The organism is Chromatiales bacterium (genome assembly GCA_014323925.1).
Taxonomy (GTDB): Bacteria; Pseudomonadota; Gammaproteobacteria; order Poriferisulfidales; family Oxydemutatoraceae; genus SP5GCR1.
Genome location: JACONC010000010.1, coordinates 1 through 52,989, shown reverse-complemented (window position 1 = coordinate 52,989; position 52,989 = coordinate 1). Strand labels below are relative to the sequence as shown.

At 44.4% G+C, this 52,989-nt stretch carries 65 protein-coding genes, 1 tRNA gene and 1 pseudogene; 45 read left to right on the top strand and 22 right to left on the bottom strand.

Features of this window, described 5'->3' with window-relative positions:
• The 38 genes from tuf to purD form a co-directional block, all read left to right on the top strand.
• The coding region (gene tuf, locus GDA45_05585; GenBank protein MBC6414336.1) for an elongation factor Tu at window positions 1-358 on the top strand (358 nt) is incomplete at its 5' end.
• Window positions 359-384: 26 nt separating this feature from the next.
• On the top strand, window positions 385-714 hold the full coding sequence (gene rpsJ, locus GDA45_05580) for a 30S ribosomal protein S10 (GenBank protein ID MBC6414335.1): 330 nt from the start codon (window positions 385-387) through the stop codon (window positions 712-714).
• 16 nt (window positions 715-730) lie between these two features.
• Window positions 731-1,600: a 50S ribosomal protein L3 gene (gene rplC / locus GDA45_05575; protein MBC6414334.1), complete on the top strand. Its 870-nt coding sequence runs from the start codon at window positions 731-733 to the stop codon at window positions 1,598-1,600.
• Complete coding sequence (gene rplD, locus GDA45_05570; protein MBC6414333.1) at window positions 1,590-2,192, top strand: 50S ribosomal protein L4; 603 nt, start codon at window positions 1,590-1,592, stop codon at window positions 2,190-2,192. Before rplC ends, rplD begins: the two co-directional genes overlap by 11 nt.
• An 8-nt stretch (window positions 2,193-2,200) precedes the next feature.
• Window positions 2,201-2,497, top strand: a complete 297-nt coding sequence (gene rplW / locus GDA45_05565) for a 50S ribosomal protein L23 (protein ID MBC6414332.1) — start codon at window positions 2,201-2,203, stop codon at window positions 2,495-2,497.
• Window positions 2,498-3,328 (top strand): 50S ribosomal protein L2, encoded by an 831-nt coding sequence (gene rplB, locus GDA45_05560; protein MBC6414331.1) that lies wholly within the window; start codon window positions 2,498-2,500, stop codon window positions 3,326-3,328. It abuts the gene before it with no gap.
• A 13-nt stretch (window positions 3,329-3,341) separates the two neighbouring features.
• On the top strand, window positions 3,342-3,614 hold the full coding sequence (rpsS, locus tag GDA45_05555) for a 30S ribosomal protein S19 (protein ID MBC6414330.1): 273 nt from the start codon (window positions 3,342-3,344) through the stop codon (window positions 3,612-3,614).
• A gap of 9 nt (window positions 3,615-3,623) precedes the next feature.
• A complete protein-coding gene (gene rplV, locus GDA45_05550; protein ID MBC6414329.1) occupies window positions 3,624-3,977 on the top strand; it encodes a 50S ribosomal protein L22 in 354 nt (117 codons plus the stop codon).
• 2 nt (window positions 3,978-3,979) lie between these two features.
• The gene (gene rpsC / locus GDA45_05545; protein MBC6414328.1) at window positions 3,980-4,639 is read left to right on the top strand and encodes a 30S ribosomal protein S3; all 660 of its coding nucleotides are present in this window, start codon (window positions 3,980-3,982) and stop codon (window positions 4,637-4,639) included.
• Window positions 4,640-4,669: 30 nt separating this feature from the next.
• Window positions 4,670-5,083, top strand: a complete 414-nt coding sequence (gene rplP, locus GDA45_05540) for a 50S ribosomal protein L16 (GenBank protein ID MBC6414327.1) — start codon at window positions 4,670-4,672, stop codon at window positions 5,081-5,083.
• Window positions 5,083-5,280, top strand: a complete 198-nt coding sequence (gene rpmC / locus GDA45_05535; protein MBC6414326.1) for a 50S ribosomal protein L29 — start codon at window positions 5,083-5,085, stop codon at window positions 5,278-5,280. Before rplP ends, rpmC begins: the two co-directional genes overlap by 1 nt.
• A complete protein-coding gene (gene rpsQ / locus GDA45_05530; GenBank protein ID MBC6414325.1) occupies window positions 5,277-5,585 on the top strand; it encodes a 30S ribosomal protein S17 in 309 nt (102 codons plus the stop codon). The genes rpmC and rpsQ overlap by 4 nt, the downstream gene beginning before the upstream one ends.
• Window positions 5,582-5,950: a 50S ribosomal protein L14 gene (gene rplN / locus GDA45_05525; protein ID MBC6414324.1), complete on the top strand. Its 369-nt coding sequence runs from the start codon at window positions 5,582-5,584 to the stop codon at window positions 5,948-5,950. The genes rpsQ and rplN overlap by 4 nt, the downstream gene beginning before the upstream one ends.
• 9 nt (window positions 5,951-5,959) lie before the next feature.
• On the top strand, window positions 5,960-6,277 hold the full coding sequence (gene rplX, locus GDA45_05520; protein ID MBC6414323.1) for a 50S ribosomal protein L24: 318 nt from the start codon (window positions 5,960-5,962) through the stop codon (window positions 6,275-6,277).
• The gene (gene rplE, locus GDA45_05515) at window positions 6,277-6,816 is read left to right on the top strand and encodes a 50S ribosomal protein L5 (GenBank protein ID MBC6414322.1); all 540 of its coding nucleotides are present in this window, start codon (window positions 6,277-6,279) and stop codon (window positions 6,814-6,816) included. Before rplX ends, rplE begins: the two co-directional genes overlap by 1 nt.
• Window positions 6,817-6,820: 4 nt before the next feature.
• A complete protein-coding gene (gene rpsN / locus GDA45_05510) occupies window positions 6,821-7,126 on the top strand; it encodes a 30S ribosomal protein S14 (protein ID MBC6414321.1) in 306 nt (101 codons plus the stop codon).
• 16 nt (window positions 7,127-7,142) lie between these two features.
• Window positions 7,143-7,553 carry a 30S ribosomal protein S8 gene (rpsH, locus tag GDA45_05505; protein MBC6414320.1) on the top strand — a complete coding sequence of 137 codons (411 nt, stop codon included), beginning with the start codon at window positions 7,143-7,145 and terminating at the stop codon, window positions 7,551-7,553.
• 1 nt (window position 7,554) lies between these two features.
• Window positions 7,555-8,085, top strand: a complete 531-nt coding sequence (rplF, locus tag GDA45_05500) for a 50S ribosomal protein L6 (GenBank protein MBC6414319.1) — start codon at window positions 7,555-7,557, stop codon at window positions 8,083-8,085.
• Window positions 8,086-8,098: 13 nt separating this feature from the next.
• Entirely contained in the window at window positions 8,099-8,452 is a 354-nt protein-coding gene (locus GDA45_05495) for a 50S ribosomal protein L18 (protein MBC6414318.1), read from the top strand.
• 31 nt (window positions 8,453-8,483) lie between these two features.
• Complete coding sequence (gene rpsE, locus GDA45_05490; GenBank protein MBC6414317.1) at window positions 8,484-8,990, top strand: 30S ribosomal protein S5; 507 nt, start codon at window positions 8,484-8,486, stop codon at window positions 8,988-8,990.
• Window positions 8,987-9,175, top strand: a complete 189-nt coding sequence (rpmD, locus tag GDA45_05485; GenBank protein ID MBC6414316.1) for a 50S ribosomal protein L30 — start codon at window positions 8,987-8,989, stop codon at window positions 9,173-9,175. Before rpsE ends, rpmD begins: the two co-directional genes overlap by 4 nt.
• Entirely contained in the window at window positions 9,168-9,614 is a 447-nt protein-coding gene (gene rplO, locus GDA45_05480; GenBank protein ID MBC6414315.1) for a 50S ribosomal protein L15, read from the top strand. The genes rpmD and rplO overlap by 8 nt, the downstream gene beginning before the upstream one ends.
• A gap of 1 nt (window position 9,615) precedes the next feature.
• A complete protein-coding gene (gene secY, locus GDA45_05475) occupies window positions 9,616-10,950 on the top strand; it encodes a preprotein translocase subunit SecY (GenBank protein MBC6414314.1) in 1,335 nt (444 codons plus the stop codon).
• A gap of 10 nt (window positions 10,951-10,960) precedes the next feature.
• Window positions 10,961-11,074, top strand: coding sequence for a 50S ribosomal protein L36 (rpmJ, locus tag GDA45_05470; GenBank protein ID MBC6414313.1), 114 nt, complete (start codon window positions 10,961-10,963; stop codon window positions 11,072-11,074).
• An 83-nt stretch (window positions 11,075-11,157) separates the two neighbouring features.
• A complete protein-coding gene (gene rpsM / locus GDA45_05465) occupies window positions 11,158-11,514 on the top strand; it encodes a 30S ribosomal protein S13 (GenBank protein ID MBC6414312.1) in 357 nt (118 codons plus the stop codon).
• A gap of 11 nt (window positions 11,515-11,525) precedes the next feature.
• Window positions 11,526-11,921, top strand: a complete 396-nt coding sequence (gene rpsK / locus GDA45_05460; GenBank protein ID MBC6414311.1) for a 30S ribosomal protein S11 — start codon at window positions 11,526-11,528, stop codon at window positions 11,919-11,921.
• Window positions 11,922-11,933: 12 nt separating this feature from the next.
• Entirely contained in the window at window positions 11,934-12,554 is a 621-nt protein-coding gene (gene rpsD / locus GDA45_05455) for a 30S ribosomal protein S4 (GenBank protein ID MBC6414310.1), read from the top strand.
• 19 nt (window positions 12,555-12,573) lie between these two features.
• Window positions 12,574-13,578 carry a DNA-directed RNA polymerase subunit alpha gene (rpoA, locus tag GDA45_05450; protein MBC6414309.1) on the top strand — a complete coding sequence of 335 codons (1,005 nt, stop codon included), beginning with the start codon at window positions 12,574-12,576 and terminating at the stop codon, window positions 13,576-13,578.
• A 17-nt stretch (window positions 13,579-13,595) separates the two neighbouring features.
• Window positions 13,596-13,991, top strand: coding sequence for a 50S ribosomal protein L17 (gene rplQ, locus GDA45_05445; GenBank protein ID MBC6414308.1), 396 nt, complete (start codon window positions 13,596-13,598; stop codon window positions 13,989-13,991).
• Between the two features lie 407 nt (window positions 13,992-14,398).
• Window positions 14,399-15,811: a porin gene (locus GDA45_05440; GenBank protein MBC6414307.1), complete on the top strand. Its 1,413-nt coding sequence runs from the start codon at window positions 14,399-14,401 to the stop codon at window positions 15,809-15,811.
• Window positions 15,812-16,204: 393 nt separating this feature from the next.
• Window positions 16,205-16,753 carry an FMN-binding protein gene (locus GDA45_05435; protein ID MBC6414306.1) on the top strand — a complete coding sequence of 183 codons (549 nt, stop codon included), beginning with the start codon at window positions 16,205-16,207 and terminating at the stop codon, window positions 16,751-16,753.
• A gap of 20 nt (window positions 16,754-16,773) precedes the next feature.
• Window positions 16,774-17,493 (top strand): PepSY domain-containing protein, encoded by a 720-nt coding sequence (locus GDA45_05430; GenBank protein MBC6414305.1) that lies wholly within the window; start codon window positions 16,774-16,776, stop codon window positions 17,491-17,493.
• Between the two features lie 129 nt (window positions 17,494-17,622).
• Window positions 17,623-18,165 (top strand): iron transporter, encoded by a 543-nt coding sequence (locus GDA45_05425; GenBank protein MBC6414304.1) that lies wholly within the window; start codon window positions 17,623-17,625, stop codon window positions 18,163-18,165.
• A 120-nt stretch (window positions 18,166-18,285) separates the two neighbouring features.
• Window positions 18,286-18,375: transfer RNA gene (locus GDA45_05420), tRNA-Ser, on the top strand.
• A 404-nt stretch (window positions 18,376-18,779) separates the two neighbouring features.
• On the top strand, window positions 18,780-18,998 hold the full coding sequence (locus GDA45_05415; GenBank protein MBC6414303.1) for a hypothetical protein: 219 nt from the start codon (window positions 18,780-18,782) through the stop codon (window positions 18,996-18,998).
• 339 nt (window positions 18,999-19,337) lie between these two features.
• Entirely contained in the window at window positions 19,338-20,216 is an 879-nt protein-coding gene (locus tag GDA45_05410; protein ID MBC6414302.1) for a formylglycine-generating enzyme family protein, read from the top strand.
• A 267-nt stretch (window positions 20,217-20,483) separates the two neighbouring features.
• On the top strand, window positions 20,484-21,368 hold the full coding sequence (locus GDA45_05405; protein ID MBC6414301.1) for a formylglycine-generating enzyme family protein: 885 nt from the start codon (window positions 20,484-20,486) through the stop codon (window positions 21,366-21,368).
• A gap of 303 nt (window positions 21,369-21,671) precedes the next feature.
• Complete coding sequence (gene purD / locus GDA45_05400; protein ID MBC6414300.1) at window positions 21,672-23,036, top strand: phosphoribosylamine--glycine ligase; 1,365 nt, start codon at window positions 21,672-21,674, stop codon at window positions 23,034-23,036.
• Window positions 23,037-23,046: 10 nt separating this feature from the next.
• On the opposite strand, the gene GDA45_05395 is transcribed toward purD, so the two are convergent.
• The 7 genes from GDA45_05395 to GDA45_05365 form a co-directional block, all read right to left on the bottom strand.
• Window positions 23,047-24,669 (bottom strand): AMP-binding protein, encoded by a 1,623-nt coding sequence (locus tag GDA45_05395; GenBank protein MBC6414299.1) that lies wholly within the window; start codon window positions 24,667-24,669, stop codon window positions 23,047-23,049.
• Between the two features lie 9 nt (window positions 24,670-24,678).
• Window positions 24,679-25,731: a patatin-like phospholipase family protein gene (locus GDA45_05390; protein ID MBC6414298.1), complete on the bottom strand. Its 1,053-nt coding sequence runs from the start codon at window positions 25,729-25,731 to the stop codon at window positions 24,679-24,681.
• A gap of 19 nt (window positions 25,732-25,750) precedes the next feature.
• Window positions 25,751-26,944 carry an acetyl-CoA C-acyltransferase gene (locus GDA45_05385; GenBank protein MBC6414297.1) on the bottom strand — a complete coding sequence of 398 codons (1,194 nt, stop codon included), beginning with the start codon at window positions 26,942-26,944 and terminating at the stop codon, window positions 25,751-25,753.
• Window position 26,945: 1 nt separating this feature from the next.
• Window positions 26,946-29,387, bottom strand: a complete 2,442-nt coding sequence (locus GDA45_05380) for a 3-hydroxyacyl-CoA dehydrogenase/enoyl-CoA hydratase family protein (protein MBC6414296.1) — start codon at window positions 29,385-29,387, stop codon at window positions 26,946-26,948.
• Complete coding sequence (locus GDA45_05375) at window positions 29,374-31,707, bottom strand: acyl-CoA dehydrogenase (protein ID MBC6414295.1); 2,334 nt, start codon at window positions 31,705-31,707, stop codon at window positions 29,374-29,376. The genes GDA45_05380 and GDA45_05375 overlap by 14 nt, the downstream gene beginning before the upstream one ends.
• 113 nt (window positions 31,708-31,820) lie before the next feature.
• The gene (locus GDA45_05370) at window positions 31,821-32,693 is read right to left on the bottom strand and encodes a complex I NDUFA9 subunit family protein (protein MBC6414294.1); all 873 of its coding nucleotides are present in this window, start codon (window positions 32,691-32,693) and stop codon (window positions 31,821-31,823) included.
• A 20-nt stretch (window positions 32,694-32,713) separates the two neighbouring features.
• Window positions 32,714-34,012, bottom strand: a complete 1,299-nt coding sequence (locus GDA45_05365; protein MBC6414293.1) for an MFS transporter — start codon at window positions 34,010-34,012, stop codon at window positions 32,714-32,716.
• Window positions 34,013-34,164: 152 nt separating this feature from the next.
• Between GDA45_05365 and pgi the strand changes: the two genes are divergently transcribed.
• Window positions 34,165-35,766, top strand: coding sequence for a glucose-6-phosphate isomerase (gene pgi, locus GDA45_05360; protein MBC6414292.1), 1,602 nt, complete (start codon window positions 34,165-34,167; stop codon window positions 35,764-35,766).
• Window positions 35,767-35,778: 12 nt separating this feature from the next.
• On the opposite strand, the gene queG is transcribed toward pgi, so the two are convergent.
• Both queG and GDA45_05350 read right to left on the bottom strand, forming a co-directional pair.
• Entirely contained in the window at window positions 35,779-36,822 is a 1,044-nt protein-coding gene (queG, locus tag GDA45_05355) for a tRNA epoxyqueuosine(34) reductase QueG (GenBank protein MBC6414291.1), read from the bottom strand.
• 146 nt (window positions 36,823-36,968) lie between these two features.
• A complete protein-coding gene (locus GDA45_05350) occupies window positions 36,969-37,997 on the bottom strand; it encodes a zinc ABC transporter substrate-binding protein (GenBank protein ID MBC6414290.1) in 1,029 nt (342 codons plus the stop codon).
• Between the two features lie 134 nt (window positions 37,998-38,131).
• On the opposite strand from GDA45_05350, the gene GDA45_05345 reads away from it, so the two are divergent.
• Genes GDA45_05345 through GDA45_05335 form a run of 3 tightly spaced genes read left to right on the top strand, consistent with a single transcriptional unit; the run spans window position 38,132 to window position 40,123 of the window.
• Window positions 38,132-38,596, top strand: coding sequence for a transcriptional repressor (locus GDA45_05345; GenBank protein ID MBC6414289.1), 465 nt, complete (start codon window positions 38,132-38,134; stop codon window positions 38,594-38,596).
• A 1-nt stretch (window position 38,597) separates the two neighbouring features.
• Window positions 38,598-39,311 (top strand): metal ABC transporter ATP-binding protein, encoded by a 714-nt coding sequence (locus GDA45_05340; GenBank protein MBC6414288.1) that lies wholly within the window; start codon window positions 38,598-38,600, stop codon window positions 39,309-39,311.
• Window positions 39,312-39,319: 8 nt separating this feature from the next.
• Entirely contained in the window at window positions 39,320-40,123 is an 804-nt protein-coding gene (locus GDA45_05335) for a metal ABC transporter permease (GenBank protein ID MBC6414287.1), read from the top strand.
• 87 nt (window positions 40,124-40,210) lie between these two features.
• Here GDA45_05335 and GDA45_05330 read toward each other — a convergent pair whose 3' ends face one another.
• From GDA45_05330 to GDA45_05285, 10 genes are all read right to left on the bottom strand, one after another.
• Complete coding sequence (locus tag GDA45_05330; GenBank protein ID MBC6414286.1) at window positions 40,211-41,281, bottom strand: DNA adenine methylase; 1,071 nt, start codon at window positions 41,279-41,281, stop codon at window positions 40,211-40,213.
• Window positions 41,282-41,505: 224 nt separating this feature from the next.
• On the bottom strand, window positions 41,506-42,120 hold the full coding sequence (locus GDA45_05325) for a heme-binding protein (protein ID MBC6414285.1): 615 nt from the start codon (window positions 42,118-42,120) through the stop codon (window positions 41,506-41,508).
• A 14-nt stretch (window positions 42,121-42,134) separates the two neighbouring features.
• Complete coding sequence (locus GDA45_05320) at window positions 42,135-42,458, bottom strand: VOC family protein (protein ID MBC6414284.1); 324 nt, start codon at window positions 42,456-42,458, stop codon at window positions 42,135-42,137.
• Between the two features lie 14 nt (window positions 42,459-42,472).
• Window positions 42,473-42,844 carry a DUF2237 domain-containing protein gene (locus GDA45_05315; GenBank protein MBC6414283.1) on the bottom strand — a complete coding sequence of 124 codons (372 nt, stop codon included), beginning with the start codon at window positions 42,842-42,844 and terminating at the stop codon, window positions 42,473-42,475.
• Between the two features lie 44 nt (window positions 42,845-42,888).
• On the bottom strand, window positions 42,889-43,272 hold the full coding sequence (locus GDA45_05310) for a DUF423 domain-containing protein (GenBank protein MBC6414282.1): 384 nt from the start codon (window positions 43,270-43,272) through the stop codon (window positions 42,889-42,891).
• Complete coding sequence (locus GDA45_05305; GenBank protein MBC6414281.1) at window positions 43,269-43,646, bottom strand: DUF393 domain-containing protein; 378 nt, start codon at window positions 43,644-43,646, stop codon at window positions 43,269-43,271. Before GDA45_05305 ends, GDA45_05310 begins: the two co-directional genes overlap by 4 nt.
• Window positions 43,647-43,869: 223 nt before the next feature.
• Window positions 43,870-45,408, bottom strand: coding sequence for a cryptochrome/photolyase family protein (locus tag GDA45_05300; protein MBC6414280.1), 1,539 nt, complete (start codon window positions 45,406-45,408; stop codon window positions 43,870-43,872).
• 5 nt (window positions 45,409-45,413) lie between these two features.
• The gene (locus GDA45_05295; protein MBC6414279.1) at window positions 45,414-46,841 is read right to left on the bottom strand and encodes a deoxyribodipyrimidine photo-lyase; all 1,428 of its coding nucleotides are present in this window, start codon (window positions 46,839-46,841) and stop codon (window positions 45,414-45,416) included.
• Window positions 46,842-46,948: 107 nt separating this feature from the next.
• A complete protein-coding gene (locus GDA45_05290; GenBank protein MBC6414278.1) occupies window positions 46,949-47,668 on the bottom strand; it encodes an SDR family NAD(P)-dependent oxidoreductase in 720 nt (239 codons plus the stop codon).
• Between the two features lie 136 nt (window positions 47,669-47,804).
• A complete protein-coding gene (locus GDA45_05285) occupies window positions 47,805-48,236 on the bottom strand; it encodes a DUF3429 domain-containing protein (protein MBC6414277.1) in 432 nt (143 codons plus the stop codon).
• Between the two features lie 478 nt (window positions 48,237-48,714).
• On the opposite strand from GDA45_05285, the gene GDA45_05280 reads away from it, so the two are divergent.
• From GDA45_05280 to GDA45_05270, 3 genes are all read left to right on the top strand, one after another.
• Window positions 48,715-49,722, top strand: a complete 1,008-nt coding sequence (locus GDA45_05280; GenBank protein MBC6414276.1) for a PD-(D/E)XK nuclease family protein — start codon at window positions 48,715-48,717, stop codon at window positions 49,720-49,722.
• A gap of 290 nt (window positions 49,723-50,012) precedes the next feature.
• Window positions 50,013-51,005: a sulfotransferase gene (locus GDA45_05275; GenBank protein MBC6414275.1), complete on the top strand. Its 993-nt coding sequence runs from the start codon at window positions 50,013-50,015 to the stop codon at window positions 51,003-51,005.
• Window positions 51,006-51,250: 245 nt separating this feature from the next.
• The gene (locus GDA45_05270) at window positions 51,251-51,349 is read left to right on the top strand and encodes a transposase (protein MBC6414274.1); all 99 of its coding nucleotides are present in this window, start codon (window positions 51,251-51,253) and stop codon (window positions 51,347-51,349) included.
• A gap of 236 nt (window positions 51,350-51,585) precedes the next feature.
• On the opposite strand, the gene GDA45_05265 is transcribed toward GDA45_05270, so the two are convergent.
• The 3 genes and pseudogenes from GDA45_05265 to GDA45_05255 all read right to left on the bottom strand — a co-directional run.
• Window positions 51,586-52,290: a hypothetical protein gene (locus tag GDA45_05265; GenBank protein ID MBC6414273.1), complete on the bottom strand. Its 705-nt coding sequence runs from the start codon at window positions 52,288-52,290 to the stop codon at window positions 51,586-51,588.
• Window positions 52,291-52,310: 20 nt separating this feature from the next.
• Window positions 52,311-52,391, bottom strand: a pseudogene (locus tag GDA45_05260) (transposase).
• Window positions 52,378-52,989, bottom strand: a 612-nt coding sequence (locus GDA45_05255) for an IS3 family transposase (protein MBC6414272.1), incomplete at its 5' end; no start/stop codon positions are given. The pseudogene GDA45_05260 and the gene GDA45_05255, both read right to left, overlap by 14 nt.

Below are 52,989 nucleotides of genomic sequence, written 5' to 3'. Positions count from 1 at the left end.
TGTTTTGTTGCGTGGAACGAAGCGAGAGGAAGTAGAACGAGGTCAGGTGTTGTGCAAGCCGGGTTCGATCACCCCCCATAAGAAGTTTGAGGCAGAGGTATATATATTGTCTAAAGAGGAAGGAGGTCGCCACACGCCATTTTTCAAAGGCTATAGGCCGCAGTTTTATTTTAGGACAACAGATGTGACCGGAGCGGTAGAGTTGGAAGCGAATGTTGAGATGGTGATGCCGGGAGACAATGTGAAGATGGTGGTGAGCTTGATAGGACCTATAGCGATGGAAGAAGGTTTACGTTTTGCGATTAGAGAAGGTGGACGAACTGTCGGTGCCGGCGTTGTGTCCAAGATTATAGAATAGCAGGCTTTTATAAGTGGAGACAGGCAATGGCTAAACAAATCATGGAAAAAGCAAGCAAGATAAGGATTAGGCTCAAAGCCTTTGATCATCGTTTGCTTGATAAGTCTGCCGGCGAGATTGCCGAGGCTGTCATACGCGCTGGTTCGCGTGTCAAAGGGCCTATCCCATTGCCGACAAAAATAGAACATTTTACCGTGTTGATTTCTCCGCATGTTGATAAAAATGCACGCGATCAATACGAGATTAGAACCCACAAACGCATTATGGATATCGTCGAGCCGACTGAGAAAACGGTCAATGCTTTGATGAGTTTAGATCTCGCCGCCGGTGTCGATATACAAATTAAATTGAATTAAGCCGAAGGATAAGACAATGGCAATAGGTGTAATCGGACAAAAAGAGGGTATGAGCAGAATATTCAGAGAACAGGGTGATTCGGTGCCTTGCACGATTATACGCGTTATCCCTAATCGCATATGCCAAGTCAAAACGATGGATAATGACGGTTATCAAGCCCTGCAATTAGTCGGTGGACAGAATCGTAAAGCGTCAAACATCACTCGCCCTATGAAAGGACATTTTAGAAAGACGAGTGTGCAGGCCGGTAAAGAAATACACGAGTTTAGAGTTTCCGATCGCGAGATTAAAAAAACGGGTGCCGAAATAGGTGTCGAGATATTTAGCGAAGGTCAGAAAGTACGAGTCACAGGTATCAGTAAAGGTAAGGGCTTTGCCGGCACTATTAAACGGCATAACTTTCACGGACAAGATAACAGCCATGGCAATTCTTTATCACACCGAGTGATGGGTTCAGTCGGACAGTGCCAGTTTCCAGGGCGTGTCTTTAAGGGCAAGAAAATGCCGGGACAGATGGGCAATGCGCGTGTGACTGTCAAAAACTTGGAAATAGTTAAAGTTGATAAAGAGCGTCAGCTGCTATGGATTAAAGGTGCAGTGCCGGGCAGTCGCAACAATACGGTGCTGATACGACATCTATCCGATATAGATATACAAGCTGTATCTCCTGATCTAGATCCACAGCAACAACCCTCGAAAACGGAACAAAAGTCGCCGACAACAACCGACACCGCTGTTGAGCAAACTGCAGAAGCACAACCAGCCGACGACAAAAAATCGGAGGCCAAACCAACATCAGTATCGCAAGCTGCAAAAGAGCCGGAAAACGATCCAAAAACTGAGGAAGCATCACCTTCTAAAGTAGGAGATAAAGATGGAACTTAAGCAAGCAAGCGGTGGCACCCTGGCCGTTGAAGCCAGTATTTTTGATTGTCGCTATAACCCGACTCTGGTACATCAGGCAGTCGTCGCGTTTCAAGCTCGCGCTCGGCTTGGCACTAAAGCTCAAAAGAGCAGGTCGGATGTTGCCGGTGGGGCAAGCAAACCGTGGCGCCAAAAAGGCATGGGGCGGGCGCGTGCCGGTACCATACGCAGTCCTTTGTGGCGTGGTGGTGGACGTGCTTTTGCTGCTCAGCCGCGTAATTTTAATCCGAAATTAAACAAGAAGATGTATCGCGGTGCGTTGCGGTCTTTACTATCCGAACTTAATCGCACGGATCGCTTAGTTGTCATAGACGAATTGACGATAGCGCAACCTAAAACCAAGTTGTTGGTTGAGAAATTAAAGGAGTTGTCGCTTGGTTCGGTGCTAATAGTAATAGCCGAAGAAGACGAAAATATATTTATGGCAAGCAACAACATACCTCGGGTGGGTGTATTGTTGGCGCACGAAATAGACCCAGTTAACCTCATGCGGTTTGCGAAAGTGCTGATGACGCGCACAGCGGTTGAAAAAATACAGGAAAAGCTGCGATGAAGAATTTATTGCCTATAGAAAAAACTGCCCGTGTATTGATACGCCCCCATGTGTCGGAGAAATCTACTAAGGTGTTGCAAGTCAACCAGCATACATTTAGAGTTGCAGCTGGTGCAGATAAGCGAGCAATTAAAAAGGCAGTCGAGACACATTATGATGTCAAGGTTGATGATGTACGCACGGTATATGTTAAAGGCAAACGTAAAGGACGCATAGCTGGCAAGAGTGGTCGTTGCAAGGATTGGAAAAAAGCATATGTCACATTAGCAGAAGGTTATAACATCATTGTCTCAGGAGGCGAATAGATGGCACTGCATAAATATAAACCGACATCTCCCGGCACTCGCTTTAGAGTGACTACTGCCCGTGGCGATTTGTACAAGGGCGACCCGTGCGGTTCTTTAGTGCGAGGTAAGAAAAGTAGCGGTGGGCGAGGTGCTGGTGGGCGTATCACGGTACGCCATATAGGCGGCGGTCATAAGCGTCGTTATCGCGAGATTGATTTCAAGCGCAACAAAGACGGGATCTCTTGTCGCGTAGAACATATAGAATACGATCCGAATAGGAGTGCGAATATTGCACTGGTGCTATACGCTGACGGTGAGCGCCGATATATTATCGCACCGGAAAATATTGTCCCCGGCGACCAACTGATGTCTGGTAGCGATGCCCCTATTAAACATGGTAATACGCTTTTACTCCAAGATATTCCGGTCGGCACGACGGTGCACTGTGTGGAAATGAAACCTGAAAAAGGAGCACAACTGGCGCGTGCTGCAGGTGCCTCTCTACAGTATGTTGCGCGCGAGGGAAACTATGCGACATTAAGATTGGTCTCTGGAGAGATGCGCAAAGTGCCATTAGCGTGTCGAGCAACTATAGGCGTCGTCTCCAACACCGAACACGGTTTGAGAAAACTAGGCAAAGCCGGTGCTAAAAGATGGCAAGGTGTTAGACCTACGGTGAGAGGTGTAGCGATGAATCCGATTGATCATCCACACGGCGGTGGGGAAGGCAAAACCTCTGGTGGTCGTCACCCAGTGAGTCCTTGGGGTATGCCTACCAAGGGTTTTAAGACCAGAAAAAACAAGAGTGCCGACAAATATATCGTGCGTCGACGCAGTAAAAGAAGATAGTGAGGTTATCGATATGCCGCGTTCTATAAAAAAAGGTCCCTTTGTTGATCAGCATTTGATGAAGAAGGTTCAAAAAGCCTTAGAAGCCAGAGACAAAAGGCCGATTAAAACATGGTCTAGGCGGTCTATGGTGGTACCAGAGATGGTCGGTTTGAATATTGCTGTCCACAACGGGCGTGCTCATGTACCGATTTATATTTCCGAACATATGGTCGGGCACAAGTTGGGTGAGTTTGCTCCGACGCGGACTTTTAGGGAACATTCCGGCGACCGGAAAGCGCGCTAGGAGTATACGATGGAAGTTTCAGCAACATTGAAAAGGTGTAGAATATCTCCGCAGAAATGTAGACTAACAACCAATCCGCTGCGTGGTTTGTCGGTTGAACGAGCACTTGAGACATTGCGTTTTAGCAACACCAAATCTGCGGTCTTAGTGTTAAAGCTATTAGAGTCGGCAATTGCCAATGCTGAGAATAATCAAGGTGCCGATATAGATGAACTCAAAGTACATGAGATACGAGTCGATCAAGGTATGACAATAGATCGATTTAGAGCTCGTGCTCGCGGACGAGCATCTCCTATTAAGAAGAGAACCAGCCATATCACTATTACCTTGAGCGATGGGCGACTAATGGACGAGGCAGTTTAATTATGGGACAAAAAGTACATCCTACTGGTTTTAGAGTAGGCATCATGACCGGCTGGGCATCAAAATGGCTAGTTGCCCCCAATAGTTATCGTGATACTTTGTATAGCGATATAGTCATACGCAATTATCTATTGAATAAGCTCGCCCATGCATCAGTGAGCCGTGTTACGATAGATCGCACTGGTAAAGCCGTCCATGTTGTGATACATACCGCCCGGCCAGGTATCGTTATCGGTAAGAAAGGTGGCGACATAGAAGCTCTGCGCAACGAGGTTGCTAAGATCAGTAATCTTTCTATTGGTAATGTACAAATTAGCATAGAAGAAATACGCAAGCCGGAAACCGACGCAGTGTTGGTCGCCTCTAGCATAGCATTACAATTGGAACGACGCATTATGTACCGCCGGGCAATGAAAAGAGCGATACAAAACACCATGCGGTTGGGTGCATTGGGAATTAAAATTTGTATATCGGGGCGGTTAAACGGTGCCGAAATCGCTCGGTCGGAATGGAATAAAGACGGACGTATACCGCTACATACGCTTGATGCCGACATAGATTATGGCCTTGCCGAAGCGAAGACCACCTACGGCATCATAGGCGTGAAAGTGTGGATTTATAAAGGTAATTTTAGCGATCAAAAAGAAAAGGAGATGATATAGCAACTGATACAAGCATATCATAGATGACAAGTGTTACAACCCAATAAAACAAAATACCGAAAACAGCAAAAAGGTCGCAACAGAGGATTATCTGGCGGTGGCAATAAAGTCAGCTTCGGAGAATTCGGGCTAAAAGCGACGACTCGCGGCCGTATTACTTCGCGTCAGATAGAAGCCGCCCGGCGAGCCATGACTCGTTATGTAAAACGACGCGGCAAGATCTGGATTCGTATATTTCCTGACAAACCAATTACTAAAAAGCCGTTGGAAGTAAGGCAAGGAAAAGGTAAGGGCAATGTAGAATACTGGGTGGCAGTGATCAAGCCGGGCAGAATGCTCTACGAGATAGAAGGGGTGTCGGAAGATATCGCCCGTGAAGCATTCAAACTGGCTGGTTCTAAATTGCCGGTCCGCACCACTTTTATTAATCGGGTGATTATGTGATGAAATACGCTACTTTGGTCAAAAAAACAGTTGACGACTTGCAGGTTGATTTGCGCGAGCTTACCGAGAAAAAGTTAAAACTGGAACTGCAAGGACGCGACCGTAACACTGCGAATTGTAGCCGCTTTAAGAGTTATCGGCGGGATATTGCGCGCATCAAAACATTGCTGAGACAGAAAGAGAAGGAGCAGTCGTGAACGATAAACCGAAAAAACAAAGATCATTGGTGGCTAGTATTGTCAAAAAGGGTTCCGATAAAACTGTGACAGTGAAAATAGAAAGGCAACTGCGTCATCCGGTGTACGATAAATATATCACTCGGTCGAGCAAATTGCGTGTGCACGACGAAGCCAATGAAGGTCAAGTTGGTGATCTGGTTAAAATAGTTGCTTGTCCGCGCAAATCTAAAACCAAAGCGTGGCGTATTGTTGAGGTACTACAGCGCGCTGCCGGTGAGGTATCCGGTGATGCCGATGCGGTGCAGGCAGAGGTAGGGACATGATACAGGTTGAGACTTTTTTGAAAGTAGCCGATAATAGCGGTGCTCGGAAGTTGCAGTGCATTAAAGTATTGGGCGGTTCACGGCGACGCTATGCTAATGTCGGCGATGTCGTCAAAGTCAGCGTAAAGGAAGCGATCCCCCGCAGTCGGGTTAAAAAAGGAGAAGTTTATAAGGCGGTTATCGTGCGTACCCGCAAAGGCGTGCGCCGTGGCGACGGTTCTTTGATACGGTTTGATACCAATGCGGCAGTATTGCTCGATAACCAGCAACAGCTGATAGGAACTCGTATCTTTGGACCAGTTACCCGAGAACTGAGAACTGAGAAATTTATGAAGATTATTTCATTAGCGCCGGAAGTTTTGTGAGTATAGGAAATGAAAAAAATACGCAAAGGAGATCAGGTGACCGTGATATCTGGTAGAAATAAAGGTCAACAAGGAAGAGTATTAAGCGTGATACCGGAGAACGATACGATAGTGGTTGAGAATGTCAACATCGTAAAGAAAATGGTGCGCCCTAATCCTGATAAAGGAGAGCAGGGTGGCATTATTGAGCGCGAGAGTCCGTTACATATATCCAATGTGATGTTATATAACCCTAAAACTAACAAAGGTGAGCGTGTCGGTTTTAAGATTAACGAAGACGGCAATAAAGTTCGTTACTTCAAGAAAAGCAACGAGGAGATAAACTGATGTCGCGCTTTGGTTCTTTTTATAAAAAAGAGGTAGTCAAGCAATTAATGGAGACTCCCGGCTACAAGAATCCAATGGCGGTACCACGCTTAATCAAAATCACCTTAAATATGGGCTTGGGTGATTTAGCCAGAGATAAAAACAACCTCAAAGTTGCACAGAACGAAATGGCACTGATTGCTGGCCAACGCCCAGTCGTGACAAATGCTCGTAAAGCGATAGCTGGGTTTAGCATACGCGAAGGGTGGCCTATAGGTTGTATGGTGACGCTACGGCGTAGCATGATGTATGATTTTTTTGAACGCCTCATTAATATTGCGATTCCTAGAATTAGAGATTTTCGCGGACTCAGTTCTAAATCCTTTGATGGACGCGGTAATTTCAATATGGGTATTAAAGAGCAAATTATCTTTCCTGAAATAGATTTTGACAAAATCAGCAGGATTAGCGGTTTTGATATTGCAATTACCACCAGTGCAAATACTGATGTAGAAGCTAAGCACTTGCTTGCGGCATTCAACTTTCCATTTAAGGATTAGAACCATGGCTAAAGTATGTATGATAGAACGAGAGAAGAAACGCCAGCATATCGTGCAGAAATATAAAGCGCAGCGCGACGCATTGCGGCAGAAGATCAAAAGCCCGCATACCTCAGCGGAGGATAAAGCTGAGGCTGTTTTGGCTCTGCAGAAATTGCCACGCAATTCCAGTCCATCCAGATTACGCAACCGCTGTCGTATCACTGGACGTCCTAAAGGCTACTATCGTAAGTTCGGGCTGGGGCGCAATAAACTGCGCGAGTACGCAATGCTAGGATATATACCTGGCTTAATGAAATCCAGTTGGTGATAAGAGAGGTAGTGCGATGAGTATGAGCGATCCGGTCGCCGATATGTTGACCCGTATCAGAAATGCCCAAGCGCGGGCAAAAGCTGAGGTTAGCATGCCGAGTTCTAAGCTAAAGCTCGCCATTGCTAAGGTATTGCATGAGGAAGGCTATATTAACGGATTTAAAGAGAACACTAATTCTGCCCATCAAAAAGAGTTGCAAAAGGAGTTGGTCATAGAACTTAAGTATTATAAAGATAAGCCAGTGATATCAGCGATACGCCGCGCGAGTCGTCCAGGACTGAGGATTTATCGAGGGGTTAACGATATTCCGCTGGTAATGGGTGGTATGGGAACGGTTATACTTTCTACTTCACGCGGTGTTATGAGCGGTAAAAAGGCGAAGGCTACTAAATGCGGTGGCGAAATTTTATGTGTGGTGGAATAGAATGTCTAGATTGATTAAAAAACCAGTGCCGGTCCCTGATGGGGTTGAAGTTAAAATAGATGGCCAACAAATACACGCTAAAGGAAGCAAGGGAGAAAATAGCTTGCAGATACACGATGCGATTCAATGCTCGTTACAAGAACAAGGCATCGTGTTTAACTATAGCGACGGCGATGCCAAAGCCTTAGCTGGGACGATGCACGCATTGACGAACAATTTAGTTACCGGTGTTGCGCAAGGCTTCACACGAAAACTTGAATTAGTTGGAGTGGGATATAGAGCGCAAGCTAAAGGCAAGGACAAATTGAATTTGCAAATAGGCTATTCGCACCCGATTGATTATCAAGTCATAAGCGGTGTTACAGTAGAGACCCCGAGTACAACTGAGATAGTTGTCAAAGGCATAGACAAACAAAAGGTCGGGCAAGTCGCCACTGAGATTCGTGCCTTTCATCCTCCTGAGCCTTACAAAGGCAAGGGCATACGCTATGCCGGCGAGCAAATAGTTCGCAAAGAAGCAAAGAAGAAATAAGGATAGTAATTTAATGAGAGGCAAGCATACACCATCGACAATTAAGCGTATAGCCAAAACCCGCGCGGCAATCGCTCGCCTAAAAGATACCCACCGAGTGTGTATTTTTAAGACTTCTCGTCATATATACGCACAATTAATAGCACCAGGCGGCGCTAAGACGCTGGCTGCGGTTTCTACAGTGGGTAAATCTTTCGCTGCAAGCGGCGATAAGACCGCCTCGGCTCGGCAGGTTGGGGAAATGCTGGCAACTAAAATAAAGGAATGTGGTGTTGTGCGGATTGCATTTGATAGATCAGGTTTTAAGTATCACGGGCGTATTCGTTCTTTAGCCGATGCGATGCGTGAAAACGGTATAGAGTTTTAGGTTTACTTCAAATTATAAGAGTGAGAAAAATATGTCTAATGTAGAAATGGCTGAATCAACCGATGGTTTATTGGAAAAGCTGGTTGCAGTCAATCGCGTTGCCAAAGTAATCAAAGGTGGTCGCCAGTTCGGTTTTACGGCATTGACCGTAGTTGGCAACGGTGCTGGTAAAATCGGCATCGGCTACGGCAAAGCCAAAGAAGTGCCGCTGTCAATACACAAAGCGATGAGCAACGCTCGTCGGGCGATGGTTGAAGTTGCGCTCAAAGAAAACACCCTTTACTATCCTATCATCGGCGAATATGGAGCAGCTAAAGTTTATATGTCGCCAGCTGCCGAAGGAACTGGCATTATTGCTGGTGGTGCAATGCGCGCGGTGTTTGAAGTAGTCGGTGTTCAAAATGTATTGGCAAAGTGCATAGGTTCGAGAAACCCAGTCAACATTGTTAAAGCAACACTCAACGGGTTACAAAACATCTGTTCTCCTGCTGACATTGCTGCAAAAAGAGGTTTGAGTATCAAGGATATAATGCCATGAATGACAAACTTATAAAATTAACCCTGATTAAAAGTCTCAGCGGTCGCTTGAAAAAGCACAAAGCGTGCGCCCAAGGTTTGGGTATCAGGCGCATACATAATCCAGTGTGGGTAACCGACACACCAGAGAATCGTGGCATGATCAATAAAATTGCTTATCTTTTACAGGTCGAGGAAAATGCCTGAACATTCAATTTTAACGCTTAATACATTTGCAGCCGTAGCGCGTAAAACGACACGCAAGCGGGTGGGACGTGGCAATGGTTCGGGTGTTGGTACGACTTGTGGGCGTGGCCATAAAGGCCAGAAGTCTCGCTCTGGTGGTTATCACAAAGTCGGGTTTGAAGGTGGACAAATGCCTTTACAAAGGCGGCTGCCTAAAATTGGTTTTACTTCTCGTACTGCTAAGCTATGTGCCGAGGTTAAGCTACACGAGTTAAATAAATTATCTGGCGATGTGTGCGATATAGCTGCTTTGCAGCAAGCGAAGATTATTTCCACACAAACAAAAGAAGCGAAGATAATTGTCTCAGGCAGCTTAAGCAAAGCAGTGACTGTAAAAGGTGTAAAACTCAGCAAAGGAGCACGTGCGAAAATAGAATCAATTGGTGGGAAGGTAGAATAAGATGGTTGCAGCAGCATCGCAAATGACAAACATAGCTGGCAGTAAATACAGCGAACTGAAGAGACGCATTGGTTTCGTATTACTCGCGTTGGTGATTTTTCGCTTAGGTAGCTTTATCCCAGTGCCGGGGATAGATCCGGTGCAAATGGCGCAATTTTTTGAACAACAAAGCGGTACTATATTGGCGATGTTCAATATGTTCTCCGGGGGTGCACTTGAAAGATTGAGTTTGTTCGCACTAGGCGTGATGCCTTATATTTCCTCGGCGATTATTATGCAGCTGATGTCAGCGATTATCCCCTACCTCAAAGAACTAAAGAAGGAGGGCGAGCAAGGCCGCCGCACGATTACTAAATATACCCGCTATGGTACGGTTGTGCTTGCAACCTTTCAGGCAATAGGTGTGGCGATTGCATTGCAGAGCCAAAATGTATCTTATATCAGCGGTTTTGGTTTTATTTCGGTGGTGGCAATTTCTCTGGTTACTGGAACGATGTTTTTGATGTGGTTGGGCGAGCAAATCAACGAGCGGGGTATAGGTAATGGTATCTCAATAATAATCTTCGCTGGTATCGTCGCCGGTTTACCGTCTGCGTTTGGTGGCACATTGGAGTTGGCTAACACCGGCGAGCTGTCCCCCCCATTGGTTATGCTGATTTTGTTTTTAGCGATTGCGGTGACTGCCTTTGTCGTGTTTGCCGAGAAAGGGCAACGGCGGATTACGATAAATTATGCTAGACAGCAGCGTGGGCAGAGACTTTTCTCAGCACCGTCAAGCCACCTGCCACTCAAGCTCAACATGGCAGGTGTGATTCCACCTATATTTGCTTCCAGTATTATTCTATTCCCGGCTACATTAGGCCAATGGTTTGGTCGTGCCGAAGGGATGGGATGGTTATCGGAAATCTCCAATGCATTAGCACCAGGGCAACCGCTTTATATTGCTTTTTATGCCTTTGCGATTATATTCTTTTGCTTTTTTTACACTGCGATAGTGTTTGATGCCAGAGATACCGCCGACAACTTAAAGCGCAGCGGTGCGTTTATTCCCGGTATACGCCCCGGTGAGCAAACTGCGAGTTATGTAGATAATATACTCAGCCGTTTAACAGTGATGGGTGCTATATATATCACTCTAGTTTGCTTGTTACCAGAGTTCTTAATATTGTCGTGGAATGTGCCATTTTACTTTGGTGGTACCTCTTTGCTGATTATTGTGATCGTCATTATGGATTTTATGGGACAGCTGCAGACCCATTTAATGTCGCAGCAGTACGAAGGCTTGCTCAAGAAAGCAAACCTGAAAAAACGCGGCGCTAGTCGTAGATTAGTGTGATGGAGGCATTATGAAAGTAGGTGCATCGGTTAAGAAAATATGTCGCAACTGTAAATTATTGCGCAGAAAAGGAGTAGTCAGAGTGATTTGCAAAGACCGCCGTCATAAGCAACGGCAAGGTTGAATAAAAATCTGGCTAAATCATCGTAGACAGTTTATAATGTATCGCTCTTCCCTTCCGACTGTAGACAGCAAGATAGTTAAAAAATGGCACGTATAGCAGGCGTTAATATCCCTGACCATAAGCATGCCGAGATTGCATTGACTGCAATTTTTGGTATAGGTAGAACTCGCGCGCGCGAAATTTGTGCGAATACTAAAATAGAACCGGCTTGCAAAATTAAAGATCTTTCCGAAGCCGACCTCGATAAATTACGCCAAGCGATTACCGATTACACCATCGAGGGTGATTTGCGGCGTGATATCAGCTTGAACATAAAGCGGCTGAGGGACTTAGGGTGCTATAGAGGGATACGGCATCGGCGCGGACTGCCGGTGCGAGGGCAGCGTACCAGAACCAATGCTCGTACCCGTAAAGGGCCGAGACGGCAAATGAAGAAATAAAGTAGATTACTATGGCACAATCAAAAGCTAAAACTAAGGCGCGCAAAAAAATAAAGAGGGAGGTCCCCGATGCAGTTGCACACATTAACTCCTCTTTTAATAATACTATAGTTACTATTTCTGATCCGGCCGGTGATACCTTGTGTTGGTCTAGTGCTGGCGCGGTCGGATTTAAGGGTTCTCGTAAAAGCACACCATTTGCCGCCCAAGTTGCTGCAACTAAGGCTGCCGAGCAAGCACAGCAATACGGTGTTAAAAATGTTACGGTGCGGGTTAGAGGTCCGGGTCCGGGGCGCGAATCGGCAATTCGTGCATTACACGCCGAAGGCTTTAATATCGTCAGCATAACTGATGTAACTCCGCTACCACACAACGGTTGCAGACCACCGAAGAAACGAAGAATATAAAGGACAGATAAAATGGCACGGTATTTAGGTCCCACTTGTAAGTTGAGCAAACGCGAAGGCACCGATCTGTTGCTCAAAGGTCGCGGTCGTTCGTTAGACAAAAAGTGTAACATCACGAGACCGCCGGGACAGCAGTTGGAACGTCGTCCGCGACAGACCGACTACGGCATACAATTACGCGAGAAGCAAAAGCTACGCCGCATTTACGGTGTGTTGGAAAGGCAGTTTAGAAATTATTATAAAAAGGCAGCCAAAGAACGTGGTTCTACTGGTGAGAATTTATTGCGGCTACTGGAAAGTAGATTGGATAATGTAGTATACCGTTCAGGATTTGGCTGCACCCGCGCTGAGAGTCGCCAACTGGTCAGTCATAAGGCGGTCACGGTTAACGGCACAGTGGTTAATATACCCTCGTATCAGGTGAAGCCTGCCGACACGATTGCGATTGCCGATAAAGCGAAAAAGCAACTTAGAATTAAAGATGCGATCGATATAGCCGAGCAACTAGGTTTTGCCGAATGGATTACGGTAGATGTGAAAGCACTGCGGGCAGTGTTTGAATCTTATCCGCAGCGTTCCGATTTACCCCAAGATATTAATGAGTCGCTCGTGGTTGAGCTGTACTCTAAATAAAGCGACCTAGGAGGCAAGCGTGAGCTACACTAATTTATTGAGACCGGATTCGGTTCAAATACAAAGATTTTCTGATAACAAAATGCGTGTCTTCATACAACCGTTGGAGCCCGGTTTCGGACATACTCTGGGCAATGCGATGCGCCGAGTTTTATTTTCGGCGATGCCAGGTGCAGCTGTTGTGGAAGCAAGGATTAGCAATGTACTGCATGAATATTCGACCATTGAAGGCGTGCAAGAAGATGTCGTAGACATCTTGCTCAATCTAAAAGGGTTAGCTATCAGGTTGTATGAAAAGGACTCAACGATGGTAAAAGTGCACAAAAAGGGCAATAGCGTCGTAACCGGTGCCGACATACAAGTGGAAAGTGTAGTTGAAATTGCCAACACTGATCATGTCATTGCTCATTTAAGTCCTAAAGGTGAGTTGGAGATGGATTTATGGATAGAAAAAGGTCGCGGCTATCAACCAGCAGTTGTACGCAAAGAGAAAAAAGAAAATCAAGTGGTAGGTAGTCTATTACTAGACGCGAGTTTTAGCCCTATCAAACGAGTATCCTATAATGTTGAGAATACTCGCGTCGGCAAACGCGCTGATTTAGATAAATTAATTCTAGAGTTGGAGACTAACGGCACGGTTACTGCCGAAGAACTGATTAGTCAAGCAGCAATGACACTCTACTCTCAGTTGGGTGTGTTCATAGATCTGGAAGAGGTTAAAGCTGCTGAGCAAGAAAGTTCTGAAGATGAGATAGAAGAGGTGTTAATGAAACCAGTGGACGAGCTCGACTTAACGGTGCGCTCGGCGAATTGCTTAAAATCTGAGAAAATATACTATGTAGGGGACTTGGTTAAGAGATCGGAGATGGATTTAATGAGAACGCCTAATTTAGGCAAGAAATCTCTGACTGAAATTAAAAATCTGCTTGCCAATCTCGGATTAGAGCTTGGCATGGAGATAGAAAATTGGCCACCAGCTAATTTAGCTGCGACTTGGTCTTCTAATGCCGAGCGGCACGATTAGGATTTGACTATAAAACCATGCGACATCTTAATTCAGGCAGAAAGCTCAATACCAACTCGGCACACCGTAAAGCCCTCTTTGCTAATATGTCGGTGTCGTTAATCGAACATGAAAAAATACATACGACACTGGCTAAAGCCAAAGAATTAAGGCGGATTATAGAACCTATTATCACACTTGCCAAGCACGACAGTGTCGCATCGCGCAGACGCGCGTTTGCCAAACTACGCGACAAGTCAGCAGTGGAAAAATTATTTACTGACCTAGGTCCTCACTATCGTGAACGCCCTGGCGGCTATCTACGCATACTCAAGCACGGCTTTCGCAAAGGCGACAACGCACCCATGGCTTATGTGTGTTTGGTAGACCGCATCCTAGAAAGCGAGGACCAACCGGCTACCTCTGCAGAATAAACTCAGGTATAAACTCAGGCATAAACCTAGTCCTACTCGCGACTAAGCCATAGCGGCGCCTTACTACCTTTGCTATAGGTGTGCGTCTAGTATCACGCAGAACCTGTTAAGGGCATGTCGTTTGTGCTGATGTTGCGAACCTCGCACTGGGGATTATTTATAAGCATTCGTCGCACGCCACTGCAAGCACACTTGCCTATATGATTATGGCAGACAGCATATCAGTTTGTACAGAGCATACAGCAGTATCGTGAAAGAGACTAACAACGAGTGTCTTGCCTCTGCAGCTGGTGAAACCTTCATAAAACAACATAAAAAAATATCTTCTAAAAGCATTGACACATAAATTATAATTATTACAATTACAATACTAATTATGTTTATAGTTATTAAAAGGAGCATACTTGATGAATAATTTATTTAATAAGACACGAGCAGGATTGATGGCTACTATCAGTTTTTTATTCTTTACTGTGATAGTACCTCAAGCAGTATTTGCTCAAACCGACGAGATTACCATTCTTAAACAACAGATGAGAGAACTGCAGGAGCGATTAAATGCCATGCAAGAAAAATTAGAGTCGGTAGACGAGAATGTTACGCAAAACGCACAAGCGGTTGAAGCAACAGCAGAAGCAGTTGAGTCGTACGGTTCAACCTCATCTTTTTGGGATAAAACTTCAATGGGTGGATACGGTGAATTGCATTATAACAATTTAAGTGTCGAAGGACGCGACAATAAAAAGGAGATAGACTTCCATCGTTTTGTATTATTCTTCGGACATGAGTTTAATGACCGATTAAGATTTTTCTCTGAAGTGGAACTTGAACATGCACTTGCTGGTGACGACCAGCCGGGCGAAGTGGAGCTTGAACAGGCTTTTATAGAATACGACTTTAACGAGCGCAATACCGCTCGTGCTGGTGTCTTTCTATTACCTATAGGTATTATGAACGAAACCCACGAACCGCCGAGTTTCTATGGTGTTGAACGTAATACCGTTGAGAATGTTATTATCCCGACGGCATGGTGGGCAGGTGGTGTTGCCTACACCCATCGCATGGATAATGGATTTAGTTTTGACCTTGCATTGCACGAAGGACTGAAAATTGATGACGGCGCAACGGAAGTTAAGACAATTCAGAGAATTAAGGACGACGGGCTTACTGACACAGATTCTGACGGAACTCCTGACAGAGTTGCTGACGGCACAATTGATGAAGTAAAAAATACGGTAAGAGGTGACGGCACTGCTCGTATTCGTAGCGGTAGACAAAAAACTGCCCTAGCTGATGCTGATAATTTCGCCGTCACTAGTCGTGTTAAGTATACTGGCATGCCGGGCTTGGAGTTGGCTGCTGGCTTGCAATATCAATCGGATATTACACAAGACAGTAATGATTCGATTGATGGCGCAATACTATATGTAGCGCATATGGTTTACAGTAAAGGTCCGTTTGGTTTGAGAGCTTTATATGCCGGCTGGGATCTAGATGTGGACTCTCAAATAGAAGATCCGCAAAATATCGGTTCTCAAATACAAAATCCAATAAAAGCGAATGATTATGACCAACAACAAGGTTGGTATGTGGAACCTTCTTTTAGGTTAAACGAGCACTTCGGTGTATTTGCTCGCTACGAGGATGTTGAAGGTGGCCGCTCTCAGGATGAGTTCGATCAGTGGTCGGTAGGTTTTAATTATTGGTTAAGTGAAAGCACGGTTTTCAAAGCGGATTTCGTCGATCGTGAACACGATAACAGAGGTGATCGTAGAAGAGATTTTGATGGATTTAATTTGGGAGTCGGATATGAGTTTTGACAATAGTAAATAAAGGATGACACTTTGATTTTGGGAAGACAAGCGGAAATTGAAGATTTTTGTTGCTTGATAGTAGTATGTTACCTTCTCCTTGCTATAATAAGTACTACCTCACAACAGATATATTTGTGGACTGCCGCAGATATCATTCCATGATTGATATTTCGCCAGCTTGTCCTTCCTCATGCAGAGTGGCCATCGGTTATTTACTCGTACGAGTTTCGGAGGTGCGCCCATTTGTATAAGCTATGTTGCTGCTTGGTGATAATAATTTTCATCCCAGTCACCAATTTGCGACATATCATATGCCAGTGCATTATTACTCGGATTGCACCTCTGAGGCTTGCTTGATTGCGAGACGGTCAGTCATTAATTTTTAAGAGTTTGGTAGCAATGAATAGATTACAACTCAATAGGCTAAAAGCCATTTTTTACTTTTGGGCGGCGTTATTAGTCGTTGCATCTCCATCATCGCTTTTTGCAATAGAAAGTATATACGAAGCACCGGATATTTTTGTATCCCGTCATTTTAACGGTGAGCCGCCCAAACCTTCTATGCTCTATCCAGATCAGGCGCTTAAAGAGTCGATTAAAAAGGTGTTGGGTGGTAAATATAGTAAGTTTAGGATTCGTTATTGGCTCAAGGCTGACCGCAGTGTCTGGATATTAGAAGAAATTGGTAAGGAGAGGCTGATTACCAGTGGTTTTTCAATTGATGCTAACCGTATCAGTGAAATGAAAGTATTAATTTTTCGTGAGAGCCGCGGCTGGGAGGTTCGCTACGACTCTTTTGCCCGACAATTTACTGATGCAAAGCTACTAAACGATAGCTTAAAACTCGATCGTAACATAGATAATATTTCTGGGGCTACTTTGTCGGTGCGTGCAGTCACCAAGCTAGCTAGGCTTGCTTTGGTACTGCATAATTCGGTTACCTCTTAATTCCACTAGCACAACTTGATATGTATCGCCAACTACATCGTAGCATAGGCATCAGTAGCTTTATTTTTCTGTTTATTTTCGTGATCACTGGATTAGCTATACAACATGGTTCCTGGTTTGATTTGGACCACCGTTATATGCCGAGTTATCTTGCTGAATCTCTCTATAGCACGACGGTCCGAGAGACAACGAATTACCGGACCGATAATTACTGGGTTTCGCAAGCTGGTAATTCTCTTTATATAGACGGGCAATATGTTGCTTTGCTTGAGTTAAACAATTTAAAGGGTGCTATTGAGGATGGGACTTATCTATGGATTGTCGGAGATAACAAACTATGGATACTAACCAAACAAGGAGAGATAGTAGAGGAGCTCTCCATTTTTAACGGTTTACCCAATTTGATAAATAAAATAGGTCGCAATCGCGACGGTGCCTTGATAGTCGGTGGTTTAAATGGTGACTGGCTGGTCGATGAGACTGCGCAAGACTGGCAAGTCTATCGCCGTGGATCAATCGTATGGACTACTCCTGCTACCGATAGCGAGCTACCCATGTCAATGCGAGAAGTGATACTTGTGCATGCCAATAATCATTTGATAAGTTGGGAGCGTTTGTTATTGGATTTTCACAGCGGTCGTCTGTTCGGCAACATCGGAGTTGTGATTGCCGACATCGCCGCTTTGCTGCTTGTATTTCTCTCAGCAACCGGTGTTTTTTTGTGGCTAAGAAGAGCATAAACTTAATTTTATATGATATATGGCATCGCACACTAGTTTATGAAGTTATTGCGATACGAATATTATGATAACTAAACTGGGCAAGCATCGTCTTGCAATTTTATATTTAACTTAAACAAGGAGATCATTATGAAAACTTTATTTGCATTTTGTATATCGGCGTTATTCGCTATCCAAGTGGCGAATGCCGAAGAGCTAGTCATTGGTGAAGAGATTATAGAACCGGGCATACAGCTTATCTTTGAAGGAGCTGTTAAAGATACGGTTATGCCGGCCGGCTATAATTTGCCTGAGGATCAAACCCATGTACATATAGAGGCACGAGTGAACTGGGCAGAGGACGATATCCCCGAAGGGACGCCGGCTGGAGGATTCGTCGGCTATTTAGTGATGACTGCTCAAGTTATCAATGCAGAAACCGGTGCCATAGCAACCGTAGATTTGGTGCCGCATATCAACTTGATTGATAATTTGCACTATGCTCGTAATATGGCATTGCCTGGTAAGATCACCGACAAATACAATGTGATATTCAATGTTATGCCACCTGGCGAATATACTCTGAGCTACCATAAGGATTGGATAGACCAATACGGTAATAAGCTATTTGATAAGCAGAGCTTTATGTACAAAGAGGTAGACTTTGAAGCCATTGCACGGGCTAGCCGATAGTTATCCCCCGTCTTGAGTGAAAGTAAATTAAATTTATATTAAAATCGCCACTTCTCCGCCTTTGGTTATCAGCACATCGTCGGTTATTTGTTTATAATTGATAGTTCTTTTAGTCGCAATGGAGAGGTGGCCGAGCGGTCGAAGGCATCGGTCTTGAAAACCGAAGATCGCGCAAGCGATCCGGGGGTTCGAATCCCCCCCTCTCCGCCAGTGACTACCTTCGGCTTACTAAATGATCGTTAACCAAATGATCATTAACCTGGCAACTCTCTCGGTCTTTTTTCAGATAATTTTCACATCAATGATTCATTGATGTTGAGAACTGATGGCGGTATTGCAAGTTTTTTGATATTACTACCTTACCGTCATCTACTAATCTTTGACCTGCCGGCTTTATCCAGGACTTTAGCCGTGTGTGGTGGCCTGCGCTCACGACCGTAACGTGGATTGGAGATCACCGATTTTAGGCGAAGATAAGAAATACCTGCGAATAAGCAGTTTATGTTAAATCACGATCAGCGAAGTTTTGAACCATGACTCTATGCAGAATTCGTTTGTTGTCTGTGGGCGGGTGTACTATAATATCAATTGAGACACCATCAAGGAGAATAAAGATGTCAGAGATAGCTTTATACAACGCACTTACAAAGCTAGGCCTTTCGCCGGATGAAGCGAAGGAAGCAGTCGCCGATGTTGCGAGTTCAAAGGATGTTGCGACTAAGGCAGACTTAAAAGCAGGTTTGGCAGAGTTGAAAGAGCAACTAACCTGGCGTCTGGTTATAGCAATAGGAATATACACCGCAATTACTAGTTTCATAGCTAAAATGCTTTAATAGCCATCTTGTTCTAAAAAAACGAAGCTCATAGCTCGCGATACAGCAACGATCTCAGCGCGAGCTATACTTAATACCTATGAAGTTATGCGGTTTTAAGGATGTTGGTGTCAGGTGTTATTTTCGTTTCAGCTGCTCTTTCAAATCTAATAGATCGTTCATAAATTTGATCATGGTTAATCCAGCCGAAGCTATAAGCCGTATGAGCCCATATATGAAAATGAAAGCAGTAAGAGCGTAGCTTAAATATTGCCTAAATAAGGATGGCGGTCATCTAAATTGCGTAAGTTTGAGTTAAGATAAACTAGGTGGGGAGATCTAATTAACGGAGGAAGGCATATGAAAGATATAGAGAAAGACAAAATGGATTACTTTAGACAAAACAACGCAACCAAATCCAATAGACTAGTCGGCAAATTGCGTATAGATTTATTTTTGCTATTTCTATTATTTTCATGCCTAGCATCTGCTGAGTCGCGTTACCAAGCGGGCGATACTTTCCAAGATTGTAGCATCTGTCCGGTAATGGTGGTTGTGCCGGCAGGTAGCTTTATGATGGGTTCTTCAGAAGATGGAGGTAGGAGAACTGAGGACGAAAGGCCTCAACATCAGGTCACGATTGCTAAACCTTTTGCGGTTGGTAAATATGAGGTGACTGTCCGGGAATACGCAGCATTTATTGATGAAACGGGAGGGCTTGGCAGCAACGAGTGGCGCAATACATTCTTTAAGCAGAGCGATGCACATCCTGTTGTCAGTGTATCGTGGGAAGATGCTACCGGTTTTACTCACTGGTTATCTGTGAAAACCGGTCATCAGTATCGTTTATTAAGCGAAGCAGAATGGGAATATGTGGCAAGAGCAGGCACGACAACATCTTATACTTTCGGACCAACGATTTCTAAGAATATGGTGAACTTTAATAATAACAATGGCGGTACTGTGGCAGTGGGCAGTTATCCTGCCAATGCATTCGGTTTGCACGATGTCCACGGCAATGTATGGGAGTGGGTAGAGGATTGTTGGCATCGAGACTATAACGGTGCACCGACCGACGGTAGCGCTTGGCTGAGTAGTTGCGAGGATGAGTCATTCAACATGTTGCGTGGCGGTTCCTGGCTCTTCCACTCTATAGACCTGCGCTCTGCTGTTCGCCTAGCAGAAGGTGCGGCGATCCGTCACAACTCCGTTGGGTTTCGTGTTGCCCGGACGCTTTAATTCTTGGCTCTTTAGCTTTTTACCCTGATGTTTGTCTCTCACAGAGGCAAGCAATGGTGAGGTTTGCCGATTAAATGATCGAGTTGTTGAAAATCTCCAGTATCAGTGACAATAAGCAGCTAATCAAAAGAAGGTTTTCATGCAAGGAATTCATAAACTGATGACACAAATAAATTACTAGGCGATTATTTGAGGCGGTAATCTAAATTGTGTCAGTTTAAGTTCAGATAAACTAGGAGGGGACACCTAATTAACAAAGGAAAACATATGCAAGATATAGAGAAAGACAAAATGGATTACTTTAGACAAAACAACGCAACCAAATTCAACAGACTAGCTGGCAAATTGCGTATAGATCTATTTTTGCTATTGCTATTATTTTCATGCTTAACATCTGCCGAGTCGCGTTATCAAGCGAGCGATACTTTCCAAGATTGTAGCATCTGTCCAGTGATGGTGGTTGTGCCGGCAGGTAGCTTTATGATGGGTGCTCCAGCAGATGAGGCTGGAAGAGATAAGAACGAAGGGCCGCAGCATAAGGTCACGATTGCTAAACCTTTTGCGGTTGGTAAATACGAGGTGACTGTTCGAGAATACGCAGCATTTATTGATGAAACGGGAGGGCTTGGCAGCAGCGAGTGGCGCAATACTTTCTTTAAGCAGAGCGATGCACATCCTGTTGTAAATGTATCGTGGAAAGATGCTACCGGTTTTGCTCACTGGTTATCTGTGAAAACTGGTCATCAGTATCGTTTATTAAGCGAAGCGGAATGGGAATATGCGGCAAGAGCAGGCACGACAACAGCCTACACTTTTGGACCAACGATTTCTAAGAATATGGCGAACTTTAATAATCAAGATGGTGGCACTGTGGTAGTGGGCAGTTATCCTGCCAACGCATTTGGTTTGCAAGATGTCCACGGTAATGTATGGGAATGGGTAGAGGATTGTTGGCACGATGACTACGACGGTGCATCAATGGATGGTAGTGCTTGGGTGAGTCATTGCAGTTTTGATAGCGATGTCCGCGTGTTGCGTGGCGGTTCCTGGTTCGACATCATTCCAAGGGACCTTCGCTCCGCTCATCGAATCTGGAACGATGCGTCCGACCGTGGCAGCGACTACGGGTTCCGTGTTGCCCGGACGCTTTAATTCTTAAATCTTTGGCTTTTTGCCCTGATGTTTGTCTCTAACGGAAGCAAGCAACGGTAAGGTTTGCTTATTAAATGATCGAGTTGTTGAAAATCTTTGGTATAACTGCCAATAAACAGCTAATCAAAAAAAGGTTTTCATGCAATTAATTCATACTAATGACACAAATAGATTACCGAGAAATTATTTCTGCTCATGATGTACTACAAAGCATTGCTAAAGCTTTAGACCTGCGCACAGTATTATTCCGATAGACAATGATGTTCGTAGTGGCTACAATGTTAATTTCAATGCCTTATTTCTATGCAGCCAACAAGGGAAAAGTTTTTAATCGTCGGTAGCGGTGGGCGTGAAAGTGCTTTTGCACTGAGCCTTGCCAAAGAATCCGATATTTCTATCTATGCTGTCATTGACCATAAAAACCCGACTATCATTGATTGCGTAGAAAAAACCGCAGGTCAGTACTTGGTAGAGAACACGACCGACGCACAGGCGATTGTGCGCTTTGCAAAGCAATGCAAAATAGATTATGCCTTTGTCAATGCCGATGCACCGTTGGCAAACGGTGTCGTTGACGAACTGCTAGGCAATGGTATCAAGGCTGTCGGAGGAACCCAAAAGGCAACCCGCATTGAGTGGGATAAGGTTTATTCGATCGAATTAATGAACGAAGTGTGTCCGGAGTTTACGCCGTTTTATAGGATTGTCTCCTCGCAACAGGAACTTGCCAGTGCGATCAATGATTTTAAGAATGAAAAACTCGCGATGGTTGTAAAGCCACAGGGATTAACGGGTGGTAAAGGCGTTAAGGTGATGGGCGAGCATCTAAACACTTACCAAGACAGTATGGAATATGCCGCTTCCCTACTGGAACAAAATGAAAAAGCGAAAGTGCTTTTAGTTGAAAAGCTAGACGGAATAGAATTCACTGTCATGGGTTTTACTGATGGCAAGACACTGCTCATGTCGCCGGCTAGCTATGATTACCCGTATCGAGAAGAAGGAGATACGGGGCCGGGCACTGGCGGTATGGGGTGTTTTACCGCTAACGAAGAACGGTTACCCTTTATGGACGAAGTAGATTTTGCCAATTGTCGTACTATTATGGAGCGGATAATTCTCTCTCTGGCAGAGAAAAATAACCGCTTCAAAGGCATTCTGAACGGCGGTTTTTTTAAGACCAGCAAAGGCATAAGGTTCATGGAATTTAACAGTCGATTTGGTGACCCCGAAGGGCTGAATATACTGTCCATTCTAAAAACCTCGTTTGCTAATATCATTAAAGATATATATAACGAATGTTTGGTCAAAGATAGCGTCCAATTTTTAAGCAAAGCAAGCGTTATCAAGTATCTGGTTGCCGAGGAATACCCAGAAGTCAGTGATAAAGAGATAGAATTTACGGTAAACGAACAGGCGATCAAAGATGCTGGCATACAACTTTATTATGCATCGTGTGTCAGAAGCGAAGCAAACAATACTTATGTTACCCTCAAGAAGTCACGAGTATTAGCCCTGGGTATGATAGCGGACGATATTGCTCAGGCTGCCGACTTAATTAATCAAGCGATTGATAACTATGTGCGCAGTGCATTAGTCTATCGTAGAGATATTGCTTCGCCCGAGCATTTGGAAAAGTTAGACAAGATAAACCAACAGCTAGTATAACTGGTCGGCATTAGAGTTCTCTGTGCAGTATTTTCCCAGCATTCGATTTAGGTAGACTACTACGAAATTCAATTTGACTGGGTATTTTGTAGCCTGCTAAGCGTTCTTTGCAAAATGCAATAATATCGGTGTCGCTCAATACCCCAGACTTTCGTTCTACAACAAATGCTTTAACTCTTTGCCCGGAATGTTGGTCTTCAATACCAATACAGGCTGCCTCGGCGATGTTCGGATGTTCGCATAAGGTTTGCTCAATCTCGCTAGGATAGACATTAAAGCCGGAGACGATAATCAGGTTTTTGAGTCGTTCAACGAGATAGATATAACCACCTTCTCCGATATAGCCAATATCGCCGCTTCTAAACCAGCCTTGTGTGTCTATTGCCTTTGCGGTTTCTTCTGTTTGTTTCCAATAGCCTTGCATCACTTGTGGCCCGCGTATACATACTTCCCCGTGTTCACCTATCGGCAGCTCTTTACCGTGTCCGTCGCGTATGCTAATTTCGGTTGCCGACAATGGCAAGCCGACGCTGCCATTAAACTCTTTGACATCGGGTGGGTTAACGCAGACGACTGGTGAAGTCTCAGTAAGGCCGTAGCCTTGCAGTATGATGGTGCCGGTAATTTTTTGCCAAGCAGCGGCAGTATTTTTATGCACCGCCATGCCGCCGCCAATCACTGCGCGCAATCTGGAGAAATCAATCTCAGAAAATTCAGGTTGGTCGACCAGTGCTTGGAATAATGTACTCACACCAGTTATGGCTGTGAAGTGATTTTTCTTTAAGGTTCTGATTAAAGATTTTATATTGCGCGGGTCGCTAATCAATAAATTTTGATGTCCGAGCTTTACGAACAATAAGCAATTCACCGTCAAGCTAAAGATATGATAAAGCGGCAACGCCGTTACTATGACTTCTTTAGCAGCGGAATCTTTTAGGTAACCGAAGCATTTCTCCATTTGATTCAGGTTGGCAACGAGGTTGGCGTGACTCAGCATCGCCCCTTTGGCATAACCGGTAGTGCCACCAGTATATTGCAACAGTGCGGTATCGTCTGAGCGTATCGCCGGCAGTTGGTGGTGCAGTGCCTGACCGTATTTCAGCGCTTTATTTAAGTGTATAGCATTGCCACCTGCCGAGACTAGCCTAGTGGGCAAGCCACCAGTAGCGATATTGAGTAGTAGTGATTTGGGGAAAGTCAAAAAGTCACCTACTCCAGTGAGGATTACCTGTTGAATATCGGTCTCAGGGATGACATCGGAAACTAATTGGTAAGCAAATTTTATAACGACTATCATCCGTGCGCCACTGTCTTTTAATTGATGTAATAGTTCATTTCTTTTATAGAGCGGATTGATGTTTGTTGCAATCATGCCAGCTTTGAGGATGCCAAATAAAACTACCGGATACTGCAGTAAATTAGGCATCATAATAGCGATGCGATCACCGTGGTTAATCTTCGGATGGCTGATTAAATAGCGCGCAAAGGCATCCGACTTTTCGTTGAGCTCACGATAACTAAGCTGTGAGTTGAAATTGGTAAATGCAACTGCTGAGTGATGCGTTGCACAAACCTCGTCAAGTATAGAGACGAGTGTCGCTGTGGAGTTTTGTTCAAGTGTTTCGGTTTTCATAATACTCAATTAGTTATTATCGGTTGTTTCAGCCCAAGGTGGTTGCTTTGCTGCGGTTTGTTTCATCAGTAAGCCGACGAAATTATCCATCAGCTGTTTATTTTTCTCTATTAATGCAGTTGCGATATCGTGCATTTGCATCAAATTCTCTTCCCCAGCGTCATCTGAATCTAAAATTTCCTTCCCTATAGAAGGGCAGACCCGCAAGTATTGACCGCGTTCCTCGCAGGTTAGAAACATCTGCTTGAGTTGGTAATCGGCGACATCAGCTTGTCCGGAGAAAGCGATATGCTGTATCACTTTAATCCAATCCCATGCCCCCCAATCCTTAAACTCGTTGTCGTCTTGCTGCAATTCGTTGGCGGTGCCGCCACTCACCGATAGCATCAACAGATTATTAGCGCGTATGCGTGGGAATATTTCGCGTATTTCGGCATAGGCACACAAAGCAGGGTTATAGGCGTAAACGCCACCGTCTATCAAATAATAAAGACGGTTGACGGTTGAACGTATCTCGGCGACCGGAAATAACACCGGTGCCGCAGTGCAAGCTCTAATCATATCACGCACGAAAAAATTGTAGTGCGCTTGTTGTGTTGCCTTGTGTTGTCTGAAAAAGAATATGCCGCTGCCGATTAGATCATACGCAGTGAACAAGCAGGGCTTGGTTAGATCCTTCAATTCGACATCTTTGAAGTGTTGTTTTAATACATTGCGTATTCCTGAATCGGAGAATTTGGCATCGATAAAACCCTTAAAAGATTTAATGGTCTGCCATATAGAACTCTCAAAAATTTCATTGCCTTGCTCTTTATAGAGTTTTACGATTTGTTCGGCGGTGTATCTTTTGCTGTCCGCTTTATTCGGAAGCAATAAAGCCGAACCGATAATCGCACCCGTACTGGTGCCGACTATTAAATCAAAGTAATCGCTTATCCCTACATTCGGGTCGCCGCTTAATTGTTGTAGGCGCTCTTCCAGATCAGCGAGCACATAAGCTGAGATAAGTCCGCGCATACCACCGCCATCTATAGAGAGGATGCGCAGGTACTTTGGTATCATCTCGCTGGTCTCTATGTGTTCATAGGATATTTTCAAAGATGGCAGCGGCCCCCATGCCGGTGCCGACACACATGGTGGTCATCCCGTAATGTAATTTGTTCTTTTGCATGCCGTGCAAGAGAGTCGTGGTTCGTATCGCACCGCTCGCACCCAGTGGGTGCCCCAACGCAATTGCGCCACCTAGTGGGTTGACAACTTCAGCGGCGAGTTTCAAGTGCTCTACCACCGCTAGGCTTTGTGCAGCAAATGCTTCGTTTAATTCAATCCAGCTGAGTTGCTCTTGTTTCATTTTGCACTGTTCCAATACTTTAGGAATTGCATAGATCGGACCTATACCCATAATTTCCGGTGCGACACCAGTGACCGCATAGCCCACATAACGAGCCATTGGTTGCAAGTCGTATTGCACGAGTGCCTTCTCGCTACAGATTAACAACGCTGCTGCACCGTCGCTCATTTGGGAGCTGTTGCCGGCGGTTACCGAACCGTTTTCGGCAAAAACTGGTTTTAGTTTGCGCAGCGCATCAGCCGAAGTATCAGTGCGCGGTCCTTCGTCGGTGGTCAATGTTTGTTTTGCGGTTTTAATATCCTCACTGTCCTCTTGTTGAGTCGTACTGACGAGATGATAGGGAAGTATCTCTTCGGTGAATGCACCTTGCTGTATCGCTGCGCACGCTTTGCGGTGGCTGGATAATGCAAAGTGGTTTTGTGCGTCGCCGCTAATACGGTAATGCGTTGCGACATTCTCAGCGGTAATTCCCATCCCGTAGGCAATCGCAATATGCTGATCGTCAAACAACCGTGGGTTGAGTGCCGGTCGGTGTCCAGTCATTGGTATCAGACTCATGCTCTCGACACCGCCGGCGACCATAACTTCAGCTTGATTTAAGCAGATACGCTCAGCGGCGATGGCAATGCTCTGCAAGCCTGATGCGCATAAGCGGTTGACAGTCATGCCCGGCACTCGTGCCGGATATCCGGCGAGTAGTAAAGAAATTCTAGCGATATTGAATGCTTGTTCAGCTTCTTGCATGGCACAGCCGACGACCACATCATCAATCGCCTTAGGTGGTAGCGTAGGATTTTTCTTAAGTATGGCACTTAGCACCGCAGCGAGCAGGTTATCCGGCCGCTCGTGTTTGAACATACCACCTCGCTTGCCGACTGGAGTGCGTATCGCAAAGGCTATATAGGCTTCTCGTCCTTGCTTCATTTTAGTTTCTCAACGGCTTGTTATGTTTTAGCATGTGTTCTATGCGTGCCTGAGTTTTTTTCTCGTTGAGCAAACTTAAAAACATCTGCTTTTCATTGTTCAATAACCATTTGGCATGAATTTTTTGATTGGCTGGCAATGGCGCTGCGCATAATACTTCGGCTATGGTACCGGCTAGATGGCAATCGTAGTCGCTGATATAGTTACCTTTGTGTAGGTTTGTAAGATAGCCCTTAAAGTTAGCGGCTGCAGTACTGCCGGCGACGGCAAACGGTTGTTCGGGTTTAGGTGGGCGATAGCCAGACGCGTCTAGTACCCGTACATATTGCTTAGCAACATACAATAATTCATAAGCGTTCATAATGACCGTATCGCTACTGCGCAGATAGCCCATCTGTTTGGCTTCTAATGCACTAGAGGATATTTTAGCGGTGGCGATATTGCGGTAATAGGCTTGTAGCGGCGTATAGATGTCACCGTCTATGCTCTGCTGGTAGGCACGGTAAGCCATTTCCTTGCAGCCGCCGCCGGCTGGCAATAAACCGACTCCGATCTCAACTAAACCGATATAGCTTTCCAATGCTGCGACCACATGATCGCAATGTAGCAACAACTCACAGCCGCCACCTAAGGCTAAACCTTGCACCGCAGCGATGGTCGGGATGCGGCTATTACGCAGATACATAAAAGTATTTTGTAATGTCTCAATCACTGCATCTATAGGCGGCAAGTCGTCTATTCTCGGCAGTTCTGGCTTGGCGATATGTAATAGCAGGGTTTTCGCCTGGCTTATTACAGAGGTTTTAGTGAATTTACCGACTTTAGCTGCGAGTAACACCTCAAGCAAGTTGGCACCGGCACAAAACGGTGCTTGTTGTTGCCAAATGATTAGACCTTGATAATTCTGTTCAGCAATTTTTATCGCTTTGCCTAAGCCCACTATGGCTTGATAATTCAGAGTGTGCATTTTGGTCTTGAAGCTAACGATGGCGATCTCGTCGTCTTCGTGCCATAGTCTCAAGGCTTCATTTTCAAAGAGAGTCTTGCCGTGTTGCGGTTGTCCGACAAAAGACATAGCATAAGATTGTTTGCGATAGATATGATTCTTTGAGGTGATTTTGTAAGTGTTGTGTTTCGGCGACCATACCTTGTCGTCAAAGTAAATCATTTTGCAATTAGGATTGGCAGTCCAATCGGCGAGTGGCACATCTGCTAAAGTTTTTCTGTCGGCTATATCTTTTTGTAGCCGTTGGCAAACGGTTTGCCAACCTATAGATTGCCAGTATTCAAAGATACCTCGTTGCCAACCGAAACCCCAGCGCAACGCTGCGTCTATATCGCGCAGACTATGGGCAATAGTAAGCGCGTGATGTGCTGCATAGTGAAAAAGATCGCGCTGTATCATGTATAGAAACTGCAGATGTTCGTTGTCGGTAGTTGCTTGAGAGTCAAAGATTTTTTTGATCTTATCTTTTATTTCATGGTTGGTAGATTTTTGGCGTGGAATATAATTTTGCGTATGTCTATCTAAAACATAGATCGCCCCGTCTTTTTGTTTTTGATAAAACCCGGCGCCGCTTTTGGCTCCGATACGATTTTTTTCTATCAGCGCATCTAGGTATTCGGGGAACTTAAATAGCGAACGCCACGGATCGTCGGACAGTTCATCGTAGAGTTGTGTGCAGACACTTTTCAGTATGTCTATGCCGACTAAATCTATAGTCCTACAAGTAGCACTTTTAGGTCGTCCTATCAAACGGCCGGTTAATTCATCAACGACATCAAAACCTAAATCCATTCGCTCGGCGTGATGCAGTGTGCTCATTAATGCAAACAACCCTAGTCGGTTGGCGATAAACCCCGGCGTATCTTTGGCAACGACGGTATGTTTGCCCAATCTGCTGGTGGCAAACACTTCCAGTTCCGAGATGACCGACGGATCAGTGCGGCTTGAAGGGATTAGTTCCAGCAACTCCATATAGCGTGGCGGATTAAAAAAATGCATCCCGCAAAATCTAGCTTGCAAGTCTAGCTCTAACTGGTCGGCGAGTTTCTCTATGCGGATGCCGGAAGTATTGGTTGCTAGGATGCAGTGTTCTTTTAAGTGCGGAGTGATTCTTTGGTATAGCTTTTGTTTGATTGCCAGGTCTTCGCTGACCGCTTCAATTATCAAATCACAGTCCTTGAGCAAATCTAGCTGTTGATAATCAACCGCCGTCAAATAATCTCCTGCGTCGGCGGTTGCCAACGGCGGTGGTTTTAATTTGCGCAAATGATTTATGGCGTACGCAGCACTGTCGCGATGCGATGCATCGCTAGTGATTCCGTATAACAATGTGTCCAAGCCGGCATTAGCGCAATGTGCAGCAATTTGGCTACCCATCGTGCCGCACCCCAGTAATGCTATTTTATTGATTGCTGGGTGTCGTTTAGATAGAGTCAAAACTATCTACCTCTAATACCTCGTCAACCGCTTGTTGCCACGATTTGAGTTTGTCACATTCGTCGGAACTGATGATACCTTGCTGTTGTAAGTCGGATAGCCAGCTTTCGTTATCTTGTGCTATCGCTCTGGGGTATGCTTTTAGTTGACTGCGCAGTTCGGTCACTTCTCTGCTAAGCGATACCGCGTTGCTCAAGTGCGCAAAACTTTCTCGGTGGATATCCGGCGTTAATAATGTACTCAGGTCATCGGAGCTATATAATTGTTGTGCTAATCGGCTATAAGATTGCTCACTGCTTCCTCGGATGCGCTTGCCCAGAGGAAAGAGTATGAACCTACTCAGCCAATTAAACGGTTTAGGTAAATTAAGACAGATTTTATGCAGCGTGGCCTCAGCGTGTTGTATGCATTCGCTACAAGCCAGGTCCGTTAAGTCCTTGTCAATCTCTGGGTGTAAGCGATTATGGTGCTGTTTGAGCAGTGCGCCTGTTGCGTACATCATTGCCAGTACATCCGAGAAATAACCCGATATAATTTCCTTTTTCTTAAAACCGCCGCCTGAGGTTAGAATGATCAGATTAGATAAAAACGCGAACAAAGCACTAATATAGTTAACATTTCTATAATGCTTTCGCATAGTGCCTGCGTCTGCCGGCACCGACGAGAAACGGGCTTTAGTCAACGCAGTCCAACGCGCTTTGACGAGAGTCTTCAGAAAATAGCGCGTATGCTTTCCCAGCAAGCTATTAAAATCGGCGATTGATTTTTCGCTCTGGTCGCTAAAGCATTTGAGTTCGCTATATAAATATGGATGGCAGCGTAGCGCACCTTGCCCAAAGATCATCAACGAACGGGTTAGAATATTTGCGCCTTCAACGGTAATGATGATAGGAATACTTTTATATATGCTGGCGAGATAATTTTTAGGTCCCTGCATAATTGCTTTACCGCCGTGTATATCCATTGCGATATTGACCGAATGGCGAGCGTTTTCGGTGCTGTAGTACTTGACTATCGCCGAGACCACCGCTGGTTTATGGCCGTCGTCTATAGCAGCTACGGTAAGTAGGCGCATCGCATCAGTGGTGGTCGTGTTCATTGCCAGTTGTGCTAGTTCCTTCTGCACACCTTCAAATTTGGCAATCGGAAGCCGAAACTGCTCTCTCAAACGACCATATGCGTTACTCGTATAAAGTGCGTTTTGTTGCGCTGATGAGGCAAGCGCAGGGATGGATAAGCTACGCCCTATGACTAAACATTCAACGAGCATCCGCCAGCCTTGTCCAATCATCGACATACCGCCGATGACATAATCAAGCGGTACGAAAACACCCTCTCCAGAGGTTGGACCATTCTGAAACAGAGTGTCCAGCGGTGAGTGTCGCTGTCCTTTATTTACCCCAGGTGTATTCGCCGGTACTAATACACAGGTAATACCTAATTCTTTGTTGCCATGAAAAATATCTTTATCAAGTAGCTGTTGCGGATCAACCACTTTAACTGCCAGCCCGATTAGAGTGGCGACTGGGGCAAGCGTAATATAACGTTTGCGCCAAGTAAGCCGTAACCCTAAGCACCGTTGCCCGTCAAATTCATCCTCGCAAACGACTCCGAAATCGTCAATGCTACCGGCATCTGAACCAGCGTGTAAAGAGGTCAGTGCAAAGCACGGCACTTCTTCACCGCGTGCTAACTTAGGCAGATAATCAGATTTTTGTTTATCGCTACCGTATTTCAAGAGTAATTCTGCAGGTCCTAGAGAATTAGGTACCATGACCGTAGTAGCCAGCACTGCACTACGGCTTGCCAATTTGGTGATAACCGCCGAATGTGCGGCGTTAGAAAAACCTAAACCGCCATAGTATTTGGGAATAATCATACCGAAGAAGCGGCGTGTTTTTATAAACTCCCACGCTTGGTGACTTAGGTCGGCTTGCTGCTTGATTTGCCAATCATCTACCAGATTGCAGAGTTCCTCGGTTTCGTTATCTAAAAAACCTTGTTCGGCTTCATTCAATTTCGGCGACGGCAAAGACAACAGACCCGACCAGTCTGGTTGTCCTTGAAATAAACTTTTCTCCCACCATGTTGAACCAGACTCTATGACCTCGCGCTCAGTATCGCTGACCGGTGGCATAGACTTTTTCAGCAGGTGATAAAGCGGTGTGCTAAAACACCATAATCTGGTAGCAGGCACTATACAAAGCACCACTGCGGCAATCAGTAAAGTGATGACGATAACGGGTAGCCAAAACAACATTAGCACTATAACAGCGATTGCCAATAAAAAGATATAGCGACCTTTTATTTTTGTATACATAGGTTCATCTTCCCGCAAGTAATACACAAGATAGCCTTACGATTCTCAACGAAAGCCATACATTATTTTAGTCCATTATTCTAATCTATATCGGCTAACGACAGGCTATGGATTTACGATTTAATATACTGGGGAGCAATGTCCTCCATAGAGGTAGCGCATAAAGAATCGCTCTGTGCACAGACGCTGTCTACCTGCAAGGATAAATAGTTATCGTAGCTAAAGGGTTTGCCCGGCACAAAATCAAGCACGCGACCTTGCAGCTGTGCTATACCGTCTGGTAGAGAGATTACTCGCATATTTTTACCAAGAAGTTGTCCGACATAACTCACTATTTGCTCAAGCGTGTATTGTTTGGGACCGCAGAGATTAATACACTGCCCGATGGTTTGTGTATCGTCTATGCTATTGACAATCCGCTCTGCTAAGTCGTTCACATAAACCGGTGCAAAGCGAGTATTGGCGCAGGCTAATGGGAATATTGGGATGATTAATAATTTCATCAGTCGGGCAAAGCGATTTAGAAAACTATCTCTAGGACCGAATATGACCGACGGCCGAAAGCTCGTAACATCCAGATTCTCTGCTTGCAACGCTGCAGCTTCACCGGCATATTTTGTCTTTAGGTACTCGCTAGGTCCTTCGGCGTTCGCGTGCAGGGCACTCATATGTAGATAGCGGCGTATGCCTGCAGCTTGGCACGAACGGATAATATGTTTGACTAATACGACATGTGCGGCATCAAAATCGTCTGAGTGTAACATGCGTTTGTTTAATATCCCTACGAGATTGATCACACCCGTGCAGTCTTTTAATAATAGCTCAGAAAAATTATGCGGCTCGTATACTCGCAGCTGGGCGCCTGGATGCAACTGCCGAGGAGTCGGATTGCGGCTCAAGATAGTAACCTCGTGGCCTCTGCCCAACAGCATATCAGCTAGCACATTTCCGACAAAGCCGCTACCGCCTACTATTGCTATGTGCATATCAATCTCTCCACCATCTGCTATCGCCCGGGCAACGATTTCCTTAACTTAGGTAAGGTTTCTTGCCCCCAATAGCATACCAGTAAGCCGGATAAAAACATAGCGATAATAACTATGCCAAAACTGCCAGTAATTTCGCCGTGTATATCGGCGGTGAGACCTAAAATCAATGCGCCTACTCCATATCCTAGATCGCGCCAAAAACGATAAACCCCAATTGCCGAACCGCGCCAATTTGGATGGCTAATGTCGCTGACAGCAGCACTGAGATTAGGGTATAGCAGCGCCATGCCTGCACCAGTGATCGCCGAACTAATACACCACCACAGCACATCATCGCTGTATAACTTAATGGCTATGCCGATGGCGCAAATCCACATTCCCAAAACTATCGGCTTCATCCTGCCGATATGGTCGGATAGCTTGCCGGTTAAGGTTTGCAAGACTCCCCAGACAGCACCGTATATACCGACGATGATGCCGATATGAAAGAGGCTCACACCCTTTTCGTATAGATAGACCGGATAAAACACCCAGATCAGTGTGTCAACGAATTTTTCTACCAGTCCCGCTTGACTAAAAGCTGCCATTCTACGATCGTGCCAACTGACCCAAGCAAAAACCTGCCAAGTAGTCGGCGTGTTTGGAATGGAATGAACGCGGTAGCTGTACTGTTGGATATTATTTTGTTGTTGTCGGTTGCGGGCTTCGGCGTGCATCCACGGCAGAGTTTCTTGCACACAAATCCAGGCAAACAACAGCGCCGCTAGAATAACCACGATACCGAACAATAGCAATGCCTCGCGTGGTGGCAGAATCTCCGACATATAACCAATAATGACTCCAGAGGCTGCAACTCCGAGATAGCCGGCGAACTCGTTTAGACCTATGGCAAGCCCTCTCTCGTTGAGATGAGCGATGTCTATCTTAGCGGTTTGCGTCATTGACCAGCATAATCCCTGGTTGATGCCAAGTAATATCGCTGAAACAATAATCCAATTCCAGTTGGGGGCATAAAAAATCATCCACGGCACTGGTATTGCAGTTAGCCAGCCAGCTATCAGAATATATCTACGACCCAACTTCTCAGAGAGCCGTCCGGCGACAAAATTTAATGTCCCTTTGACACAGCCGAAAGTGATGACAAAAGACGAGAGTAGTGTAAAGGCGTCTTCCGGCATGCCGAATTCGGTTTCGGCTAGCACTGGAACAACAGTGCGCATCACCCCCCATGCTAAACCAACAAAAAACACCTGTAGCAGTAAATGCACAAACTGCACATTATTAGAGGCGATGCCGTGCTGGTATGTTTTTATCATCAGTTAACTAAACGGTTTTTTTCTAGATTTTTAGTAGCATTTTATTATTCTACTATATCGTATCACTCGAGGAGGACTATGCGTGATAGTGCATACAGCCGTAGGTGTTCGCTGTATAATAGCCGTATTATTGAGTGATATAAAAAAATCCAGTGGAAAATCCTGATAAACAAGCAATCCTTAAAAGACTCAACAAGCACTATGCGCAAACGCAAGCCGTGCGGCTGTGCGACTTATTCACCCAAGATGCGCAACGGTTTGATAGATATTCGCTAGAAGTCAACGACTTATTTTTGGATTATTCAAAAAATAAATTTAACGAAGGAACTCTAGAACTGTTGATAGAATTGCTGCAATTATCGGATTTTGCCGATTGGCGAGAACGACTATTCAGCGGTGATGCAATCAATGTGAGTGAAAATCAAGCGGTTTTGCACACGATTTTACGCCGCCCTTACCAGTTATCCACCAGATCAAACGGCAAAGACTTAGCTGCTAAGATACTTGCGACTAGACAACAGATGCGGACTGTGTGCCGGGAGTTGTCCGGCGTTAGTCCTCACAGTGTCTGTGGTGCAACGATTACTGATGTAGTGAGTCTAGGAATAGGGGGCTCACATTTGGCGCCAGCAATGGCTTGCCGTGCACTGAAGTCGTACAAGCGAACACCTTCTAGGATGCATTTTGTTTCTACTGCGGGCTGCGGAGAGCTGGAGTCTTTGTTGGCTGAACTAGATCCTGCGCATACTTGTTTTATTGTTGTATCTAAGAAGTTCAAAACAAAGGAAACTTTGATGAATGCGCGCTATGCCCGAGCTTGGCTTGGTGACAATGCGCAACATCAGATGATTGCCGTGACCGCCAATCATGCCGAAGCCGCTGAGTTCGGCATTGCCGCAGAGTATTGTTTAGCAATACCGCAAACTATCGGGGGTCGCTATTCTTTATGTTCGGCAGCAGGTCTGCCGCTGGCAGTGGATTTAGGTATTGAGGTGTTCGAAGAATTATTAGCGGGTGCTTATCAAATGGATTGCCATTTTCAAACTGCTGCACCGAAAGATAATATGCCGGTTATTTTGGCATTGCTGAGTGTATGGTATAACAATTTCTATCGTGCCCACAGTCATGCCATTTTGTGCTACGACACTAGGTTGGAATTGTTTGCCAATTATTTTCAGCAAGTAGAAATGGAAAGCAACGGTAAGCAAGTAGATAGATACGGTAGGCAGGTTGATGGTGATACCGCGCCGGTGATATGGGGTGGCAATGCACTCAATGGACAGCATGCTTATTATCAATTACTACACCAAGGATCGCAGATGATTCCGACTGATTTTATTGTTACTGCCGACATTGGCAGCACTGATTATAAAATCGCTAGCAACACTTGGCCGCAGGCAAATTGCTTCGCACAATCTCTCGCACTCATGCAGGGTATGCAAGACGCCGCCCCCGAGCGCATACACCCAGGCGACCGGCCTAGCAATACGATTATGTTGCGTAAGCTCACCGCGCATACTCTAGGATCACTCATCGCTTTATACGAGCACAAGGTTTTCTGCGAAGGTTTGATCTGGGGCATAAATTCTTTTGATCAGTGGGGTGTAGAGCGGGGCAAACAATTAGCCGATAGGTTTTTTGATTACTTGAAAAACAACAAGTGTGAGGATGAAAGCGATATGCTCGCGACACTGGATTCGTCGACGCGCGGATTGATAGACAAATATATGGTGTGGCGCCGACAAGGTGACTGACTTTGCTTGCTATCAGGCGTGCTGCGCAATTGCCCACTGCACATGTTCGCGCACTATCTCGGAAGGATAATGCAGGCGAGACTTTAACGCCTGTATCACCTGTTCGCTAGGTGGTGCGTTGCCTAGTGCCACGGCAATGTTTCTAAGCCAGCACTCATAGCCGCTACGCTTGATAGCAGTACCTGCTAGTTTGTGATGGAACTCTTGCTCACTCCAAGCAAATAATTCAACCAAGTCAATCGCATCCAAATTATGCTGGGTGCGAAATTTTTCCTCAATGGCATAGCCAGCATAACGATTCCATGGACAAACCAGTTGGCAATCATCGCAGCCGAATATACGATTACCCACCAACGGCCGCAACGCCAAAGGGATGGAACCCTTAAACTCTATCGTTAAATATGCGATGCATCGTCTGGCATCGAGCTTATAGGGTGCAACGATTGCTTGCGTTGGGCATATATCTATACAACGCGTACAGCTACCGCAGTGATCAGCCACCGGAGTAGACTGTGGCAGTGCCAAGTCGGTATACAATTCACCTAAGAAAAACCACGACCCAGCGGTGCGATTGAGCAACAGTGTATGCTTGCCTATCCAGCCTAGTCCGGCTTGTTCGGCCAGTGGTTTTTCTAGCACCGGCGCACTGTCACTGAATGCCCGATAAGTGAAAGGGCCGATGGTTTGGGTGATTCTATCGGCTAGGCATTGTAACTTTTTGCGGATCAATTTGTGATAGTCGCGCCCTAAAGCATAACGCGAGATATAAGCCTTCTCTGGTTGCTCTAAAATAGCGTTTGCATCTTCGGCGTCCTTATCAAGATAATTCATGCGTACCGATATGATGCTGACTGTACCCTTAACCAGTTTTTCTGGTCTGCTACGCTTTTTGCCATGCTTTTCCATAAAATGCATCTCGCCATGCATATCGTTGCCTAGCCAATCGAGTAGTCTGAGTTCATAATCGTGCAATTCAGTATTAGCGAAACCAACATCGTTAAAACCGAGTTCTATTGCCCATTGCTTGATTTTATCGGCGAGTGTGTCCATCTCCATAGTTCATTATTTTAGAGTAGCTTTGTGGCAGACCAAACTATAATGAGAAGCACATATAGCCATCAAGGTAAACATCGTAATGATTTGCTTAAGGCTAGGCGCGTACGCTACCTTAGCACGCGACTTATTATTGCGACGCTAATGTTTTATTCTAAACACTCTCGTAGATTGCGTGCCAAATTATCAAGTAACTTAAAGTATGCATCTTCACCGGCAGGTACGCCTACTCCGAGTGGATCAAGTTCGCCTACTTTGATATCAAAACCTTCGCTCACCGTTGCTATCAGTCGGTCGGAGAATTGCGGTTCCTTAAAAATACAAATAGCACCAGCCTCCCGTAGCCTTTGCTGTATTGCGCGAATGCGGTTAGGTGAAGGCGCTAGAGTCGGATCAATCGTGATCGAACCGGCATAGCTTAATCCGTATGCCTGTTCAAAATACTGATAGGCATCGTGGAATGTGATAAAAGGTTTATTGCGTATCGGTTGCAGATAAGTATCTAGTTCTGCATCTAAGTTGTTTATCTTGTTGGTCATATTCTGCGCGTTGGTCCGATAAATCGCTTGCTGGTCGGGATATGCTGCACTCAGTTCATCAGCAATTAATGCGACAATTTTGCTAGCATTTGCCGGATCTAACCATACATGCATATCGTAAGGGCTACTGTGGTGGTGATGGTGGTGCCCTGTGTGTTCGTGAGGGTCTTCGTCGTGATGGTCTTCATCGTGATGGCCCTCATCGTGATGATCTTCGTCGTGATGGCTCTCATCATGATGGTCTTCGTCGTGATGACTCTCATCGTGATGCATATCCGGGGCTGCGTCTTTGCGATAGGGGAGTAGTGTTATCCCTGATTTTTGCGCTACTGATATCGTGCGCACATTATCGGGTAAAACCTCAAATGCCGATGGCAGGAATGATTCAATGCTATCATCTATATAGAAGATGATATGTGCTTGTTGCATGTGTTTCAGTTGTGAAGGCTTTAATTGAAAATCGTGAGGAGACACACTGTCGGTTACTAGCATATACGCCTCTCCAGTATCTCCAAGCACACCCTGGACCAGTGAGTGCAACGGCTTAATCGTCGCCACTATGGCGTTGGTTGCCGTTGCCATTGCGGTCGTGGACAACGATAACAGTAAGATAATAAGTAGTAAATATTTTTTGTTCATGACACCTCCGATTGATTAAAAGTATAGTATGTCTATTCACGCAGCTATAGTTTCACGATAATGTTTCACTATACACACCGACAGGAATAAATATGTTATAGTATAACATTATTAACCAGTAATGGAAGCCAGGAATGAATGAATGCCGTGCCCACAAAAATTGCATCAACCGTGCCATAGCTGAGGCGCAATCAATTTGCCGAGACCGCGGATTGCGTTTTACCGATTTAAGGCGTAGGGTGTTAGAAATAATATGGACAAGCCATAAGCCCATCAAAGCATACGACATTTTAGCTCAGTTAGGTGACAGTGACTATTCCGCTGAACCACCGACGGTTTATCGCACGCTCGATTTTCTAATTGAAAATGGCATCATTCATAAGTTGAGTAGTTTGCATGCTTATGTGGGATGCTCTCATCCGCGTGAACAACATGAATGTTTTTTCTTAATTTGTAGCAAATGCCTGAAAGTCAATGAGTGTTGCGATAAAGCACTAAGAGGTACGATTGCGAGGGCTGCAAATAAAAATAAATTTAATCCGCAAAACACGACACTGGAAATTAAAGGCATATGCACTACCTGTGCAATGCGTAAGTAACATGCCCTCGCTAATAGAAGCCAAAGATATTAGCGTTGTCCGCCTAAAGGAACAGATACTCAAAGATATATCTATTCGCATAGGCGAGCACGACTTCATTACCGTGATAGGACCTAACGGTGCTGGTAAATCTATGTTGCTCAAGTGTCTTTTGGGATTTTATCAACCCAATACTGGTAGTGTAATACGGCGTAAAAATTTGCGTATCGGCTATATGCCACAGCACCTTGGTTTTCACCGCAGTATGCCTATCACCGTTGAGCGCTTTTTGCGTTTGCGAAAGAAGGTAGATGCTTTAGAACTCAAAAATATATTAGAGGAGACCGGCACCAAACGACTCATCCGAAGGTCTTTGTCGGTGTTATCCGGTGGTGAATTACAGCGTGTTTTACTAGCTCGTAGTTTGCTTAACGACCCCGATTTATTGATATTGGATGAGCCAGCACAAAACATGGACATTTCTGGTCAACTGGCTTTTTATAAACTTTTGGAAACAATTTATGCAACTCGTTCGTTGAGTATTCTGATGGTGTCGCACGATTTGCATTTGGTGATGGCGTCAACAAAGCAGGTTGTGTGTCTTTTTCATCATATCTGCTGCTCAGGAGAACCACAAGCGGTGACTAAAGACCCAGAGTTTATCTCCTTATTTGGCAACGATATGGCGAAAATGGTTGCGGTATATCAACATAGCCATCAACATACCCATGCATAACGGGATTCATGTCTGAACCGTTTATAGTGCGCGCCTTAGCTGCTGGTATCGGCATCGCTATCGTTGCCGGCATTATAGGCTGCTTCGTAGTTTGGCGACGGATGGCGTATTTCGGCGACTCTTTAGCGCATAGTGCTTTGTTGGGCATCGCCCTAGGATTGACCGTCGGTATTGCTACCAATCTAACCACCATCGTGGTTTGTTTTACATTTGCTTTGCTGTTGCTGTCGTTGCAACAAAAAAAGGTGTTGGCAACCGACACATTGCTCGGCATCCTTTCGCACGCGGCACTCTCAGTAGGGATAATCGCCATAGCCTTACTTGAACAACGCGTTGACTTACATGCCTATTTGTTCGGAGATATCCTTACCGTGACAGTGGAAGAACTCTGGTGGATATACGGCGGCGGTGCAGTTGTTCTGGTTTTGTTGTTATTGAATTGGTCGTCACTCGTGTTGATGACTATCGACGAAGATCTAGCGATTGCCGAGAATGTGCGAGTGTTTTTTATGAATCTATTATTAATGTTATTGATGACCATAGTGGTTGCGGTCTCAATACGCATCGTCGGTATCCTATTAATTACCTCTATGCTGATTATTCCAGCAGCAACTGCCAGGCAGCTGGTGCACTCGCCGGAAGCGATGGCTGCAACCGCAGCTTTGTTGGGCATCATTGCGGTGGTCGGTGGAATCTACGGCTCCGTTGTGTTTGATACGCCCTCTAGTCCCTCTATAGTGGCAGCTGCGGCAATACTGTTTGTCGTGCTATTTCCGCTATCGGGTTATCTGCTAAGAAAATCGTCTGCATAACGAATGGATATCCCTTGAGTTTAGAGGGTTTTCGTGGATGAGGATTTTACAAAGCAATAGGGATTATCTTAGGGGTTGAGCTTCGGTTTAGTCGCGACAAATCACATAATGTAAATATTCCACTGTTTTATTTGCTGAGTAATTTCTATTCTCTGGTTTATCGGCTTTGAAGCGATTGTACGCTTTCTTAAAGTAACCGTATTCGCCGCGCAAAGACATTATTTCCTTGATATCGTCTAGCGTCATTAATCCTTCGTTGTTATAGCTTAAAAAGATGTATTGTGCTTTTGCTTTCAGTATTAAATCCTTAAAAGCACTTTTGCTCCTATCTCGTGAGCAATAAAGAGATTTTTGTTTGTCGTAATTGCGCAATCCGGTTTTGCCGTGAATTTTTGGGTCATCATATTTGGCGATAGTCTCTAAAAGATGGTAATTCGTTGCATACTGACGATGGTTGTAAGGTGGATCTAGATATAGAATATCACCTTGCACTTTCGCCACCACTTCGTTGATGTCCTCGTTAAAAACTTTATGTACTTGGTCGTTTATAATCGGTTCTGCTGGTCTTAAAACTAACCTCTGTTGTGCGGTCTTTTTCAGCTTTTTTAGAAAAGCACCATACACCGAAGCGGTGTTTGCATATCTATCAATAGACTCAATCAAAGAAGCAATCAAAAAGTAATACTCATCGTCGGAAATGAAATGCTGTGTTTTCCAGTATTCAATTTTTTGTCGGATGGCGTCGCAACGCATTCCGTTTTCATCGGAGAAGTATAGCCGCGGATGCTTTTTAGCCTTGCTTCCACCTAAACAATAATTTTCATAAATAAAACCTTCTACACCGGCTAAGTTGGAAAGATAATCACAAACAAAGTCTTTTCTTTGCGCAGTTGCAGTGTGCTTTAGTTCGGTGAGCTGTTCAACCAATGAGGCAAATTCTAGCGGCTTATGCGTGCCAATATAATGTCTGTTTAAGACATAGCTGTAGTACTGAATATCGTTTGCGATAACCCGGTATCCATTGCGCTTAAAGTGGCTTCCTACGACGCCACTGCCGGCAAACAGATCGCAAAAAGTATTGCATTTTTTACCAACCACTTCCTTTATAGAGTCTTCTAAAAATTGCAATAACGATAACTTACTGCCTATGTAGTTCATTTTTAGTTATGCAATAACATGACAAAACAAGAGACTGTATAATTTTTCTCGCCCTGCAATTTATGTGTGTAGGTGAAATTTATTTCAATTGGATTGTTTAAGTCTGAGACAAGCTCCGGTTTTTTTAATGGCTTCTTTGCGCGGCTTTGAAAGAGACCAAACATTATATATCCATTAGTTGGAGGAATATCAGAAAGGTTTGACCAGCTGAGCGCCACTAAGAGCTACTCATTAATTTCAACCATTACTTCATTACGGCGCATGAAAGGCAAAGTCCACGGCGGGTTGTAGAAGGCATACTTGGGTGCGCCGATAGTCTTGATTTGGTTGGCTTCTATATAGTCCATCAGCTGCTTTTCATGTTTGGCTATATTTCCATCTGAACCCATGCCTGAAAATTTAATGACGACGAATTTCTTAGCTGGAATTTCTGTCAAACGCACGCGTGCATCATTCGGTTTCGGTAATGAATCCATGCTGTATGCCGAGGGCATGATAAAACTCACCCGCCATGATTTGCCGATTGACTGTTGCTCAACGGGTGCCGTCATGGCAATTTTCTGGTTTGTTTGTTGTTGCACTGGTGCCGTCATAGCAATATCTTGCTGCACTGTGTTGTTGCCGAAGATATAGTCGGCAAGTAGGCGAAAACCATCGCTAATAGCTGCTCTGCGTTGACCTTCAACCTCCACCTCTGCAATAATCATCGGTTGATAACGCCTAATCTCTATATCCTGTTCGCTAGCAACCACTTCATAGTTTGGTTTTTCAACATTACTCACGACTGGTCCCACTAATGCCCCACTGATAACAATAATTCCGATAACCGCAGCAATCATAATCGATTTCCTCTTCATTGTGTTGTTTCATCATCCGCTAGTTTAATTATTTCCGTATAATTTCCGTCTTCATCTTGAATATAAACAGAGCGCGTGCCATCGCGATGTAGCACAGCTTGACCGTAAGAGCTTAGATCGTCGGCAACGATCGCAAAGTGGTAGGGATGCTGCTTCGGTAGAATCAGTGCCAGCGACGCATTGGCAAACTTTAGCATAGCCCAACTTTCATCCTGGTATTCAATCTCGCAGGCAAAATGTTTGGTATAGAAAGATACCGCTTTTGCTATGTCCTGAACCTGAATAGCGGTGTGATGAATAGTGTCTAGTTTGCGCTGCATCTGCTTATCTATCGCTATTGAATATAATACTCTTTTAATGCCTGCTTGGCGATAAGCTCAAGTGCTTTCTCATGGGTTGCTTCGGGCTTCAGAGGTGGGGCTACACCGGCATCATAGGCCTCTTTCCAACGCAACGCACATAGACACCAACGATCACCGGCTTTTAATCCCGGAAATTCGTACTGCGGACGCGGTGTGCTTAGATCGTTGCCTCTAGATTTAGTAAATTCGAGAAACTCATCGGTCATGACAGCACAGACCACATGCGTTCCTCTATCTATGTTACTGGTTTTGCAATACCCATCTCTAAGGAATCCGGTCATTGGTTCAGTGCAACAAGATTGCAGGTCAGTGCCTAAAATATTTCTAGCTTTCTGCTCTGCCATAACTATTCCTCCGCAAACGATTCATAATGATAATCATACATATCTCATTGCCGCTTCCATTCTAACCATCCTGCTGCGATGAGCAGCAGCCATGCGGCCATGATAGTCACACCTCCGATTGGGGTTATGTACACCAAGTCGGGGATTTTTAGAGACACCGACAAGTAAATACTAAAGCTAAACAAGGCTGTACCAATAATAAATATTAGACCACTCGATTTAAGCAGCGGCATGTGGTCAAGCCTATCACTGCTTAGCAATGCTATACCAATCGCACTAATCAACACTGCGTATACCTGATTATAGCGTATTGCTGTCATCAAAAAACGGAAGCTCTCTTCGCTTACACTCTCACGAAGCTGATGTTCGGCAAACGCTCCGAAGGCAACGGAGATAAAACCGAATACTGCCCCCACGATTAGTATCATAGCTGGTGGTCATTTTTAGCTGCCAGTTGGCAGTGCGTGAGTCTCTTAAAGCGCCGCTCGGCAAATGCTTTGTATGCAATATCGGCAAGTTTATAGATAACAGGGAGAGATACAAAGGTAGCTAGCAACCGCCACCTTTTTAGTTGTCGCCAAATCAAGATAAAGGCATCCACCCCCACGCACAGCGTGCCATCGGCATCCCTAGCGTGTAGCAGTTTCAGCCCTTCGGCAAGGCTAACACCTTCCTCTTTCAAATCATCGGCGCATTGTGTGATGTCTTGCCAATCAAAAATTCCATCTGCGGCAATTTTGCGGTAATAGGCGATCTCCTTTGCGCATACACTACATTTCCCGTCGTAGAACACTGTTATCATGTCGTCTCTCTTGCTTGGTGGTTTCCGCGTCGTTGGCAACAATAGTTTACCTTATCCGATACTTTTTCTCACTTTTTACCCCAACCGAATGGGCGTAGAAAACTGGGCATATTTTCTAATGCCTATGCTTTTTTACATCCATTTTTTTATCCATGCTGGTTTCCGGATGTCTCACTAAGCGAGGCAAGGTGAACGCTGTATCAATGATGCAAACATATAGCGATTATACAGGTATGCCATTGTCGATATAGCTGAAAAATTGAGTGCTGTCATCACAAATGGATTTTTGTTTTTCCTCGCTCATGCGATCGTAAGTTTTATACATCATAGCCATACGATGATTGGATTGCAGTTTATCTCTGTTATGTGCCATGAAATTCCAATAGAGATAATTAAACGGGCAAGCATCGGCACCGTTTTTCTGGGTGACCTTATAGCGACAGTGTTTACAATAATTTGACATCTTGTTGATATAACTGCCGCCGGCTGCATAAGGTTTGCTAGCTAAATAACCGCCATCGGCGAATAATATCATTCCCGACACATTGGGTAATTCAACCCACTGATAAGCGTCGGCATAAACAATCAAAAACCACTCATTGACCTGCTGTGGACTGATGCCTGCTAAAAGCGCGAAATTACCCAGCACCATCAGCCGCTGGATATGGTGGGCATAAGCGTTTTCTTTAGTTTCCGACACACACTGTCGTAAGCAGTTCATCTTGGTGTTCGCTGTCCAGTAAAAATCAGGCAGATTGCGCGTTGCACCGAAGAAGTTTTGTTCTGCATATTGCGGCATTTTAAGCCAATAAACACCGCGTATATATTCGCGCCAGCCGATGATTTGGCGAATGAATCCCTCGACACTATTGAGCGGTGCTTGGTTGCGATGATATGCCTGTTCGGCAGCTTTTACACATTCAAGTGGCAACAGTAAGCCGCAGTTGAGGTAGCAGCTAATGTGCGAGTGATACATCCACGGTTCACCCTCAACCATCGCATCCTGATAATCGCCGAAATGGCTAAGCCGTTGTTCAATAAACAGCTGTAGCGCATGCAATGCCTGCTCTCGTGTCACTGCCAAAGAGAATGGCGCTAAGCTCCCGAAGTGGTCGGCGCAACGCTTTGCGACCAGATCTATCACATCACGGGTAATATCATCCGTATCATTTATGTAAGGCTCTGGCACATTCAATTTTGCTGGGGGCGTTTTTCTGTTCTCTGCGTCATAATTCCATTGTCCACCTATGGGTTCATCGCCGTCCATTAGAATGGAGTATTTCTTGCGCATCTCACGATAAAAATATTCCATCCGTAGCTGTTTGCGACTCCCAGCCCACTCGCTAAACTCTTCGGGTGTGCATAAAAACCGATAATCCGGTCTAATCTCGACTGCAATTTTGAAATCAATCTCCCAACTCTTGATATCCGTCAACACGCGATATTCACCCGGCTGGGTGATAACGATACGCTCAATCGCATGTTTTTCTAATGCACGCTTTACTTCACCTCTAAATGAACCAGCATTATTCGGGTCATCCAGTGTTGTATATTCCACTTGGTATCCTAGCTGTGTTAGATGTTCTGCAAAATGACGCATAGCCGAAAATAGAAAAGCAATTTTCTTTTTATGATGTTTAACATAAGTGACTTCATCCCAAACTTCACACATCAGGATGATGTCTGTACTGCTATTGGCTCCGTCAAGACTTGAGATAGATTGGGACAGTTGATCTCCTAATATAAGTCTTAGTGTGCTCATGTCTCCTACTTTTTAATAACTGGTTTTAACGATTGAAAAGCTGCCAGTGCCATCTCCCGAGACTGCTTCAAATCAACGACAGGGTTGGGATAGGTAGCGCCCAGCTCAATACCTGCAGCTTGCAGAATAGCAGTGGATGCTTGCCACGGACTGAATAGATATTTGTTCGGTAGTGGTGCTATCTCTGGTATAAATCTTCTTATATAAACCCCTTCGGGGTCGAATTTTTCCCCTTGAGTAATCGGATTGAAAATTCTGAAATAAGGTGCGGCATCGGCACCACAACCTGCGACCCACTGCCAACTGGCACTGTTGTTGGCAAGATCAGCATCAACGAGTGTGTCCCAAAACCATCGCTCCCCGTGGTGCCAATGTAGAAGCAGATTTTTCACTAAAAAGGAACCGACAATCATTCGCACACGATTATGCATATAACCAGTTTGCCAAAGTTCGCGCATACCGGCGTCAACCATTGGCACCCCAGTTTGCCCTTTTTGCCATGCCGTCAAAAGCGCCGAGTTTGTAACCCACGGGAAGGAGTCAAATTTTGATTGCAGATTCTTCGTCGGCAAGTCTGGGTTATGATAAAGCTGACTATAAGAAAACTCGCGCCAGCCTAACTCGCTACAGAAATGATCAATATGTACACCATCATCTATACCTCGCACCGTATACCAGAGTTGGTTCGGTGATATTTCACCAAAATGAAGGTGTGGCGATAACCGCGAAGTATAAGGTTGGGCAGGAAAATCTCGCCCCCCTTTATATTGAAAAAGGCCTTCGTTGATGAACTGTTGAAAACGCGTCTGCGCACCCTGTTCACCGATCTGCCAATGTGCTTCAAACTTTTTATCCCAGCGTATATCAGGTAATAGTTTCAGTTGGTCTAGACTAGAGGCACTCTCGTCATCACGAAGATATTTTACATTTTCAGGTGGCACGAGCGGTCTGCGTGGTTGCTCGGCTTGCAAACATCCTTTACGATAAAACGGTGTAAATACTCGGTACGGTGTGCCATCCTCTTTTTTGATAGTCCACGGTTCCCAGAGCAACGCACCATTAGTGCTTTTAACCTCTATGCCTGCAGCTTGTAAGTCATCTTTTATTTTTTTATCGCGCGTTATACACCATGGCTCATAACATCTATTCCAGTAAATGTGCTTCACATCAAAGCGAGCGACAATCTCTTGAAGAATAGCTGCAGGCTGTCCCTGATAAAGCGACAACATGTTATTCAAAGAACGATTGAGTGATGCAAGCGAGTGGTGCAACCACCAACGGCTTGCACTGCCCATGGCATACGCACCTGCGTTGTCATCATCAAGGATATAGATAGGTAGCACATAGCTATGCTTTGTTGCGAGAGTCAATGCCGGATTATCTGCGGTGCGTAAGTCCTGCCTAAACCAGTGAATGGCAATATCCTTGTTCATAGAGCAAGCATTATTTCTATGTTATCGGTTGTTTTTTTCATTGACAATCGGTAGTCGGTTGTCCAATGTTATATTTGCTCATTGTGTTTCAACCAGAATACTTGCATTTAAGGTTCAATCTCCTTGCCGTCCCAAGCAAAGCACTTGCCGCTTTGTTGTGGTGTGAGCGTTGCTAAAACTGCCAACATTTTCTGCACCGAATACTCGGAACTAAACAACTGCCCGTCGGGCACACTCCTTTGAAAAGGCTTGGATAGGTTACTGTCGACTGTCCCAGGATGCAACCCTACAATGATAGCCTGCTTATTAGATCTGGCGATTTCAATAGCAGCATTTTTAATAACCATATTGAGTGCCGCTTTGGAGGCACGATAGGCATACCAACCGCCCAGCCGATTGTCGGATATGCTACCAATGCGTGCAGACAGCGCAGCAAATATAGAGTAGCTCGTTTTATTTAGTTTAGGCAGAAAATGCTTGGCGAGCAAAGCAGGGATAATGGTATTAATAGTGAATAAGCGCTGAAATTTATCTGCCGATAATTCCTTTAGTGATTTTTCGGGCATCAATGTGTCATCGTGCAGAATACCGGTGGCAACAATTACCATATCAAGCAGGTTTTCTTTTGCGGCAACTGATGCCGACTCGGCTATAGAGGCCTCGCTATGATAATTCATCGTGTGGTAAATCACCTTAGGTAAAACATTTTTCGGCTTATGGCGAGAGAATGCGTGAATGACTGCCTGCGGGTGCGCAACGGATAGATGTTTTGCAAAAGCATTTCCGATAGCACCCGAACATCCTATGACTGCAATATTTTTAATCATACTATTCACCAAATAGGCTCTTTGTGTCTGCTGCCGACCCAGTGTGCTTTTGCAAAAGTAGTGATGTCGGCATAGCCCTGTAAAAGATTGACTAAAGCCGAAGCCAACGAACCAGCGCTAATAATTGCTATGCTTGTCATGCGGTAATCCCTGAAATAACCAACATTAAAATAACAATCGCAGTTACCCAGCATCTCGTGCGAAAGTACTGAGCGGTAATCAGCTGGTGTTCAAACAGCTTTTTATCAATAGCCAATAAGGCCAAGAATACAATAATGAAGCTCACAAGTAATGCTGCAAAAGGCAGTATCAGGAATGCTATCCACACCTTGATAGCAACTGTATTGCTCAGTAGCGGTAAAGAAAATTTCCACTTGTCGCCCAGGTATAGGTGTTGCCCCCAGTGACTGCCCGCCATAAAAGAGATTATAACAAGCGAGTATATAGCTAAAATCTGTTTTGTTTCACCCAGCCAGGGAACAGTTGTGATGCCATAGCTAAAACAAGCCGCACATATAACGAACGGTAAGGCACCTGCATAAGTGAGATAAGGATAAAGTCTCTGCATGTTTTATAGACCTATCTTAAACTTGGCTTGCTTCTCAATACTATATAGCAAGATGACGAGAGTCAATGGTGGTCGAACAATCTTATCTTTGAAGACATCATCAAAATCTCTGTTTTTATATATTAACACGGAAGCCATCAGCGAAAATTGTGAAAAGGGCTCATTAGTCTAGCAAATACTGATAGAAATTTTTTCCTACAACAGACTGTTCTATAGGGATATTACCTAAACGCACTGCTTTGTTCCGCACCAGTAAAGTTAAACGATCAAATAGCAGTTAATCTTAAAGCACTAGTTATGATTTGTAGATTTGAGTATACAGTTTGTTACTTCTGGAGAGTATAAATCAGCTTGATACTAAGGAAGGGTGTGCTATGGCATGTTTTCTATATGATAGAATTTTGTGGCTATTAGTTATGATAAAAGAAAAAGTTAATGGCATCACTACAACAACAAGAGCCTGGGAGGAGTAAACCTGGTGAGACAGCTAATGGTACATGAGCGAAAGGTGGAAACGGTTTTCGAACTGATGGGTAGCAATGAAAATGCGATGACTTATAGTCTCGGCTGGGCATTAGCTAAATGCAATGGTTTTTGTCAATCTTTAGCTGTGTTGCTTGGCATAGCGGATGGCTTTTCTGATGAGATGCGTATAAACCTGCAGGAACACGCTTCAGGGAAAGGCATCACTGATATTGAACTACGCGATCACAACAAATACCATATCATTATAGAAGCCAAGCGTGGTTTTACCGTCCCCAGCACTAGGCAGTTAGAGAAGTATGCCGATCGTTTACACGGCAGCAGTGATGGGAAGGCACAGAAAATGTTGGTTGTATTGGCGGAATCCGACCGTAATGAGCAATGGCTATCTCAACATGTCCCCACATCAGTTAAGAATATTGCAGTAAAGGCTATTTCATGGAAAAGTGTTCAACAGGTAGCTCGTGATAGCCTGAATGTAGCATCTCATGAAGAGAAAAGGTTGCTTAAGCAGCTGTGCACATATTTTGGGAGAGTTACCACTATGCAAAATCAAAATTCTAATGAAGTTTATGTGGTTTCATTGGGTACAACAAAGATAGCCGGGAAATATACTTCCATTAATATATTAGAGGAGTTCGGTAAATACTCCCATCCTGTGGGTGGCAATAGAAAAGGCTGGCCAGTTGAACCTCCGAATTACATTGCTTTCCGTTATCGTGGCGCACTGCAGTCTATCCACCATGTGGAAGCATACACCATCATTGAAAACTATTACCCACATTTGCCTGTTCCTAAGCATAGTTATACAGGAGACCCTCTCTATTTATATACACTAGGAGAAGCAATAAAGCCAACACACCGGACTCCAACGAACGACCCTCAAAAGCATTATTCTCCTATTGTGCGCAGCGCAAGGACATGGTGTTTTATTGATCTGTTGCTCACCTGCGGAAGCATTGCCGAAGCGGCAGCCAAAACAAAAGAAAGAGAAAATTTTTGAGACGGCAAACTAAATTGCATAAGTTCTGCTCTTCAGTTTTCTGTCCTCAATTTCTAGTACCTTCATACGCATCGTCCTCAGATATTTCAATATCGGCATATTTCGCACACCGCCGATGGAATGTCTGCTCAAATATGCTTAGCTTTCCATTTATATTAAATTTTCCTTTCTAGATTACTAGGTTTAGAAGAGGTGCCGAATGGAGAGAAAAGTTAGATGCCGACGATGAACCAATGAGCTATTAAATACGAAGATGGATTTGATACTGAAAACGAGGTTCTGTAAAATAGATGACAGGTTCAAAACAGGGGCTAAGTCGGACTAGAGTTAGTTTGAGTTGTATTAAATATGCCGATCATCAGATACAAAATATACATAAAAAAGTAATTGATAAGTTACATTCACTGATCAACCATATGTACAACCCAAAAGAGTGTCCTGTAAAGGATGTAAGAACAAAGGATGTAAGAACAATGGTATTTTCCATTGGTTTTTACAGCGGAGGTTCGTCAATTATCGGCCATCTCTTAACTGCACATCCTAATATTGTCATGGCAGACGAAGCTAGATTAAATTCCTTCGTGGATATTAATAATAGATATGATGAATTATTCAATTATCTTTTGCAAATAGATAGCTCTAGGTATCAAGATTGGAAACTTGCTTTTGATACAAATAAAATAAAACATGATGCAAGAAGTCCCTCTAGAATAAAGCGCTATATGCATGTTCCTAACCAATACCAAGGGCATTTCCACAAATTGCAAGTAATAGGAAATAAAAATAGAAGGAAGGATGTGAGTATTCTAGCCAACACAGACCTATTAAAAGATTTAAGAAGCCAACTTGAAGATAATAAAATCTCGCTGAAATTTATTTTCGCTGTTCGTAATTTATACGATACTATTGCTACTATTTATATAAAATACCGCGTTAAAGAAAAGAGGGAACACCGCGCTAAGTTGTCTAGTATTAATGATATTATCGAAGCCATGGAGATAGTATGCAGTGATAACCAAAAAATCCTCAAACAGATAGATTCTAATGATGTGCTTATCTGCAAAAACGAAGATCTGATTGCGAATCCTAAACTACAAATTACCAGACTGTGCGACTTTCTCAAGGTTTCCGCTTCGGCTGATTATATCAATGCATGCGCTTCGTGCGTTTTTAATAAACCAACTAATGAGAGATTGGAATTGGATTGGTCTGGCGAGCATAAACAAAAAATTAATTCGTTGATCAAAAAATATGATTTTCTCTACGGCTATGATTATTCATGATATTCAGAGATATTGCCCCTTCCCCAAGTATATTTAAATTAAAATCTCAATTCGTATAGACTTTTTAATAAGTTCCACAAATTCGGTGCGATTGCATAGGTCAGCCTTCTCTGAAAGAACTTAGCATCTGACTTTCCAGGCATTGCATGTGCCCAAGCGTTTAGCTTACAGTAGATCAGCCGAATCTAAATATACCTGTCTTGGCATCGTACAAGTATTGGTTTCGTTCATTAGCAGATGCTAGGATGACCATTGAGAGTTGGCGAAAAGATTATAATGAAGTTCGACCGCACAGTGCGCTAGGCTATCAACCGCCTAGTGTATTTGCGGAGAAATTAGCATGAAAACTCTCTTTGAAGGTGGACCTAAAAAAGGGGGAAGGTCATCATAGTTCATTGGTTCATCGTCGGCATCTAACCTTTCTTTCCATTCCGCACCCCTTCTAAACCTAGTAATTTAGAAAGGAAAATTTAATATTGATCTATACACTTGCACCGGATTTATGGAACTTATTAAAAAGTCTATATGAATTTAGGTTGTAATTTAAATATACTTGGGAAAGGGGCAATATCTCTGAATATCATGAATCATCATAGCTGGAGAGAAAATCATATTTTTTAATCAACGAATTAATTTTTTGTTTATGCTCGCCAGACCAATCCAATTGAAATCTACTATTAGTTGGTTTACTAATAACGCACGAAGCGCATGCATTGATATAATCAGCCGAAGCAGAAACCTTTAGAAAGTCACACAGTCTGGTAATTTGTAGTTTAGGATTCGCAATCAGATCTTCGCTTTTGCAGATAAGCACATCATTAGAATCTATCTGTTCAAGGATTTTTTGGTTCTCACTGCATATTCTCGCCATGGCTCTGATAGAAACATCAATACCAGGCAACTTATTGCGGCGTTGCCTCTTTAAAGAATTGGTAGCAGTGGTATCGTATAAATTACGAATAATGAAAATAAATTTCAGCGAGATTTTATTATCTTCAAGTTTGCTTCTTAAATCTTTTAATAGACCTGTGTTGGCTAGAATACTCACATCCTTCCCTCTATTTTTATTTCCTATTACTTGCAATTTTTGGAAGCGACCCTGGTATTGGCCAGGAACATGTACATAACGCGCTATTCTAGAAGAACTTCTTGTATTATGTTCTATTTTATTTTTATCATAAGCCCTTTTCCAAGATGAATACCTAGAACTATCTATTTGCAAAAGATAATTGAATAATTCATCATATCTATTATTAATATGACCTTTCCCCTTTTTCAGGTCCATAGCATGGATGAGATTTCATCTTAAGCCATTTTCTCCACAAACGCTATAGGCGTTAGGTAGTTAAGGGAACTGTGCGGTCGCTCATAGTTATAGTGGTTGGCACGCTTCCTTGAGACTGCGAAACCAGTGCAGGTTCAGGCAACTATCTCTAAACTTACCATTAAGGCTTTCAATAAACGCATTTTGGGTGGGCTTGCCGGGTTGAATAAAATGGAGTTTTACTCCGCTATCCTGCGACCAGAAAAACAGAGCTTTACTCGTAAACTCAGGTCCGTTGTCACAGACGATTTTCTCAGGTCGTTCTCTGTTGGCGATAAGTTGATCTAAGAAGCGAGCCACTTGGCGACCACCAATGGAGACACCAACTAGTTGACCAATCAGTTCGCGGCTGTAATCATCTATAACATTGAGTATCCTGAAGCGGCGACTATCACCAAATTGATCGCTAACAAAGTCCATTGACCAGCGTTGATTTTCCTTGTCGGGAATTGTCAGCGGCTGCTTCGGGCGATATAATTTCTTACGCTGTCTCCTGCATACTTGTAGCTTTTCCTCTACATAAATACGGTAAGTTCGTTTCTTGTTGACCACTAATCCTTCTCTCTTTAGCAAGCTATGGAGTAGTAAATAACCATAGCGTGGATGGCAACCTGCAAGACTGCGCAGGCGTTGTCTTAATACATCATCACTGCTTTTGAC

What these genes read in the sequence shown, in the direction of transcription:
- GDA45_05340 (MBC6414288.1), top strand. Translation starts at nt 38,598, where the DNA reads ATGCCCTCGCTAATAGAAGCCAAAGATATTAGCGTTGTCCGCCTAAAG.
- rplE (MBC6414322.1), top strand. Translation starts at nt 6,277, where the DNA reads ATGTCGCGCTTTGGTTCTTTTTATAAAAAAGAGGTAGTCAAGCAATTA.
- rplF (MBC6414319.1), top strand. Translation starts at nt 7,555, where the DNA reads ATGTCTAGATTGATTAAAAAACCAGTGCCGGTCCCTGATGGGGTTGAA.
- rpsD (MBC6414310.1), top strand. Translation starts at nt 11,934, where the DNA reads ATGGCACGGTATTTAGGTCCCACTTGTAAGTTGAGCAAACGCGAAGGC.
- GDA45_05370 (MBC6414294.1), bottom strand. Translation starts at nt 32,693, where the DNA reads ATGCACATAGCAATAGTAGGCGGTAGCGGCTTTGTCGGAAATGTGCTA.
- rpsE (MBC6414317.1), top strand. Translation starts at nt 8,484, where the DNA reads ATGTCTAATGTAGAAATGGCTGAATCAACCGATGGTTTATTGGAAAAG.
- GDA45_05335 (MBC6414287.1), top strand. Translation starts at nt 39,320, where the DNA reads ATGTCTGAACCGTTTATAGTGCGCGCCTTAGCTGCTGGTATCGGCATC.
- GDA45_05310 (MBC6414282.1), bottom strand. Translation starts at nt 43,272, where the DNA reads ATGATACTAATCGTGGGGGCAGTATTCGGTTTTATCTCCGTTGCCTTC.
- GDA45_05325 (MBC6414285.1), bottom strand. Translation starts at nt 42,120, where the DNA reads ATGATTGCTGCGGTTATCGGAATTATTGTTATCAGTGGGGCATTAGTG.
- rplQ (MBC6414308.1), top strand. Translation starts at nt 13,596, where the DNA reads ATGCGACATCTTAATTCAGGCAGAAAGCTCAATACCAACTCGGCACAC.
- rpsK (MBC6414311.1), top strand. Translation starts at nt 11,526, where the DNA reads ATGGCACAATCAAAAGCTAAAACTAAGGCGCGCAAAAAAATAAAGAGG.
- rplB (MBC6414331.1), top strand. Translation starts at nt 2,498, where the DNA reads ATGGCACTGCATAAATATAAACCGACATCTCCCGGCACTCGCTTTAGA.
- GDA45_05265 (MBC6414273.1), bottom strand. Translation starts at nt 52,290, where the DNA reads ATGGACCTGAAAAAGGGGAAAGGTCATATTAATAATAGATATGATGAA.
- GDA45_05375 (MBC6414295.1), bottom strand. Translation starts at nt 31,707, where the DNA reads ATGTATACAAAAATAAAAGGTCGCTATATCTTTTTATTGGCAATCGCT.
- rpmC (MBC6414326.1), top strand. Translation starts at nt 5,083, where the DNA reads ATGAAATACGCTACTTTGGTCAAAAAAACAGTTGACGACTTGCAGGTT.
- GDA45_05275 (MBC6414275.1), top strand. Translation starts at nt 50,013, where the DNA reads ATGACAGGTTCAAAACAGGGGCTAAGTCGGACTAGAGTTAGTTTGAGT.
- rplD (MBC6414333.1), top strand. Translation starts at nt 1,590, where the DNA reads ATGGAACTTAAGCAAGCAAGCGGTGGCACCCTGGCCGTTGAAGCCAGT.
- GDA45_05435 (MBC6414306.1), top strand. Translation starts at nt 16,205, where the DNA reads ATGAATAGATTACAACTCAATAGGCTAAAAGCCATTTTTTACTTTTGG.
- rpmJ (MBC6414313.1), top strand. Translation starts at nt 10,961, where the DNA reads ATGAAAGTAGGTGCATCGGTTAAGAAAATATGTCGCAACTGTAAATTA.
- GDA45_05390 (MBC6414298.1), bottom strand. Translation starts at nt 25,731, where the DNA reads ATGATACCAAAGTACCTGCGCATCCTCTCTATAGATGGCGGTGGTATG.
- GDA45_05350 (MBC6414290.1), bottom strand. Translation starts at nt 37,997, where the DNA reads ATGAACAAAAAATATTTACTACTTATTATCTTACTGTTATCGTTGTCC.
- GDA45_05300 (MBC6414280.1), bottom strand. Translation starts at nt 45,408, where the DNA reads ATGAGCACACTAAGACTTATATTAGGAGATCAACTGTCCCAATCTATC.
- GDA45_05440 (MBC6414307.1), top strand. Translation starts at nt 14,399, where the DNA reads ATGAATAATTTATTTAATAAGACACGAGCAGGATTGATGGCTACTATC.
- GDA45_05415 (MBC6414303.1), top strand. Translation starts at nt 18,780, where the DNA reads ATGTCAGAGATAGCTTTATACAACGCACTTACAAAGCTAGGCCTTTCG.
- rplC (MBC6414334.1), top strand. Translation starts at nt 731, where the DNA reads ATGGCAATAGGTGTAATCGGACAAAAAGAGGGTATGAGCAGAATATTC.
- rpsC (MBC6414328.1), top strand. Translation starts at nt 3,980, where the DNA reads ATGGGACAAAAAGTACATCCTACTGGTTTTAGAGTAGGCATCATGACC.
- GDA45_05315 (MBC6414283.1), bottom strand. Translation starts at nt 42,844, where the DNA reads ATGGCAGAGCAGAAAGCTAGAAATATTTTAGGCACTGACCTGCAATCT.
- secY (MBC6414314.1), top strand. Translation starts at nt 9,616, where the DNA reads ATGGTTGCAGCAGCATCGCAAATGACAAACATAGCTGGCAGTAAATAC.
- rpsH (MBC6414320.1), top strand. Translation starts at nt 7,143, where the DNA reads ATGAGTATGAGCGATCCGGTCGCCGATATGTTGACCCGTATCAGAAAT.
- GDA45_05365 (MBC6414293.1), bottom strand. Translation starts at nt 34,012, where the DNA reads ATGATAAAAACATACCAGCACGGCATCGCCTCTAATAATGTGCAGTTT.
- GDA45_05430 (MBC6414305.1), top strand. Translation starts at nt 16,774, where the DNA reads ATGTATCGCCAACTACATCGTAGCATAGGCATCAGTAGCTTTATTTTT.
- GDA45_05295 (MBC6414279.1), bottom strand. Translation starts at nt 46,841, where the DNA reads ATGAACAAGGATATTGCCATTCACTGGTTTAGGCAGGACTTACGCACC.
- GDA45_05290 (MBC6414278.1), bottom strand. Translation starts at nt 47,668, where the DNA reads ATGATTAAAAATATTGCAGTCATAGGATGTTCGGGTGCTATCGGAAAT.
- rpsN (MBC6414321.1), top strand. Translation starts at nt 6,821, where the DNA reads ATGGCTAAAGTATGTATGATAGAACGAGAGAAGAAACGCCAGCATATC.
- GDA45_05285 (MBC6414277.1), bottom strand. Translation starts at nt 48,236, where the DNA reads ATGCAGAGACTTTATCCTTATCTCACTTATGCAGGTGCCTTACCGTTC.
- GDA45_05395 (MBC6414299.1), bottom strand. Translation starts at nt 24,669, where the DNA reads ATGAAAACCGAAACACTTGAACAAAACTCCACAGCGACACTCGTCTCT.
- rpmD (MBC6414316.1), top strand. Translation starts at nt 8,987, where the DNA reads ATGAATGACAAACTTATAAAATTAACCCTGATTAAAAGTCTCAGCGGT.
- rplN (MBC6414324.1), top strand. Translation starts at nt 5,582, where the DNA reads ATGATACAGGTTGAGACTTTTTTGAAAGTAGCCGATAATAGCGGTGCT.
- GDA45_05405 (MBC6414301.1), top strand. Translation starts at nt 20,484, where the DNA reads ATGCAAGATATAGAGAAAGACAAAATGGATTACTTTAGACAAAACAAC.
- GDA45_05425 (MBC6414304.1), top strand. Translation starts at nt 17,623, where the DNA reads ATGAAAACTTTATTTGCATTTTGTATATCGGCGTTATTCGCTATCCAA.
- rplV (MBC6414329.1), top strand. Translation starts at nt 3,624, where the DNA reads ATGGAAGTTTCAGCAACATTGAAAAGGTGTAGAATATCTCCGCAGAAA.
- GDA45_05330 (MBC6414286.1), bottom strand. Translation starts at nt 41,281, where the DNA reads ATGAACTACATAGGCAGTAAGTTATCGTTATTGCAATTTTTAGAAGAC.
- purD (MBC6414300.1), top strand. Translation starts at nt 21,672, where the DNA reads ATGCAGCCAACAAGGGAAAAGTTTTTAATCGTCGGTAGCGGTGGGCGT.
- GDA45_05345 (MBC6414289.1), top strand. Translation starts at nt 38,132, where the DNA reads ATGAATGAATGCCGTGCCCACAAAAATTGCATCAACCGTGCCATAGCT.
- GDA45_05270 (MBC6414274.1), top strand. Translation starts at nt 51,251, where the DNA reads ATGACCATTGAGAGTTGGCGAAAAGATTATAATGAAGTTCGACCGCAC.
- rpsS (MBC6414330.1), top strand. Translation starts at nt 3,342, where the DNA reads ATGCCGCGTTCTATAAAAAAAGGTCCCTTTGTTGATCAGCATTTGATG.
- rplX (MBC6414323.1), top strand. Translation starts at nt 5,960, where the DNA reads ATGAAAAAAATACGCAAAGGAGATCAGGTGACCGTGATATCTGGTAGA.
- rplO (MBC6414315.1), top strand. Translation starts at nt 9,168, where the DNA reads ATGCCTGAACATTCAATTTTAACGCTTAATACATTTGCAGCCGTAGCG.
- GDA45_05320 (MBC6414284.1), bottom strand. Translation starts at nt 42,458, where the DNA reads ATGCAGCGCAAACTAGACACTATTCATCACACCGCTATTCAGGTTCAG.
- queG (MBC6414291.1), bottom strand. Translation starts at nt 36,822, where the DNA reads ATGGAGATGGACACACTCGCCGATAAAATCAAGCAATGGGCAATAGAA.
- GDA45_05495 (MBC6414318.1), top strand. Translation starts at nt 8,099, where the DNA reads ATGAGAGGCAAGCATACACCATCGACAATTAAGCGTATAGCCAAAACC.
- rpsM (MBC6414312.1), top strand. Translation starts at nt 11,158, where the DNA reads ATGGCACGTATAGCAGGCGTTAATATCCCTGACCATAAGCATGCCGAG.
- rpsJ (MBC6414335.1), top strand. Translation starts at nt 385, where the DNA reads ATGGCTAAACAAATCATGGAAAAAGCAAGCAAGATAAGGATTAGGCTC.
- GDA45_05385 (MBC6414297.1), bottom strand. Translation starts at nt 26,944, where the DNA reads ATGAAGCAAGGACGAGAAGCCTATATAGCCTTTGCGATACGCACTCCA.
- GDA45_05410 (MBC6414302.1), top strand. Translation starts at nt 19,338, where the DNA reads ATGAAAGATATAGAGAAAGACAAAATGGATTACTTTAGACAAAACAAC.
- GDA45_05305 (MBC6414281.1), bottom strand. Translation starts at nt 43,646, where the DNA reads ATGATAACAGTGTTCTACGACGGGAAATGTAGTGTATGCGCAAAGGAG.